This window comes from Mycobacterium sp. SMC-15, from assembly GCF_045310925.1.
Lineage (GTDB): Bacteria > Actinomycetota > Actinomycetes > Mycobacteriales > Mycobacteriaceae > Mycobacterium.
This window is the reverse complement of the sequence record NZ_JBJIAJ010000002.1, coordinates 1-57,671: the sequence shown is the minus strand read 5'-3', so window position 1 is coordinate 57,671 and position 57,671 is coordinate 1. Positions and strand designations below refer to the sequence as shown.

At 66.9% G+C, this 57,671-nt stretch carries 50 protein-coding genes and 1 riboswitch (1 of these 51 running past the window's edge); of the genes, 26 read left to right on the top strand and 24 right to left on the bottom strand.

The features are described from left to right. The 3 genes in view from ACJH71_RS03375 to ACJH71_RS03365 are tightly spaced (each overlapping or abutting the next) and all read left to right on the top strand, a layout consistent with a single transcriptional unit that may run on beyond the window. On the top strand, positions 1-203 hold the 3' portion of the coding sequence (locus ACJH71_RS03375; protein ID WP_406756636.1) for an FAD-dependent oxidoreductase. Its footprint begins 1,147 nt before the window's first position; the window shows 203 of its 1,350 coding nt (coding positions 1,148-1,350); the start codon falls outside the window, past its left edge; it ends in the stop codon at positions 201-203. After that, positions 200-640 (top strand): SgcJ/EcaC family oxidoreductase, encoded by a 441-nt coding sequence (locus ACJH71_RS03370; protein WP_406756635.1) that lies wholly within the window; start codon positions 200-202, stop codon positions 638-640. The genes ACJH71_RS03375 and ACJH71_RS03370 overlap by 4 nt, the downstream gene beginning before the upstream one ends. Then, the gene (locus ACJH71_RS03365) at positions 633-1,304 is read left to right on the top strand and encodes a maleylpyruvate isomerase family mycothiol-dependent enzyme (protein ID WP_406756634.1); all 672 of its coding nucleotides are present in this window, start codon (positions 633-635) and stop codon (positions 1,302-1,304) included. The genes ACJH71_RS03370 and ACJH71_RS03365 overlap by 8 nt, the downstream gene beginning before the upstream one ends. A gap of 2 nt (positions 1,305-1,306) precedes the next feature. Here the strand turns inward: ACJH71_RS03365 and ACJH71_RS03360 are convergent, their stop codons facing one another. After that, positions 1,307-1,933 (bottom strand): hypothetical protein, encoded by a 627-nt coding sequence (locus ACJH71_RS03360; RefSeq protein WP_406756633.1) that lies wholly within the window; start codon positions 1,931-1,933, stop codon positions 1,307-1,309. 101 nt (positions 1,934-2,034) lie between these two features. Continuing rightward, positions 2,035-2,655, bottom strand: a complete 621-nt coding sequence (locus ACJH71_RS03355; RefSeq protein WP_406756632.1) for a hypothetical protein — start codon at positions 2,653-2,655, stop codon at positions 2,035-2,037. Positions 2,656-2,723: 68 nt separating this feature from the next. Here ACJH71_RS03355 and ACJH71_RS03350 point away from each other — a divergent pair, with 68 nt between their 5' ends. Next, positions 2,724-4,772, top strand: coding sequence for an MMPL family transporter (locus tag ACJH71_RS03350; protein WP_406756631.1), 2,049 nt, complete (start codon positions 2,724-2,726; stop codon positions 4,770-4,772). Positions 4,773-4,775: 3 nt separating this feature from the next. On the opposite strand, the gene ACJH71_RS03345 is transcribed toward ACJH71_RS03350, so the two are convergent. The 3 genes from ACJH71_RS03345 to ACJH71_RS03335 form a co-directional block, all read right to left on the bottom strand. Next, positions 4,776-6,233, bottom strand: a complete 1,458-nt coding sequence (locus ACJH71_RS03345; protein ID WP_406756630.1) for an aldehyde dehydrogenase family protein — start codon at positions 6,231-6,233, stop codon at positions 4,776-4,778. 86 nt (positions 6,234-6,319) lie between these two features. Next, positions 6,320-6,982, bottom strand: coding sequence for a DsbA family protein (locus ACJH71_RS03340; RefSeq protein WP_406756629.1), 663 nt, complete (start codon positions 6,980-6,982; stop codon positions 6,320-6,322). A 66-nt stretch (positions 6,983-7,048) separates the two neighbouring features. After that, a complete protein-coding gene (locus ACJH71_RS03335) occupies positions 7,049-7,672 on the bottom strand; it encodes a TetR/AcrR family transcriptional regulator (protein ID WP_406756628.1) in 624 nt (207 codons plus the stop codon). 139 nt (positions 7,673-7,811) lie between these two features. On the opposite strand from ACJH71_RS03335, the gene ACJH71_RS03330 reads away from it, so the two are divergent. The 4 genes from ACJH71_RS03330 (at position 7,812) to ACJH71_RS03315 (ending at position 10,352) form a co-directional block, all read left to right on the top strand. Next, positions 7,812-8,360: a carboxymuconolactone decarboxylase family protein gene (locus tag ACJH71_RS03330; protein ID WP_406756627.1), complete on the top strand. Its 549-nt coding sequence runs from the start codon at positions 7,812-7,814 to the stop codon at positions 8,358-8,360. 34 nt (positions 8,361-8,394) lie between these two features. Continuing rightward, positions 8,395-9,042 carry a nitroreductase family protein gene (locus ACJH71_RS03325; protein ID WP_406756626.1) on the top strand — a complete coding sequence of 216 codons (648 nt, stop codon included), beginning with the start codon at positions 8,395-8,397 and terminating at the stop codon, positions 9,040-9,042. 44 nt (positions 9,043-9,086) lie between these two features. Further along, positions 9,087-9,599: a YkgB family protein gene (locus ACJH71_RS03320; protein ID WP_406756625.1), complete on the top strand. Its 513-nt coding sequence runs from the start codon at positions 9,087-9,089 to the stop codon at positions 9,597-9,599. A 132-nt stretch (positions 9,600-9,731) separates the two neighbouring features. After that, positions 9,732-10,352 (top strand): TetR/AcrR family transcriptional regulator, encoded by a 621-nt coding sequence (locus ACJH71_RS03315; protein WP_406756624.1) that lies wholly within the window; start codon positions 9,732-9,734, stop codon positions 10,350-10,352. On the opposite strand, the gene ACJH71_RS03310 is transcribed toward ACJH71_RS03315, so the two are convergent. Genes ACJH71_RS03310 through ACJH71_RS03300 form a run of 3 tightly spaced genes read right to left on the bottom strand, consistent with a single transcriptional unit; the run spans position 10,321 to position 13,569 of the window. Then, positions 10,321-11,265 (bottom strand): oxidoreductase, encoded by a 945-nt coding sequence (locus tag ACJH71_RS03310; protein ID WP_406756623.1) that lies wholly within the window; start codon positions 11,263-11,265, stop codon positions 10,321-10,323. The genes ACJH71_RS03315 and ACJH71_RS03310 overlap by 32 nt on opposite strands. Further along, on the bottom strand, positions 11,266-11,769 hold the full coding sequence (locus ACJH71_RS03305) for an SRPBCC family protein (RefSeq protein ID WP_406756906.1): 504 nt from the start codon (positions 11,767-11,769) through the stop codon (positions 11,266-11,268). It lies immediately after the preceding gene. 36 nt (positions 11,770-11,805) lie between these two features. Next, a complete protein-coding gene (locus tag ACJH71_RS03300) occupies positions 11,806-13,569 on the bottom strand; it encodes an amidohydrolase family protein (protein ID WP_406756622.1) in 1,764 nt (587 codons plus the stop codon). An 81-nt stretch (positions 13,570-13,650) separates the two neighbouring features. Here ACJH71_RS03300 and ACJH71_RS03295 point away from each other — a divergent pair, with 81 nt between their 5' ends. Together ACJH71_RS03295 and ACJH71_RS03290 are read left to right on the top strand one after the other, a co-directional pair. Next, positions 13,651-14,253 (top strand): TetR/AcrR family transcriptional regulator, encoded by a 603-nt coding sequence (locus ACJH71_RS03295; RefSeq protein ID WP_406756621.1) that lies wholly within the window; start codon positions 13,651-13,653, stop codon positions 14,251-14,253. Continuing rightward, positions 14,240-15,379, top strand: coding sequence for an epoxide hydrolase family protein (locus ACJH71_RS03290; RefSeq protein WP_406756620.1), 1,140 nt, complete (start codon positions 14,240-14,242; stop codon positions 15,377-15,379). The genes ACJH71_RS03295 and ACJH71_RS03290 overlap by 14 nt, the downstream gene beginning before the upstream one ends. Here the strand turns inward: ACJH71_RS03290 and ACJH71_RS03285 are convergent. From ACJH71_RS03285 to ACJH71_RS03275, 3 genes are read right to left on the bottom strand one after another with little or no spacing between them, the layout of a single operon-like run. Continuing rightward, positions 15,376-18,216, bottom strand: a complete 2,841-nt coding sequence (locus ACJH71_RS03285) for an RND family transporter (RefSeq protein ID WP_406756619.1) — start codon at positions 18,214-18,216, stop codon at positions 15,376-15,378. The genes ACJH71_RS03290 and ACJH71_RS03285 overlap by 4 nt on opposite strands. Further along, entirely contained in the window at positions 18,213-18,656 is a 444-nt protein-coding gene (locus tag ACJH71_RS03280; RefSeq protein ID WP_406756618.1) for an MmpS family transport accessory protein, read from the bottom strand. Before ACJH71_RS03280 ends, ACJH71_RS03285 begins: the two co-directional genes overlap by 4 nt. After that, positions 18,653-19,114 carry a hypothetical protein gene (locus tag ACJH71_RS03275; RefSeq protein WP_406756905.1) on the bottom strand — a complete coding sequence of 154 codons (462 nt, stop codon included), beginning with the start codon at positions 19,112-19,114 and terminating at the stop codon, positions 18,653-18,655. Before ACJH71_RS03275 ends, ACJH71_RS03280 begins: the two co-directional genes overlap by 4 nt. A 140-nt stretch (positions 19,115-19,254) precedes the next feature. Here ACJH71_RS03275 and ACJH71_RS03270 point away from each other — a divergent pair, with 140 nt between their 5' ends. The 11 genes from ACJH71_RS03270 (at position 19,255) to ACJH71_RS03220 (ending at position 32,593) form a co-directional block, all read left to right on the top strand. After that, positions 19,255-19,827 carry a TetR/AcrR family transcriptional regulator gene (locus tag ACJH71_RS03270; RefSeq protein ID WP_406756617.1) on the top strand — a complete coding sequence of 191 codons (573 nt, stop codon included), beginning with the start codon at positions 19,255-19,257 and terminating at the stop codon, positions 19,825-19,827. Positions 19,828-19,943: 116 nt separating this feature from the next. After that, positions 19,944-20,768 carry a class I SAM-dependent methyltransferase gene (locus ACJH71_RS03265; RefSeq protein ID WP_406756616.1) on the top strand — a complete coding sequence of 275 codons (825 nt, stop codon included), beginning with the start codon at positions 19,944-19,946 and terminating at the stop codon, positions 20,766-20,768. A 142-nt stretch (positions 20,769-20,910) separates the two neighbouring features. Then, positions 20,911-22,380 carry a cytochrome ubiquinol oxidase subunit I gene (locus ACJH71_RS03260; RefSeq protein WP_406756615.1) on the top strand — a complete coding sequence of 490 codons (1,470 nt, stop codon included), beginning with the start codon at positions 20,911-20,913 and terminating at the stop codon, positions 22,378-22,380. 20 nt (positions 22,381-22,400) lie between these two features. Then, positions 22,401-23,444: a cytochrome d ubiquinol oxidase subunit II gene (cydB, locus tag ACJH71_RS03255; protein ID WP_406756614.1), complete on the top strand. Its 1,044-nt coding sequence runs from the start codon at positions 22,401-22,403 to the stop codon at positions 23,442-23,444. A gap of 56 nt (positions 23,445-23,500) precedes the next feature. Further along, positions 23,501-25,114 (top strand): thiol reductant ABC exporter subunit CydD, encoded by a 1,614-nt coding sequence (cydD, locus tag ACJH71_RS03250; protein ID WP_406756613.1) that lies wholly within the window; start codon positions 23,501-23,503, stop codon positions 25,112-25,114. Further along, positions 25,101-26,774, top strand: coding sequence for a thiol reductant ABC exporter subunit CydC (gene cydC / locus ACJH71_RS03245; RefSeq protein ID WP_406756612.1), 1,674 nt, complete (start codon positions 25,101-25,103; stop codon positions 26,772-26,774). The genes cydD and cydC overlap by 14 nt, the downstream gene beginning before the upstream one ends. A gap of 51 nt (positions 26,775-26,825) precedes the next feature. Then, a complete protein-coding gene (locus ACJH71_RS03240; RefSeq protein ID WP_406756611.1) occupies positions 26,826-27,854 on the top strand; it encodes a fused (3R)-hydroxyacyl-ACP dehydratase subunits HadA/HadB in 1,029 nt (342 codons plus the stop codon). 475 nt (positions 27,855-28,329) lie between these two features. Then, a complete protein-coding gene (locus tag ACJH71_RS03235; protein WP_406756610.1) occupies positions 28,330-29,598 on the top strand; it encodes a PPE family protein in 1,269 nt (422 codons plus the stop codon). Positions 29,599-29,666: 68 nt separating this feature from the next. Then, on the top strand, positions 29,667-30,992 hold the full coding sequence (locus tag ACJH71_RS03230; protein WP_406756609.1) for a PPE family protein: 1,326 nt from the start codon (positions 29,667-29,669) through the stop codon (positions 30,990-30,992). 51 nt (positions 30,993-31,043) lie between these two features. Further along, on the top strand, positions 31,044-32,219 hold the full coding sequence (locus ACJH71_RS03225) for a sodium-dependent bicarbonate transport family permease (RefSeq protein WP_406756608.1): 1,176 nt from the start codon (positions 31,044-31,046) through the stop codon (positions 32,217-32,219). A gap of 56 nt (positions 32,220-32,275) precedes the next feature. Further along, complete coding sequence (locus ACJH71_RS03220) at positions 32,276-32,593, top strand: DUF732 domain-containing protein (protein WP_406756607.1); 318 nt, start codon at positions 32,276-32,278, stop codon at positions 32,591-32,593. A 9-nt stretch (positions 32,594-32,602) separates the two neighbouring features. On the opposite strand, the gene ACJH71_RS03215 is transcribed toward ACJH71_RS03220, so the two are convergent. From ACJH71_RS03215 to ACJH71_RS03195, 5 genes are all read right to left on the bottom strand, one after another. After that, positions 32,603-33,727, bottom strand: coding sequence for an acyl-CoA dehydrogenase family protein (locus tag ACJH71_RS03215; protein ID WP_406756606.1), 1,125 nt, complete (start codon positions 33,725-33,727; stop codon positions 32,603-32,605). Continuing rightward, on the bottom strand, positions 33,727-34,959 hold the full coding sequence (locus ACJH71_RS03210) for an acyl-CoA dehydrogenase family protein (protein ID WP_406756605.1): 1,233 nt from the start codon (positions 34,957-34,959) through the stop codon (positions 33,727-33,729). The genes ACJH71_RS03215 and ACJH71_RS03210 overlap by 1 nt, the downstream gene beginning before the upstream one ends. A gap of 90 nt (positions 34,960-35,049) precedes the next feature. Continuing rightward, a complete protein-coding gene (locus tag ACJH71_RS03205) occupies positions 35,050-35,826 on the bottom strand; it encodes an SDR family NAD(P)-dependent oxidoreductase (RefSeq protein ID WP_406756604.1) in 777 nt (258 codons plus the stop codon). Further along, positions 35,826-36,320 (bottom strand): nuclear transport factor 2 family protein, encoded by a 495-nt coding sequence (locus ACJH71_RS03200; RefSeq protein WP_406756603.1) that lies wholly within the window; start codon positions 36,318-36,320, stop codon positions 35,826-35,828. The genes ACJH71_RS03205 and ACJH71_RS03200 overlap by 1 nt, the downstream gene beginning before the upstream one ends. Further along, positions 36,317-37,183, bottom strand: coding sequence for an LLM class F420-dependent oxidoreductase (locus tag ACJH71_RS03195; protein WP_406756602.1), 867 nt, complete (start codon positions 37,181-37,183; stop codon positions 36,317-36,319). Before ACJH71_RS03195 ends, ACJH71_RS03200 begins: the two co-directional genes overlap by 4 nt. A gap of 120 nt (positions 37,184-37,303) precedes the next feature. Here ACJH71_RS03195 and ACJH71_RS03190 point away from each other — a divergent pair, with 120 nt between their 5' ends. Further along, positions 37,304-38,143, top strand: a complete 840-nt coding sequence (locus ACJH71_RS03190) for an SDR family NAD(P)-dependent oxidoreductase (protein WP_406756601.1) — start codon at positions 37,304-37,306, stop codon at positions 38,141-38,143. Further along, entirely contained in the window at positions 38,124-38,741 is a 618-nt protein-coding gene (locus tag ACJH71_RS03185) for a TetR family transcriptional regulator (RefSeq protein WP_406756600.1), read from the top strand. Before ACJH71_RS03190 ends, ACJH71_RS03185 begins: the two co-directional genes overlap by 20 nt. Here the strand turns inward: ACJH71_RS03185 and ACJH71_RS03180 are convergent. From ACJH71_RS03180 to ACJH71_RS03160, 5 genes are read right to left on the bottom strand one after another with little or no spacing between them, the layout of a single operon-like run. Continuing rightward, positions 38,691-39,422, bottom strand: coding sequence for a hypothetical protein (locus ACJH71_RS03180; RefSeq protein WP_406756599.1), 732 nt, complete (start codon positions 39,420-39,422; stop codon positions 38,691-38,693). The genes ACJH71_RS03185 and ACJH71_RS03180 overlap by 51 nt on opposite strands. Continuing rightward, positions 39,419-40,219: a DUF1906 domain-containing protein gene (locus tag ACJH71_RS03175; protein ID WP_406756598.1), complete on the bottom strand. Its 801-nt coding sequence runs from the start codon at positions 40,217-40,219 to the stop codon at positions 39,419-39,421. Before ACJH71_RS03175 ends, ACJH71_RS03180 begins: the two co-directional genes overlap by 4 nt. Before the next feature lie 28 nt (positions 40,220-40,247). Next, positions 40,248-41,168: an LLM class F420-dependent oxidoreductase gene (locus tag ACJH71_RS03170; protein WP_406756597.1), complete on the bottom strand. Its 921-nt coding sequence runs from the start codon at positions 41,166-41,168 to the stop codon at positions 40,248-40,250. A gap of 24 nt (positions 41,169-41,192) precedes the next feature. After that, positions 41,193-42,014: an SDR family NAD(P)-dependent oxidoreductase gene (locus tag ACJH71_RS03165; protein WP_406756596.1), complete on the bottom strand. Its 822-nt coding sequence runs from the start codon at positions 42,012-42,014 to the stop codon at positions 41,193-41,195. Continuing rightward, on the bottom strand, positions 42,014-42,988 hold the full coding sequence (locus tag ACJH71_RS03160) for an acyl-CoA thioesterase (protein WP_406756595.1): 975 nt from the start codon (positions 42,986-42,988) through the stop codon (positions 42,014-42,016). Before ACJH71_RS03160 ends, ACJH71_RS03165 begins: the two co-directional genes overlap by 1 nt. 468 nt (positions 42,989-43,456) lie before the next feature. Then, positions 43,457-43,629: riboswitch (M-box (ykoK) riboswitch) on the top strand. A gap of 289 nt (positions 43,630-43,918) precedes the next feature. Here ACJH71_RS03160 and ACJH71_RS03155 point away from each other — a divergent pair. Both ACJH71_RS03155 and ACJH71_RS03150 read left to right on the top strand, forming a co-directional pair. After that, positions 43,919-44,215, top strand: a complete 297-nt coding sequence (locus tag ACJH71_RS03155; protein ID WP_406756594.1) for a PE family protein — start codon at positions 43,919-43,921, stop codon at positions 44,213-44,215. After that, the gene (locus tag ACJH71_RS03150) at positions 44,215-45,444 is read left to right on the top strand and encodes a PPE family protein (protein WP_406756593.1); all 1,230 of its coding nucleotides are present in this window, start codon (positions 44,215-44,217) and stop codon (positions 45,442-45,444) included. Before ACJH71_RS03155 ends, ACJH71_RS03150 begins: the two co-directional genes overlap by 1 nt. Here the strand turns inward: ACJH71_RS03150 and ACJH71_RS03145 are convergent. Continuing rightward, positions 45,441-46,184, bottom strand: a complete 744-nt coding sequence (locus ACJH71_RS03145) for a carotenoid biosynthesis protein (RefSeq protein ID WP_406756592.1) — start codon at positions 46,182-46,184, stop codon at positions 45,441-45,443. The two genes, ACJH71_RS03150 and ACJH71_RS03145, sit on opposite strands and share 4 nt — an antisense overlap. 318 nt (positions 46,185-46,502) lie before the next feature. On the opposite strand from ACJH71_RS03145, the gene ACJH71_RS03140 reads away from it, so the two are divergent. Next, the gene (locus tag ACJH71_RS03140) at positions 46,503-47,258 is read left to right on the top strand and encodes a DUF1906 domain-containing protein (RefSeq protein ID WP_406756904.1); all 756 of its coding nucleotides are present in this window, start codon (positions 46,503-46,505) and stop codon (positions 47,256-47,258) included. A 261-nt stretch (positions 47,259-47,519) separates the two neighbouring features. Here the strand turns inward: ACJH71_RS03140 and ACJH71_RS03135 are convergent, their stop codons facing one another. Both ACJH71_RS03135 and ACJH71_RS03130 read right to left on the bottom strand, forming a co-directional pair. Beyond that, positions 47,520-54,857, bottom strand: coding sequence for a beta-ketoacyl synthase N-terminal-like domain-containing protein (locus ACJH71_RS03135; protein ID WP_406756591.1), 7,338 nt, complete (start codon positions 54,855-54,857; stop codon positions 47,520-47,522). 21 nt (positions 54,858-54,878) lie between these two features. Then, a partial coding sequence (locus tag ACJH71_RS03130; RefSeq protein ID WP_406756590.1) for an SDR family NAD(P)-dependent oxidoreductase occupies positions 54,879-57,671 on the bottom strand: 2,793 nt, incomplete at its 5' end.

The window sequence follows — 57,671 nt, the reverse complement described above, 5'->3', positions numbered from 1 at the left end:
AGGACCGCCCGCACCCGATCCGCCGCCGGCTCGGCGGATGGTTCACCGACGCGGTGGGGACCGCCGCATCGCGCGACATCGCTGTCACCGAGCGGTTCCTGCGGGTGCGCAATCTGGTGGATTCCCCATCGCGTCTGCGTGATCCGGTCCTGCTGGCCCGGATCCTGCGGGCCAATCTGCGGGGCACGGGATTCGCTTCATGACGGACGACGAGGCCGCCATCCGGGAGCTGCTCGCCGATCAGGTCGCCGGCTGGAACTCAGGTGATCCGGCGGCGTATGCGGCCGTCTTCACCCCCGACGCGGACTACGTGACCTTCCTGGGTGCCCGCCACCAAGGTCGGGAGGCGATCGCCACGGCGTACGTCCCACTGTTCGCCAAGCTGCTGCGAGGGTCGCGCTTGGAACTCGAAGTCCGCGGGCTGCGGTTTGTGACACCGGACGTGGCGCTGATCCACTGCCACGCCGCGGTCACCAAGAAGGCACCGGGCCGTTTGCGGATCAACACCAGCGTCGCGGTCCGGACCGGCGATGGCTGGCGGTTGGCCTCCTCGCAGAACACCACCCACCGACGCCTGGCCCAAAGACTTATGCACACACTGGTTTCCCGACGCCGCGACACAGGAGGCTCCCATGCTTGACGCCATCTACCGGGCCGCACGCGGCAGGATCAGCACCCTGGCCGCCGGACTCTCCGCTGACCAGCTACGCCTCGCGGTTCCCGCGACACCCGGCTGGTCGGTACACGACGTGTTGGCCCACCTGACCGGCGGCGCCGCAGACGTCCTGGCGCAGCGACTCGACGGGGCACCGGGCGAGTCCTGGACCGCACGGCACGTCGCCGAACGTCGCGACCGCCCGGTCGACGAGCTGCTCGACGAGTGGGAGCACGCGTCCCCGGCAGCCGAGGCGGGTCTGCCCGAGCGGTTCGCCGGGCCCAACCTCGCCGCGGACGCGATCTGCCATGAGGGCGACCTGCGCGAGGCGTTGAGCCTGCCCCGGATCGACCGTGAACACTGGCAGCCGTTCCTGGACGTCCTGGGGAACTTGCCCGGTCGGCGACTGCGTGACACCGCCACCCTGGTGATCATGGACGAGCTTGGTCAGGAATGGCGTTGCGGTTCAGGCGAATCCGTTACCGAATTACGGGCCGACGGTTATGAGCTGATGCGCGGACTGTTCAGCAGGCGCTCGCGCAGTCAGATCGCCGGGTGGGAGTGGTCCCCCGAACCGTCGGCGCAGCTGGTCGACAGCTTCGGAGTTTTCGGCCACCGCGACGACGATCAGCCGGTCCCGGTCTGCTGACCTCACCCGCCGCAGGAGGTCAACCGCGGCGGGGAGAAGGCCACCGATCCGACCCCGCCGTCGACGGCTCCGTTGTTGGCGAGTTGCATCGTGGTCACGTAGGTACAGGTTTGAATCTCGGTGGATAAATTCAGGTAGACCACGTTGTAGGTGTAGGCGAACGTGCGGACCAACTGCTTGGCATCCCAGGGCACATCCAGCACGAAACCGAGCGATGAGTCGATCGTCCGGATCCAAATTGCCCGCGCACCGGTCTCCCCGATCGACGGCACCACCGAGAACGCGGAGCCGTCGGGTTTGGTACCGGCGACGCTGAGGCTGTCGATGCGGTAGCCGGTGGCTTCCGCCGGCACCGGCGGTCCGGGGCTGATCCTGGTGGTGAATTGGATTGCGTAGCTTGTTCCGCCGCCGATCGCCCTGGTGGTGGAGAAGCTGGTCCAGGTGAATTCCTCCGGCAGCTCTGCAACGCAGTTCCCGATCAGCTCGTTCGGCTCCCCACACCCGGACGATCCCGTCGGCGCGGCCAGCGCACGCGGGCCCGCGAACGCGGCACCGACCAGCGGCACCGACCAGGCGGCACCGCGCAGGAAGTTGCGGCGCGAGAACGCCGTCTGAGCACTGCCGGTCACGAGTCTCACCGTAGGTGATCGGAGCGCATTCGGTTGTTCGACCAAAGTTGCGGTTCAGGCGAATCCGTCACCGAAATCAGCCGATCCCGGCCTGGCTGACCTCACCCGCCGCAGGAGGTCAACCGCGGCGGGGAGAACGCCACCGACCCGACACCGCCGACGATCATTCCGTTCTCGGCCAGCGTCATCGCGGTCACGTACGAGCAGGTCTGAATCTCGGTCAGCCCGTTGAGGTACACCACGTCAAAGGTGTACGCGAAATTGCGAACCAGCTGTCCAGCCGTCCACGGCGCGTCGATGACGAAACCCAGCGAGGACGCCGACCGCGCGCCCAGTACCCGCGGACCGCGCTCCCCGATGTGCGGAGTGATCGAGAACGGCACCCCGTCGCGCTTGGTGCCGGCCAGACCGATGCTGTTGATGCGGTATCCGGTGGCGGCTGGAGGCACCAGCGGCCCCGACCGGATATTGGTGCTGAACAGGATGGAGTAGTTCGTCCCTCCGACCACGGCGGTGGTGCTGAAACTCGTCGAGGTGAACTCTTCGGGCAGCTGCACCACGCAGTTCTCGATCACCTCATTCGGGTCGCCGCAATCCTGCGAGCCGGGTGGCACTGCCAGCACGCGCGGGGCGGCGAGCGTGATACCAAGCGCCGGGGCCGACCACACAGCCCCGCGGATGAAGATGCGTCGCGAGATCGCTGTCGTCGTCGGGTCGCTCACCGCATCAACAGTACCGACCGCAGCCGGTTTCGGTTGTACACCCAATAATTCGGTGCCATGCTCGCCGAATGGTCTGGGAGCGATTGTCCGCCACCGTCACCGGCCGCCGTTCTTGGCTCGTTGCGCTGGTCCCGCTCCTGATCGCCGTCGCGCTGATGGTGCTCAGCAACGACAACGCCGGCGCGACCCAATCTCCCGAGTCACTGCCGGCAGGCGCCGAATCAGCCCGCGCCGCCGCCGCACTGTCCACCTTCGCCGGCGGGGAGCAGGCGACCGCCCTGCTGGTCGCCACCCGCACCGACGGTGCGCCGCTGACGACGGGCGACCTCGCGGCGGTGAATGCGGCTCGCGACCGTATGACGCAGGTGCCCGACGTGCTGTCCGGGCCGGCACCACCGGTCCTGCTGTCCACCGACCAGCTGGCTGCCCTGGCAACGGTGCCGCTGAATTCGGAGTTGTCCGGTTTCGCGCTCACCGATGCGGTCAAAGCCCTGCGCGCGGCCGCCAATGACGGCTCGCCAGCGACACTGTCGAACCACATCACCGGCGGGCCGGCGTTCGGTGCCGACATCGCCGATGCCTTCACCGGCGCCAACGTCACGTTGTTGGCGGTCACCGCGCTGGTGGTCGCGCTGCTGTTGATCGTCACCTACCGCTCGCCGGTGCTGTGGCTGGTACCGCTGATGGTGATCGCGTTCGCCGACCGGGTGGCCACCGTGGTGGGATCTGATGTCGCGCGTGCGGCGGGGGTCACCTTTGACGGCTCCACCTCCGGCATCACCAGCGTCCTGGTCTTCGGCGCCGGCACCAACTATGCGCTGCTGCTGATTTCGCGCTACCGCGAAGAACTGCGGACCGAGCCCAGGCATCGCGCCGCCCTGCGGCGTGGGGTGGCCGCCGCCGCCCCGGCGATCCTGGCCAGCAACGCCACCGTGGTGCTGGCCCTGCTGACGTTGATCTTGGCGGTCACCCCGAGCACCCGCAGTCTCGGGATCTGCGCCAGCTGCGGGCTGGTCGTGGCCGCCGTGTTCGTATTGTCTGTCTTGCCTGCGTTGCTGGCGTTGTTCGGCCGGAAGGTGTTCTGGCCGTTCATTCCCCACCCCACCGACGACGCCGGGACGCCGGCCGGCCCGTGGCATCGCGTGGCCGAAGCCGTCTCACGTCGCCCGGCCGTGGTGTGCACAGCGGCGGTCGCCGTCCTGGCGACGTCGGCCGCCGGACTGCTCGGTACCGGAATCGGGTTGTCGCAGACGGAGCAGTTCCGGTTACAGGCCGACTCGGTGATCGGCTTCGACACCCTGGCAGCGCACTTTCCCGACGGCGCCGCGAGTCCGACCGTCGTGATCGGCTCCAGTGCCCGGGCCCGGCAACTCAAGCAGGCGATCACCGCGGTCCCCGGCGTGAACTCGGCGGTCCCGACGGGGGTGTCCGAGACCGGACGAACCATGTGGTCGGTGGTGCTCGACGCCGCCCCGGCCACGGACGCCGCTTTCGCAACCATTGCCGGACTTCGTGATTCGGTCAGCGCGGTAGATGCGCGGGCGTTGGTCGGTGGCGCCGACGCGCAGGCCCTCGATGTGCGCGACGGAGCCACGCGCGACCGCGAGGTGCTGATCCCGCTGATCCTGCTGGTGGTGCTCACCGTGCTGTTCGTGCTGCTTCGGTCGGTGTTGGCCCCGCCTGTCCTGGTGGCAGCGACGGTGCTCAGCGCAGTCGCCGCGCTGGGGCTGGGTTGCTGGGCCAGCCTGCACCTGTTCGGATTTCCCGCGCTGGACAACAGCACTCCCCTGTTCGCGTTCCTGTTCCTGGTCGCGCTGGGCGTGGACTACACCATCTTCCTGGTGACCCGCGCTCGCGAAGAGACGCCCGCACACGGCACCCGCGACGGCATGGTGCGCGCGGTTACAGCCACCGGCGGAGTCATCACCAGTGCCGGCATCGTGCTGGCAGCGGTGTTCTGCGTGCTCGGGGTGCTGCCGTTGATCGTGCTGACCCAGCTGGGCATCATCGTGGGCTTGGGAATCCTGTTGGACACGTTCGTCGTTCGCACCCTGGTGATCCCGGCGCTGTTCTCACTGATCGGCGATCGGGTCTGGTGGCCCAATCCGCCACGCTGACCTCTACAGTGCCGCCCAGATCGACTTGGTCTTCAGGTAGCCGTCGATGCCCTCGTAGCCGAACTCGTGGCCCATACCGGACTGCTTGTAGCCGCCGAACGGCACGTTGTGGTCGAAGACCAGCTGGCAGTTCAACGTCACGGTACCGGCCTGCAGGCGCTTGCCCAGGTTGTGCGCGCGAGCCAGGTTGGTGGTCCACGCCGTGGCCGCCAGACCGTAGCTGGTGTCGTTGGCCATCGCCACGGCTTCGTCGTCGTCGTCGAACGGCAAGATGGTGACGACCGGTCCGAAGATCTCTTCCCGGTACAGCCGGCTGGTGGCCGGGTCGACATTGGTCAGGACGGTCGGCTTCACGAAGTAGCCCTTGCGATCCACCCGGTAACCGCCGGACACCACCTCGACACCGTCCTTGCGGCCCTGATCGATGTAGCCCATGACGCGCTCGAGCTGCTTGGCGCTGACGAGCGGGCTGATCATGGCGCCCTCGTCCTTGGGGCCTCCCAGGACCAGGTTCTCCCCGATCATCGCGATGCCCGCGACGACGCGCTCGTAGACGCTGCGCTGCACGAAGATCCGGGAGCCGCAGACACAGCCCTGACCGGAGTGCACGAAGATGCCCATCGCGGCCATCATGATCGCCATGTCCAGGTCGGCGTCTTCGTAGATCAGCACCGGGGACTTGCCGCCCAGCTCCAGCGTCACCTTCTTCAGGTTGTCCGCGGAGTTGCGCATGATCTCCTTGCCGACCTCCGTCGAGCCGGTGAAGGCGACCTTCTCCACATCGGGGTGGCTGGTGATCGCCGCGCCGGCGGTAGCGCCGTAGCCGATGACGAAGTTGGTGACGCCGTCGGGGACCCCGGCCTGCGCGATCAGCCGTTCCAACAGCACCGCCGACAGCGGCGTCTCCTCCGCCGGCTTGACGACGCTGCTGCAGCCGGCCGCCAATGCCGGGGCCACCTTGGCGCAGGCGTTGAACAGCGGTCCGTTCCACGGATAGATGAGGCCCACCACGCCGTAGGGTTCCTTCACGGTGTAGGCGTGCATGTTGGCGTAGGTGCTGTTGACTCCGCCCTCCATCTGCACCTGGTAGCTGCTGCCGTTGAGCTTCGTACACCAGCCCGCGTAATACCGGTAGAACTCCGCGCAGGTGGACACGATCATCTCGGCCTGGGCCGGGGGCATGCCGGCATCCAGGGACTCCAGCTCGGCGAACTGCGCTGCGTGCTCATCGATCAGATCAGCGAGCCGCCACAGCACCTTGGCCCGCTGCCGCGCCGGGAGGTCGGTCCACGCGCCGGATCGATAGGTCGCCTTGGCGCGGGCGACGGCGTCGTCGACCGCTTCGGGGCCCGCGTCACGGAACTCGGTGATCAGCTCTTCGGTGGCCGGGTCGATCACCGGGATGACTTCACCGGTACCGGGCCGCTTCGCAAGATCATCGATTACCGACTGCACTGTCATTGACGGGTCCTTTGGTCGCGACGGCAGGTGCTGTGCACCTGCTTAGCATTCGAGACACGGCATGGTCAACAGCGGGCGTTGCGCGCTCAGTCGAATTCGGGATCCTCGTCGCGGGTCCGCTTGAGTTCGAAGAAATGCGGATAGGACGCGAGTGCGACGACGCCGTCCCACACCCGCCCGGCGTCCTCGCCACGTGGAATGCGTGCGAGCACCGGACCGAAGAAGGCGACCCCGTTGACGTGGATGGTCGGGGTTCCGACGTCGGGACCCACCTTGTCCATGCCCGCGTGGTGGCTTGTGCGCAACGCCGCGTCGTAGTCGGTGGACTTCGCCGCGTCCGCGAGATCGACGTCGGCACCCGCTTCGGTCAGCGCCTCCACAACAATCGCGGCCATATCCGTACGGCCTTCGTTGTGAATCCGAGTGCCCATCGCGGTGTACAGCGGTAACAGGATCGCATCGCCGTGCCGCCGCGCGGCGGCCATCAACACCCGCACCGGCCCCCAGCCCCGGGTCAGCAGTTCCACGTACCGCCGAGGGAGGCCCTCTCGACCCTCGTTCAGCACCGCAAGGCTCATGACATGGAACCGGCATTCGATGTCGCGCACCTTCGCCACCTCGAGGATCCAGCGAGAGGTGATCCAGCACCAGGGGCAGAGCGGGTCGAACCAGAAGTCCGCGCGGTCTTTGCTCGCTGCTGCGGTCGCAGTATCGGTCACAGCGCCTCCTTGATTGTGGGGATCGAGCATTTTTGGGCTGCTCGGCCCATTTCCCGATTAGACGCCTGGGACTTCTGGGCTGTCAAGCCCAATCGGCTATTTGGCGAAGGTCTGCACGTGGTCGATTGCCGCATGTAGCGCGTTCTTCAACGGACTGACGTCCCGTTTGACCTGGGTAAGCAGCATCCCGCCCTGAAATGCCGACAGCAGCAGATCGGCCAGTTGCGTAGGGTCCGCCTCGGCGCCGATCCGACCGAGGTCCTGCATGCGCTGGATTCCATCGCGAAAGATGTCGCGCCACTGGTCGAAGGCCCCAGCGAGCGCATCGTGCACGTCGAGGTCGGTCTTGATGATCTCACTGGCGAGGGAGCCGAGGGTGCAGCCGTCCCGATAGGCGCTCTCGTCATTGACGTAGGAATCCGCCCAGTCCCGAAGCGCTTCGAAGGTGTCGAAGCCGGCGAATCGTTCCGCCCGATAGGCCGCCAGAATGCGTTCGGCCTGCCACTCGATCACCGCCAGGACGAGGCTTTCCTTGGTCGGGAAATAGTGGTTGAGCTGCGACCCGCTGACACCGGCGACGCGACGGAGTTGCTCATTGTTCGTGGCGGCGACGCCATGGGCGTAGATGAGCCCGGCGGCGTGCTCGAGGATCCGCGCCCGCGTCGCCTGCCCTTTTTCGGTGAGCTTCCGGGGCTCCGCGGCAGCTGCTGAGACCTTCATGCGCCAAACAATACCGGAATTGGGCTTGACAGCCCACTTCCGAATCCTGTCTACTCCAGAAGTGGGCTAACTAGCCCAAAATTTGATACCGCGTCCCGACCGCCGGGGCTCACTCCCACCTACTGGAGGTTGATCCGCCATGTCACGTCTGACCACTCCCGCTCCCGAAGTGCTGCCCGCTGGAGCACAGACCGTCCTGGACAACGTCGGAAATCAGTTCGGCTTCGTCCCTGGAATGTTCGCGATGCTCGCGTCGAATCCGACCGTCCTCGACGTCGTCATGACGCTGCAAACCGCCTTGAGTCGAGTTCTGGACGCGAAGACGCGCCACACCATTGCGCTCGCGGTGTCCGAGGCAAACGGATGCGACTACTGCCTGGCGATTCATTCGTATGTCTCGTCCGAGCTCGGCGGGATGTCTGGCGACGACATCGAGCTGGCTCGAGCAGGAAGCTCGACCGACCCCAAACGCGCTGCCGTCGCTCGCTTCGCGGCGCGGTTGATCGAGACCCGCGGCAAGGTCAGCGACGCCGAACTCGCAGCGGTGCGAGGCGCCGGGTACAGCGACCCGCAGATCTTGGCGATCGTCACGGTCTCCGTGCAGGCCCTGTTGACCAACTACATCAACAACGTCAACCAGACCGCGGTCGACATTCCGTCGACCAGTCCGGCCGCCACCCCTCGTTGAAACCCATAACCCATTGCAGAGAAAGCGAACTGACATGAACCTCGACGCACTGATGAGCAAGCACCTCACGAGAGCCTTTGACTCCAGCAGAACCATCCCCGCGGACTCCCTGCAACAGCTGCTCAGATTCCTGCGCTCGACGCCCTCGTCGGTGAACGTGCAAGCTAGCCGCTTCTACGTGCTCGCAACGCCGGAAGGCAAAGCGCGGCTCGCGAACAATCTCGGTGAACGCTTCCAGGACAACGGCGACAAGATACTCAATGCGTCGCACACCATCATCTTCACCACCCGGACGGACCTGCCAGACAGCCACCTCGAGCAGGTGTTCGGAAAAGAGAAGGCCGACGGGCGGTTCCCGGACCCGGCAAAGCAGGCGCATTGGGAATCCATGGCCCGCGACTTCCTGCACCTACGCGCCAACGGTTACCGGGATCTCGGCCACTGGATGGAGAAGCAGACCTATCTGGCCCTCGGCATGACCATGATGGCCGCCGCCGAGCTCGGGTTCGATGCCACGCCGCTCGAGGGATTCGATCCCGCCAGCGTCGACAAGGCCTTCAAGATCCGCGAAACCGGATACACGACAACGGTGCTGCTGGCCCTGGGCTACCCCGACCCCGCGAAGGCGTACGGCAATCCGATTTCACGCATCGAGGCCGAACAGCTCTTCACCTTCTTCTGAAGACCCCCACTCATCATCCGAAAAACCAACGAAAGGCCTCCACCATGTCCATCGAATCCAACACGTATGTCACGTCAGCCCTCAATGCAACGCCAGTGGTACGAGCTGCGGGAAACAACATTGCCCGTTACGGTTTGGCGCTCGTGATCGGGTGGATCGGCGTTCTCAAGTTCCACTCCTACGAAGCGCACAACATCGCGCCCCTGGTAGCCAACAGCCCGTTTATGGGTTGGTTCTACGGCATTTTCAGCGTGGAGACGTTCTCGTCGGTTCTTGGTGTCGTAGAGCTGATCACCGCGTTGCTGCTGGCGGTAAAACCGTGGTATCCGAAAATGTCGCTACTGGGAAGCGTGTCGGCTATCACGCTTTTCCTCAGCACCCTGTCATTCATGGTGACGACGCCGGGCGTAGCGGAAGTGTCCGCCGGCGGATTCCCCCTGTTGTCGATGACCGGCCAGTTTCTGGTCAAAGACGTTGCGCTGCTGGCAGTGTCGATTCTGACGCTGGCCGACACCATGGAGGCAATCGCTCGTCGCGCAGCCTCGACGAACAGATGAGATGACCAAGGAGGTCGGGAGCGAATCGATCCGCCTGCCGCAAGCTCGCTCGGTCCATGGCGATTGTGCGGCAGGCGGATCGATTACCGTTCCGGCTATGAATCGGCGTCGTACCCTGACACGGAGGTTCTGATGCGCACCCGCGGTTGGAGCGGGAATGTGCCCGCCAGCGACGAAGAGGCGGTGGCACGGATTCTGCAAGCCACCCGCCAGACCATCGACGAACGCGGCGAGCAGACCAGCATCGCCGACGTCGCACGCACGCTGGGCGTCACCCGGCAGACGGTCTACCGCTATTTCCCCAGCACCGAGGAGCTGCTGACGGCAACCGCCGCCGACGGTGCCGGCGCCTTTCTGGACCAGCTGGCCGAAGCCCTGGCCGGAATGACCGATCCCGGCGAAGCGGTCGCCGAGGGCGTCGCACTCACCCTGGAACGCCTCCCGGTCGACCCCTATCTCGGTCTGCTGCTGCGCACCCAACAGGCCAGCGCCTTTGCCGTGACCGTCACCACCGACACCGGCCGGAGCTTCGGGCACTCCCTGCTCGAACGTCTCGACGTCGACTGGACCGGCTTCGACGATCAGGGCATCGACGACATCATCGAGATGGTGCTGCGCACGCTGCAGTCGTTCATCCTGGCGCCGCCGCCGGCGCCGGGCGAGGAACTACGGCGCCTGCTGCGTCGGTGGATCGCCCCGGCGGTGAGTGCGGCGCGCAGCGCTACGCCGGATCGCGCGTCAGCGAGTACGTGACGCCGGTGAGCGCTTCGGCGACGGTCCACAGCCGCCGCTGGGCGTCGGCGTCACCGGCTCGTCCGGCGGCTCGCACCAACACCGGCGGGCCGATCTGCTCGAAACGCCCGCCCGGGCCGTAGAACTGACCGCCGGTGGCGGCCGGGTCGGTCGCTGCCCGCAACATCGGCAGGGCCCCCTCCGCAGGACCCTGGGTGAACCACCCCGTCACATAGCGAGACCGGCTGTTGAACACCCAGCGCACCGCCCTGGACTGCTCGCGCAGGATTGAGGTGCGGGTGCCACCGGGGTGTGCCGCCAACGCGATCGCCGGGCTGCCGACCGATTCCAGCCGGCGCTGCAGTTCGTAGGTGGCCATCAACTGGGCAAGCTTGGACTGGGTGTAGGCCCTCGCCGGAGTGAACGACGTCGTCAACTGCAGATCGTCGAACGCGATCCGGCCACTGCGGTGGGTCTTGCTGCTCACCGCGATGATCCGTCCCGCCCGGGAGGCGAGTATCCGATCCAGTAGCAGCCCCGTGAGCGCAAACGGCCCAAGGAAGTTCGTGCCGAAATCCCCCTCGAAGCCATCAACCGTCAACTTCCGGGTCTGGTGCATGACACCGGCGTTGTTGACCAGGATGTCGATCACCGGATAGCCGGCCCGCAGCTCGTCCGCGCAAGCCCGCACCGATGCCAGGTCACTGACGTCCAGACGAACCACGTCGACGCGTGCAGCCGGAGCCGACCGGAGAATGTCTTGCCGGGCCGCGGCAGCGGCGTCGGTATTGCGGCAGGCCAGCACGACCGTGGCGCCCAGGATCGCCAGTCCCCGCGCGACTTCGAGGCCGACTCCGGTGTTCGCGCCGGTCACGACGGCTACCCGGCCGGCCTGCGGAGCACCCTGCTCCGGTGACCATCCGGATGCGCTCATCTACCCGCGGCCCGCGGTCGCGAAACGCTGGTCGGTGTAGCGGCGCAGGTTGGCCAGGAAGCGGCGAAAGCCCAGATTCATCAGCGGCCCGCTGATCGGCGAGAACCACCCTGCCGGGCCGGTCAACCGATTGGCCAGGGTCCAGGTGAGCCGGCACCCCGCCGGGGTGGGCTCGATGACGTAATCCTCGACAAACACCGCCAGCGCCGACGTCGAGCTTGCGTTGAAGCGAAATGCCATGTGCCGTGCCGGCTCCCAGGCCAGGAACTCCTCATCGCCGACGATGCCGCCCCGCATGTCGACGACGCGGGTGGTGCCGACGCCGTGCGGCTCGGGGCTGGTCCAGGTGACGTTGGTGATGACACTGGCCCAATGCGGCCAAGCTTCGGCGTCGGCCAGCACCTCCCAGATCTCCTCGGGCGTGACGGCCAGGTCGACACTGTTGCGAAACCGCTGCGGCGCGCGCTCGAGGAAATCGAGGCCGACCTGCTCACACGGGTGCATCCGAGACAACTGCTGATTCCTTTCGGTGATGGCCGACTAGCGCGCTCCGCGCACCAGACGCCCCGGCCGCGCGCCGGTGTCGACTCCGTCGCGCCGGGTGACGGTACCGCTGACGATCGTCGCAACATACCCGCTCGCCCCCTGCAGCAGGCGGCGCCCGCCGGCCGGCAGGTCATAAGCCATCCGAGCCGGGAGCAGGGTCAGCGCATCCATGTCGATCACGTTGATGTCCGCCTTCTTGCCTACCTCGATGACCCCGCGATCGCCCAGGCCGAACAGCTGCGCGGTGTCGCGGCACTGTTTGCGCACCACATACTCCAGTGGCAGCTTGTCACCACGGTGCCGATCGCGCGCCCAATGCGTCAGCAGGTAGGTGGGATAGGAGGCGTCGCAGATCATTCCGCAGTGCGCGCCGCCGTCGGAGAGTCCCAGCACGCCGGCAGGGTGGGTGAGCATCTCGCGGATCGCGTCATGGTTGCCGTCGGCGTAGTTGAAGAACGGCAGCATCAGCATGGCGCCGGCGTCGGCCTCCAACATCAGATCATAGAGCGTTGCCAGCGGATCGTCGCCGCGCGCCGCGGCGATCGCCGCGACCGCACGGTCCGGGGTCGGCTCGTAGTCCGGTGGGTCACCCAGGTCGTAGATGCGGTGCAGGGAATGCTGGACCAGCGCGAACATCGCGTCGAACTGCACAGACGGGTCCACCGGCAGATCGTCTTCGGACAGGATCGCCGCCTTGACCGCCGGTTCGGCAAGCCGCTGCGCGAGCTCGGCGCGGCTGCACTCGGCCTTGAGCCGGCGGTAGGTCGGCCGATGGGTGAACGCGTGATGCCCGGGGAAGCCCAGCAGCATGCCGAACGGTCGCGCGGCGATCTGCGGATAGAGCGCGCTGCCGGCCTGATGGGCAGCCGCGGAGATGTCCAGCTGTTCGCGCCACAGGTTCGGGTCGGCATCGACCTGAATCAATGCGAACGACACCGGCCGGTCGATCTCGGCGCCCAGGCGCTGCATCCATTCGAGCTCTTTCTTGGGCGCAACGATGTCTTCACCGGCCGCCCCCTGCGGCGCCAGCTCGAAGACCGCCTGTCCGCCGGCCGCCATGGCCCGGCCCAGTCCGAACAGTTCGTCTTCGGCGGCGAACGTGCCCGGTACCGGCTCGCCGTCCATGGCCCGGTGCGCCAGTGTGCGTGACGTCGAGAATCCCAGCGCCCCAGCCTCAATGGCTTCCTGCACCAGCCGGCTCATTGCCGCGATGTCATCCGGGGTGGCCGGCTCGTTGCGGGCGCCGCGATCGCCCATGGCGTAGGCACGGATCGCGCCATGCGCGACCTGGCTGCCTACGTCGACGGCGAGACTCTGGCTCTCGAGTTTGTCGAGGTACTCGGGGTAGCTCTCCCACCCCCAGGTAATGCCTTCGGTCAGGGCGGTGCCGGGGATGTCTTCGACGCCCTCCATCAGTTTGATCAGCCACTCCTCGCGGCCCGGCCGAACCGGGGCGAAGCCGACCCCGCAGTTGCCGGTCACCACCGTGGTCACACCGTGACCACTGGAGGGCTCCAGCAGACTGTCCCAGCTGACCTGCCCGTCGTAGTGCGTGTGGATGTCGACGAACCCGGGTGCGACGACCTTGCCGGTGGCATCGATCGTTTCGGCCGCTGCACCCGTCAGCCCCGGATCATCGGCTCCGGTGCGACGCTGCACGGCCACGATCCGTCCGTCCCGGACGCCGACGTCGGCGAGATAGCGATCGGCGCCCGTCCCGTCGACGACGGTGCCACCGGTGATCGTGAGGTCGTACACAGCCGTCTCCTTCGATAGTGGTGTCGGGCGCACCCAAGAACGATGTTGATCAATTTGTACACATCTCGATAATGTGTGCAAGTGCCCGGTGAGAAATCGTCGAAACCGCTCCCCCCGCCGTTGCTCCTGGCCGCCACCGAGACCCTGCGCCATCTCGGTCCCCGGCGCTTCAGCCTCACCGCGGTCGCCGAAACGGCGGGCGTGTCACGCGGCACCGTGCACAACGCCTTTGGAACCCGCGATCACGCCATCGCCGCGGCACTCGACCACCTGTCTGCGGCGTTCATCGAGACCATGGCCGCCGAGGTCAACGAGCTGGACACCCTCGCCGAGCAGGTGGCGGCCGCAGCGGTACTGATTTCCGCGCATCGCCGCAGATCGGCGGCCGAGCCGCGCACCATCAACCAGAGCGTGCTGGTCCTGCTGCTCGAACACGGCGGCGACGACCTGATGCACCGCTCCGTGGCGCTGTGGATGCCGCTGGTCCGCGCCGCGCAACGCCGAGGCGAAGTCGACGACACCCTCGACGCGGGCCGTGCCGGCGAATGGATCGTGCGGATGCTGTTCAGCTTCGAGCTGCTCCCGCCCATGCGGGTAAACCTCGACAATCCCCGCGCCGTGCGCCGCTTCGTCAGCGACCACATCATCGACGGACTGACCGGAGGCCACCGTGACTCACCCTGAACCCTTCCCGCTGCGTGTCCCCGATGCCGAGCTGGATGACCTGCGCCGCCGGCTCGCCAACTCGCGCTGGCCGGCGGAGATCGATGGCGCGGGCTGGGATTACGGCACCGACCAAAGTTTTCTCCGGTCCGTGGTGGAACACTGGCTGCACAACTACGATTGGCGACGCGTCGAGTCCGAGGTCAACGCGCTCGGCTCGTTCGTCACCGAGGCCGCCGGGCAGCGCGTGCACTTCCTGCACGTCCGGTCATCCGAGCCCGGCGCCATCCCCCTGCTGATCACCCACGGCTGGCCCGGCTCGATTGTGGAGTTCCTCGACGCAGTGCCGCTGCTACGGAAGCGATTCCACGTCGTGGTCATCTCGATGCCCGGGTACGGGTTCTCCGGGCCCACCCGTCGGACGGGTGTCGACGTCGCGGCCGTGGCGGCGGCCGCAGACGACGTGATGGGACAGCTGGACTATCACCGTTATGTCGCCCAGGGCGGCGACTGGGGGGCGCTGGTCACCCGCCACCTCGGCGAGCACTACGCGGGCCGCGTCGCGGCCATCCACACCAACATGTGCTTCGCTCCGCCCGATCACGACAACCCCGAACTGATGGCCGCGGTGACACCGGCCGAGCAGGCGGCGATCATCGACTCGGTACAGCGCACCGCCGACGGCACCGCATACCTGAATCAGCAGGCCACTCGCCCCCATTCGCTGGGCTTCGGCCTCGACGATTCACCGATGGGCCTGGCCGGCTGGATTCTGGAGAAGTTCCACGCCTGGTGCGACATTCGAGAGGGCATGCCGATCAGCACCGATCGGCTCATCGACAACCTGATGTTCTACTGGCTGACGGTGACCGGGACGTCGTCAGCTCGGTTGTACTGCGAGTCCGCCCGCGCCGGCAACGGCGCGCTCAGCTCGTGGCAGGGACGCGTCGCCGTGCCGACCGGCTACGCGGTCTACCCGTTTGAGCTGCTGCAGACGCCGCGGGCGTGGACCGCCAACCGCTACAACCTCGTTCACTACAGCGTCGCAGACCGCGGCGGGCACTTCGCCGCCTTCGAACAGCCCGCGATCTTCGCCGCTGACCTGGCGGCCTTCGCCGACGTGCTGCTGCAGCAAGCGGTGTTCTAAGGCCGGCCAGCCGGCGTGGCAGTCGGCCGACGCCGCAGCGGCCGTTGACGCACGATCGTCGGCCACCAGAACCACGGCCCGTAGATCCGCACCAGGGACGGCACGATGAACGACCGCACGATCAGGGTGTCGAGCAGCAGACCGATGCACACCGTGGAGCCGACCTGACCGATGGTGCGCAGATCGCTGGCGAGCATGGCCAGCATGGTGAAGGCGAACACCAGGCCGGCTGAAGTCACCACCCCGCCGGTGCTGCCCAGCGCTCGGATCAGGCCGGTGTTCAACCCGGCCGGAAGTTCCTCTTTGAGGCGCGCGATCAGCAGCAGGTTGTAGTCCGATCCGACGGCCACCAAGATGATGAAGGTCAGCGGCAGGATCAGCCAGTGCAGATGCAGCCCGATCAGGTGCTGCCAGATCAATACCGACAGCCCGAACGCGCCGGCGTAGGAGAATGCCACGGTGCCGGGAATCACCAACGCCGCCACCAGACTTCGGGTGATGACCAGCATGATCAGGAAGATCAATACGAAAGCTGCGATCGCGGCGATCAGCAGATCCGATCGTGAGTACTGCTGAATGTCTTTGTTGTTCGAGCCCGAGCCGCCGATATAGATCTTCGCGCCGGCCAGCGAGGTCTCCTTCAGCGCGATCTTGATGGCGTCGGGGAACTTCTCGACATGCTCGATGCCCTCGGGCCCCATGGCGTTGCCCTCGTGGGTGACGATGAATCTGGCGGCCTTGCCGTCCGGAGACATCATCAGCTGCATGCCGGTCTTGATGTCCTCGTTGTCGAAGGCCGGCCGGGGTATGTAGAAGAAGTCGTCGCTGCGCGAGGCGTCGAAGTCATTCCCGACGTTGATCATGTCGTCGAACGTCTGGTCGGTGTTCTCGGCCTGAATACTGCTGGGGCCGTAGGTGTTCACGATCAGAGACCGCAGAGCGATCTGATCGTCGGCCATGATGTTCAGTTGCGCCACCATCTGCGGCAACAGCGAGTCGACGACCTCCAGCGACGTCACCGCATCCTTGATGTTCTCCGCGAGCTTGTCGACGCTGTCCATCATGTCCCACAGCGACCGGAACGCCCAGCACACCGGGATGTCGTAACAGTGCGGCTCCCAATAGAAGTAGCTGCGGATCGGCCTCATGAAGTCGTCCAGATTGGATAGCTCCTCGTCCATCTGTTCGGTGAGGGACTGCATCTCCTCCATGGTCAGCACCGTGGAGTGCATTTCATCGGCCAGCTTCTGGGTCAACGCGATCGTGGTCTGCAGTACCTCGACTGTGTGCCCCATGATCTGTGCTTGCTTCTCGGTGTTGGCGTTCTGTTCCCGGGTGAACGGCAGCTGCTGGCCGTTGGCGCTGCCCTGCACGGTGAACAGATACGGCAGCGAGGCGTGCTCGAGTGCGCGGCCCATCGGCCGGGTGATGCTCTGCACCATCGCGACACCGGGCAGGCGGATCAGGGCCTTGGCCACCCGGTCCAGCGAGATGAAGTCCGCCGAGTTGCGCATGTCGTGATCTGACTCGACCATCAGCATCTCGGAGAACAGCTTGCTCTTGGCGAAGTGCCGGTCGGCGGCGGCGAAGCCCAGATTGGCGGCGGAGTTGCGCGGTTGATAGGTACGGTCGTCGAAGCTGACCTGATACGTCGGCACGAACACCGCCCCGGCCGCCACCAGCGCGGCACTGGCGGTCAGGATCGGCTTGGGCCAGCGCACCACGCTGGTGGCAATCCGGCGATACAGCCGCGCCTTGACGGTTTGTTTCGGGTCGAACAGCCCGAACAGACTTCCGACGCTCAAGATGGCCGGGCCGAGCGTCAAGGCGCCCACGACGGTCAGCACCATACTGATCGCGACCGCCGGCCCCATGGTGTTGAAGTAGTTCAGCCGCGCGAAGCTCAGGCAGAAGGCCGCACCGGCGATCGTCAGACCGGAGCCGACGATGACGTGCGAAACACCACGGTAGGCGGTGTAGTACGCCTCTTCTCGGCTTTCGCCGTTCAGTCGTGCCTCGTGATAGCGGCCCATCAAGAAGATGCCGTAGTCCGTCCCGGCGCCCAGCGTCAGGGAGACGACCATGTTCACCGCGAACGACGACAGCTGGATGTAGCCGAAGTGCCCGAGGGTCGCGATGACCCCCTTGGCGGCCAGCATCAGGATCAGCACCCCGAACAGCGGCACCAGCATGGTGATGAAAGAGCGGTAGACCAACAGCAACATGAAGATGATCAGGAAGATCGTGGCGATCGTGATGTTGTTCAGGCTCGAATTCGCCGTCGCCACGGTGTCGGCGGCCAGGGGTGCTGCGCCGCTGACGTAGACCTTGAGCCCCGCGGGCGGGTCGGAGGTGGCGACGGTGTGGCGCACGGCGGCAACAGAATCATTGGCCTGCATCTGGCCGATGTCGCCGGCCAGGCGCAGCAGCACGTAGGCGGCCCTGCCGTCGAGGCTCTGGGCGCCGGCGGCGGTGATCGGTTTGCCCCAGGTGTCCATGACGTACTGGACGTGTTCGGTGTCGGCCCGAAGCGTGCGCACCAGCTCGTCGTAGTAGCGGTGGTCCGCGGCGCCCAGCGGGCGGTCGGCCTCCAGCACCAGCATGGTCATGCTGGTCGAGGTGGACTCTTCGAACTTCTCGCCGATCGCGAGCATGGCGGCCTGCGAGGGCGCATAGGTCGGCACCATCGGGCCGGCGAGTTCCTCGGCGACCTTTTCCACCTGTGGCACAAACGTATTCGTGGTCATGGCCAGCAGGCCCCAGCAGACGATGAGCGGTATCGCCAGCAGGCGGACCGTGCGCGCGACGAGGGGCCGTTTGCCGGAATGCTGGCTCATGCGGACTTCACCCGGCAGGTGATGTCTGCATTCGCATGGGTGTTGGTGTGCTCGTCGCGGATCACGTCGTCGACCAGGATCCGGCAGCCCACGAAGTCGCCGCGCACCTGCACCGAGATGCTGCCCGACACCACGGTCAGCATCGTCGTCTCAACATGGGTCCAGGGCAGGGCGTCCAACTCGACGGTGTGGGGATGGGAGTTGATATCGAGGTAAGAGAGCAAGGCGCCGTCGCCGGCGGAGCCGAACACCTCATAGGTGAGCTTCTTCGGGTTGAACTGTTCGGGAGCCTGGGGCGGATTGACGGTCAGCACCGGCCCCGGAGCGGACAGCTGGTGAACCTTCCACATCGACAGCCCGCCCAAGCTCAGCGCGATCACGGCAACCAGCGGCATCCAGGTGCGCGCCAGCATCGACCTGCGCGGCGACCGCGGACTCACTCGGCTTCCCCTTTCGACGCCGCCGGAAGCAGCTTCTTGAGCTTCCTGATCCGCACGATCTGGGCCGTCATGTTCAACGACCCGAGCATCGGGATCACCCCGATGAACGTTCGTTCCGACGGGGTGGCGCCATGGAGTTGTTCCAGACTGCCCAGCACATAAAGACAGCCCAGTGAGAACGTGGCCGCGGGGATGCAGAAGGCCAGCGGCGTACGCAGGTCGGTGACGGCTCGCGTCGCGAACTCCAGCTCGTCCGGTGACATGGGTTGACGCTTGCGGAGTTTGGCCAGCACCGTTCTGCGGGCGCCGATTCCTTCACTGATCGGCAGCGCAGGCCGACTGCGCAGTTGCCGGATGTAGAAGTACAAGCCGGTGGCGAAGGCCAACAGCGCGACGAAGACGATGGCCGCCAGATCGCCGAACAGGTGCCAGTTCGTGCCGAACATATTCCAGTTCATCGCCGACGCCAGCCCCCAATCCGTCGCTTGCAACAGCCAGCGCCCGGGTGGGCCTGGACAGCTGATTAGGGATGCTAAACGTCCCGTAATGAGACGTCAACATCTCATTACGGGACTATGCTGTGGCTATCATGGGAATCGTGAACGAGCAGTCCCAGGAACTCACCGGTGCACAATCCCGCACCCGGGCAGCCATCCTGGACGCGACGGCGTCGGTACTGGCCCGCGACCGCACTGCCACGCTGCCGGAGATCGCCGCGGCCGCTCAGGTCGCCCGCTCCACCCTGCACCGTTACTTCAGCGACCGGGATCGGCTGATCTACGAGACCACTCTGGATTCGATCCGGGTCATCAGCGACATCCTGGCGGCCGCGGCGACCGCTGAGGGTCCGGCGCTCGACGCGATGCGACGCGTGATCACCACACTCGCCCCGGAGGGCGATCGGATCGTGTTCTTGTTCGCCGACCCCGCGGTGCTTCGCGACATCCCGGCCGAGAACCTGCCGAACTCGGCGCCGATCCTCGACCTCATCGTTCGCGGCCAACACGAAGGCGTCTTCGATCCCGACATCAGCGCGGAATGGATTCGGGTGGCACTGTTCGGCCTGTTGGTCAAGGCCTGCAGCGAGGCAGCGCGGGGCACGGTGCCGCGCCACAGCATCGTGCCGACACTCACGCGGATCTTCGAGCGCGGCGTGACACTGGCGCCCTAGCCCCGCCGGCAGGACCAGCGTGTCGATGACATGACGGACGCGCGGACGAACCCCCGGGCGGGGGCGAACGTGGCTAGTCTGGCGGGAAATTACGGGGCGGCTTCGTGAGGTGACTAATGGGCAAGGTCCAACCCGACCTCGGTGAGGTACAAGAAACCCTGCTGATCCCGCTGTACGGACGCGCACGCGACAACGCGGAGAGGCATTCGATACTCCATGACGCGCGCGCCGCGGAGCTGGTGAACGATCTGGACTACGACTTCACGCGTTTTCGTGGCGGTTCGCTGCCGGGCTCGGTTCTGCGCACTGCGATCTTCGACGTCTGGGTCCGCCAGTTTCTGCGCGATCATCCCGCCGGCACCATCATTGAGATCGGCACGGGGCTCAACACCCGCTTCGAACGAGTCGACAACGGCAGTCTGCGCTGGTTCGACCTGGACCTGCCCGACACCATCAAGCTGCGCCGTCGCTACTTCGCCGACACCGACCGTCGCACCATGCTGGCCGGCTCCGTCCTAGACATCGATTGGTTCGACGCCGTGGCCGGCGCCCCGGGGCCCTACCTCTTCGTCGCCGAGGCCGTACTGCTGTACTTCCCCAAAGACCAAACGCGCGGTGCCATTGGCAATCTGGCCAACCGATTCCCGGGATCGCAACTCATCCTCGACACCGGCGGCCGCACGATGATCGAGAACCAGCACCGCAACGGAGCGATGCGAGCGGTGACCGCCCGGATGAAGTGGGTCTGCGACGACCCGCGTGAACTCAACACCTGGGGCATGGAGCTACAGGAAAGCCTCACCATGGCGTCCCCACAGCCTGAATTGGCCGCTTCGCTGCCGTGGCGCTATCGCTACGGCCTGCCGGCGCTGGCACGAATTCTGCCCAAGGTCGTGAACTCCTACCGGTTCAACCTGTTCCGCTTGGGGAACCCGACGTGAGCTCATCCGGCTGACGTTCGGCCATCGACACTTCCCCCGCCGGCCGCGCGATAACCGCAGGTCAAATTGACCTCTAGTGCCGACGCGACGCAACTACTACACTCGGTCGTAGCATCGGCTCCGCAGCTCCGGGAGATCGCCCATGGATGTTGTCGACGTATCGCGGTGGCAGTTCGGAATCACCACCGTCTATCACTTCATATTTGTGCCGCTGACCATAGGTTTGGCCCCATTGGTCGCGGTCATGCAGACGGTGTGGGTGCTCACCGACAACGTCGCCTGGTATCGGCTGACGAAGTTCTTCGGCAAGCTGTTCCTGATCAACTTCGCGCTGGGGGTCGCCACCGGGATCGTGCAGGAATTCCAGTTCGGCATGAACTGGAGCGAGTACTCACGGTTCGTCGGCGACGTATTCGGCGCACCGCTGGCGATGGAGGGACTGGCCGCCTTCTTCTTCGAGTCCACCTTCATCGGGCTGTGGATCTTCGGCTGGAGCCGATTGCCGCGGGTGGTGCACCTGGCGTGCATCTGGGTTGTCGCCATCGCCACCAACGTGTCGGCGTTCTTCATCATCGCCGCCAACTCCTTCATGCAGCACCCGGTCGGCGCTCACTTCAATCCGGAGACCAAGCGCGCCGAATTGGACAGCATCATGGCGCTGTTCACCAACAACACCGCCCAGGCCGCCCTGTCGCACGCGGTTGCCGGCGCGTTCTTGACGGCCGGGACGTTCGTCGCCGCGGTCAGCGCCTGGTGGATGGTCCGGTCCCGTGCCGACGGCGCCCCGCAGACCGCCGGCAGTGACGCGGCCACCCTGTACCGGCCGGCGACCATCCTCGGGAGCCTCGTCGCACTGGTCGCCGCGGTGGGACTGTTCTTTACCGGCGACATACAGGGCAAGCTGATGTTCGTCCAGCAACCGATGAAGATGGCGTCGGCGGAATCGTTGTGCGACACCGCCACCGACCCGAGCTTCTCGGTCTTGACCGTCGGACGGCAGAACAACTGCGACCACCTGACCCGGGTGATCGAGGTGCCCTACGTGCTGCCGTTCCTGGCCGAGGGCCGATTCACCGGCGTTCGGCTCGACGGGGTCCGCGACATCCAGCAGCACTACGAGCAGAAGTTCGGCCCCGGCGACTACCGGCCGAACCTGTTCGTCACGTACTGGTCGTTCCGCGCGATGATCGGCCTGCTGCTGTTGCCGGTGCTGTTCGCGCTTGCCGCGCTGTGGTTGACCCGCCGCGGGGGGATCCCGAACCAGCGCTGGTTCTCCTGGCTGGCCCTGCTGACCATCCCCACCCCGTTCCTGGCCAACAGCGCCGGCTGGGTCTTCACCGAAATGGGCCGCCAGCCTTGGGTTGTCGTCCCCAACCCGACCGGGGACCCGAATGTACGGCTGACCGTCGCCGAGGGCGTGTCGGGAAACAGCGTGGGTGTGGTGGTCACCTCGCTGGTGATGTTCACCCTGGTTTATGCGGTGCTCGCGGTGATCTGGTTCTGGCTGATCAGACGCTACGTGGCCGAGGGACCACTGGAGCACGACGCCGAACCCGCTCCGCCGGCGCCGCCCGGCGAGAACGACGTGGCACCACTGTCGTTCGCCTACTGACGCAGAAGGAGGTCATCGCGATGGACCTACAACAGGTGTGGTTCGTACTGGTCGCGGTGCTGTTTCTCGGATTCTTCGTCTTGGAGGGCTTCGACTTCGGGGTGGGGATGTTGATGGCACCGTTCGGCCGCGTCAGCGCCCCTGATTCAGCGGAGGCGCACCGACGTGCCGCGCTGAACACCATCGGCCCGGTCTGGGACGGCAACGAGGTCTGGTTGATCACCGCCGGCGGCGCGATGTTCGCCGCGTTCCCGGGCTGGTATGCCACGGTGTTCTCGGCGCTGTACCTGCCGCTGCTGGCCATCCTGTTCGGCATGATCGTGCGGGCCGTCGCCATCGAGTGGCGCGGCAAGGTCGACGACCCGAAGTGGCGAGCCTGGGCGGACTTCGGCATCGCCGCCGGTTCCTGGTTGCCGGCGATTCTGTGGGGGGTGGCGTTCGCGGTCCTGGTCCGAGGCCTGCCGGTAGACGCCGACCACCATGTCCGCCTGGCGTTCAGCGACGTGATCAACGCCTACACCCTGTTGGGTGGTCTGGCCACCGGCGGACTGTTCCTGTTCTACGGCGCGGTCTTCACCGCGTTGAAGACCTCCGGGGCGATCCGCGACGACGCGCACCGCTTCGCGATCCGGCTGGCGCTACCGGTGACCGCGCTGGTCGGCGGCTTCGGGGTGTGGACCCAACTCGCCTACGGCACCGGGTGGACGTGGCCGGTACTGGGCGTCGCGGTGGTGGCGCAGGTGGCGGCGGTGGCGCTGGTGTGGCGCCGGGTGTCCGACGGCTGGGCATTCGCCTGCAGCGCCGCCGTCGTCGCGGCGGTGGTCGTATTGTTGTTCGGCGCCCTGTATCCGGCCCTGTTGCCTTCCACTTTGGATCCGCAGTGGAGCCTGACGATCTACAACGCCTCGTCCACCCCGTACACCTTGAAGATCATGACCTGGGCCGCGGTGATCTTCGCCCCGCTGGCGATGGTGTACCAGGGCTGGACGTACTGGGTGTTCCGGCAACGGATCTCAGCGGATCAGATTCCGCCGTCCATCGGGTTGGCGAGGCAGCCGTCCTGAGCGCCCGGGGAGCTCGGGCGCCGCTGGACCCGCGGCTTTGGCAGGCATCGACGGCGGTGCGCCGCTTTCTGCTGGCCATGGTGGGCTGCGGGGTGGTGATCTCGGCCTGCGCAATCGGGTCCGCGATCGTGTTGGCCGACATCGTGTCTCACGTGATCACCGAACCGTCGACACGCAGCATCGCGCACTGGTCACCGCTGCTGGCGGCACTCGCGCTGTTGTGGACGGTGCGCACCCTGGCGCACTGGCTGCAGGCACGCCTGGGCCAGCGCGGAGCCAGCGCGGTGATCGCCGAGCTGAGCGGACAGGTGCTGACCGCGATCACCGCGCGCTCCCCCCGCCGGCTGGCCACCGAACGGGACGCCGCCGCAACCGTCGTCACCCGGGGACTGGACGGACTGCGCCCCTACTTCACCGCCTACCTGCCCGCACTCCTGCTGGCGGCGATCCTGACCCCGGTGACCGTGCTGGTGATCGCCTGCTACGACCGGCGCGCGGCGGTGCTCGTGATGATCACGTTGCCGCTGATCCCGGTGTTCATGGTGCTGATCGGCCTGGCCACCGCGGATCGTTCGGCGGCGGCCCTGGCGGCCATGACAACCTTGCAGGCCCGGCTGCTGGACCTGATCGCCGGCATCCCGACCCTGCGTGCCCTGGGGCGGGCGGCCGGGCCGGAGCGCCGTATCGCCGAACTGTCCGACGCGCAGCGCCGGTCGACGATGGCCACCCTGCGGATCGCGTTCCTGTCGGCGCTGGTGCTCGAGTTGCTGGCCACGCTGAGCGTGGCGGTGGTGGCCGTCAGCATCGGCCTGCGCCTGGTGTTCGGCGAGATGACCTTGACCGCCGGGCTGACGGTGTTGCTGCTGGTGCCCGACGTGTATTGGCCGCTGCGCCGGATCGGGGTGGAGTTTCACGCGGCCCAGGATGGGCGCGCCGCCGCCGAGAAGGCCTTTGCGCTGATCGGTGAACCGGCTCGCCAAGCACCGGGAACCCGCACGGTTGCCGCACGTGGTGCCCGGATTCACCTCGATCGGCTCAGCGTCGCCGGCCGAGACGGCGCCGCGCCGGCCGGCCTGACCGCAGTGATCGAACCCGGCCAGGTCACCGTGCTGACCGGAGCCAACGGCGCCGGCAAGAGCACCACGCTGGCGGCGATCGCCGGCCTCACCGCCTCCGATTCCGGACGCATCACGGTGGCCGGGGTCGACATCGCCGCCCTCGACCAGCCGGCATGGTGGGCCCAATTGTCCTGGCTGCCACAGCGTCCGGCGCTGATCCCGGGCACGGTGGCGGACAACCTCGCATTGTTCGGCGATCTCATCGACACCGATACTGCTTGCGCCGCAGCAGGTTTCGATGACGTGATCGCTGGGCTGCCGGACGGGCTTCACACCAGGCTGGGTCGCGGTGGTGTCGGCTTGTCATTGGGGCAGCGGCAGCGGCTGGGGCTGGCGCGAGCGCTGGGCTCGACAGCGCCGGTGCTGTTGCTCGACGAACCGACAGCCCACCTGGACGCCGCCACCGAACGACGGGTCCTGGCCGAGCTGGTGCGACGCGCGCGCACCGGAGCGACGGTCGTGGTGGTGGGCCACCGAACACCGGTGCTGGCGATCGGCGACCAGGTCGTCACCGTGCACAGCGTGGGAGCCGCAGATCATGCGCCGGCCTGATCCGCTACGGGAGGCCGTCGGGCTGCTGCGCCCGCGCCTGCCCCGGCTGCTGTTGGCCGGCCTGCTCGGGACGTTGTCGCTGTGCAGTGCGCTCGCGTTGGCCGCGATCTCGGCCTGGCTGATCACTCGGGCCTGGCAGATGCCGCCGGTGCTGGACCTGTCGATCGCGGTGGTGGCGGTGCGGGCATTCGCGATCTCGCGCGGCGTACTGCACTACTGCGAGCGGCTGGTGAGTCACGACGCGGCGCTGCGGGCCGCGGGCACCGCCCGCGGACAGCTCTACCGGCGACTGGCCCGTGGCCCGGTGCAGAACGCGGTGCGGTTGCACAGTGGTGAATTGGTGGCGCGGATGGGCGCCGACATCGACGCGCTGGCAGACGTCCTGGTACGTGCCCTGCTGCCGATCGGGGTCGCGGCGGTGCTGGGCATGGTCGCCACCTCGGTGATCGCGGTGATCTCGCCGGCGGCAGCGATGGTCCTGGCGGTCTGCCTGCTGGCTGCGGGTGTGGTGGCGCCGTGGCTGGCCGCGCGGGCCGCCGCGGCGCAGGAACACACGGCCCGCGACCACCTCGCAGAGCGTGACGTCGCAGCCATGGACGCACTCGACCACGCCCCTGAGCTGCGGATCGCCGGGCGGCTTCCCGCCGTCATCGGCGAATCCCAACGCCGCCAGCGGGCGTGGGGCGCAGCCCTGGACGGGGCCGCCGAACCGGCCGCGATCGCCGCTGCGCTGCCCACCGCCGCGATCGGGTTCAGTGTGCTGGGCGCCGTGGTAGCCGGGATCGGGCTGGCCGATGCCGTGGCACCTACCACCGTGGCAATTCTGATGTTGTTGCCGCTGTCCGCGTTCGAGGCGACCACAGCACTGCCGGGCGCCGCCGTCGCCCTGACCCGTGCACGGATCGCGGCGCGGCGGCTGATCGACCTGGCCCCGGATGATCCCGTGACTGCGGACACACCGGCAGTCCTGCGGCCGGATTCGGCCACCACGCCGCCACTGCGCGCCGATCTGCGGTCCGGATATCGACGGGATCAGTCCGTGCGCGTGCAACTTGAGCTGGCGCCCGGGGACCGGCTGGCCATCACCGGCCCCAGCGGAGCCGGCAAGACCACGCTGCTGATGACCCTGGCCGGCCTGCTGGCACCGCTGACCGGTCAGGTTTCCGTCGGCGGGACCGTACTGCAGGAGCTTTCCGAAGCCGACCTGCGATCCGCGATCAGTTTCTTCGCCGAAGACGCACACGTCTTCGCGACCACAGTCCGGGACAATCTGCTGGTGGCGCGGGGCGATTGCCGCGACGACGAGCTGGTCAGCGCATTGAGCCGGGTGGGGCTCGGGCAGTGGCTGGCTGGTCTTCCGGACGGTTTGGCCACCGTGCTGGCCGGCGGCGCCGAAGCACTGTCAGCGGGGCAGCGGCGGCGCCTGTTACTGGCCCGGGCCCTGCTCTCGCCGGCCCGGATCGTGCTGCTCGACGAACCCACCGAGCACCTCGACGCCACCGACGCGGACGACCTGCTGCGGGCCGTCTTGGCCGCGCGCGGGCTGTTCGGAGCCGATCGGACGGTGGTGGTGGCCACCCATCACCTGCCCGGCGACGGCGCAGCGCCCGGCTACGCCGCGCTCGTGATCCCCGCTGAGCCGATGGCGGAGACCCGCTAGGGTGCTTTAGTCGGCTTCCGCAACCAGCCGACAGAACGGTTGAGTCAACTCATGACCGCAGCAGAGACGTCCGCGTTGGAAGCCCGGGTCGGCCACTACTACCAGATGGACGGCACCTACCTGGTGGGCCGCGAGAAGGTCCGCGAGTACGCGCGCGCCGTGCAGGACTATCACCCCGCGCATTGGGACGTCGCCGCAGCCGCCGAGATGGGCTACTCGGGCCTGGTGGCGCCGTTGACGTTCACCTCAACCCCGGGCATGGCGTGCAACCGGCGCATGTTCGAATCCGTCGTCGTCGGCTACGACACCTACATGCAGACCGAAGAGGTCTTCGAGCAGCACCGTCCAATCGTGGACGGCGACGAACTGACCATCGACGTCGAGCTGACCTCGGTACGCCGGATCGCCGGCCGCGACCTGATCACCGTCACCAACACCTTCACCGACACGGCGGGGGAAGTGGTGCACACCCTGCACACCACCGTGGTCGGTGTCACCGCCGAGGACATCGGCCCGGAAGTCAAGACCGCCGTGCAGCGCGCGATGATGCACGACGTCAACATCCTCGATGTCGGCGAATCGGCCGCCCGCTATGAAAAAACAGTGCGGCCCGCAGGCGAGATCCGGATATCCGAGGGGGGCCTGACCCGCACCCCGGCGACACCTTCCTTCGACGAGGTGAAGGTCGGCGACGCCCTGCCGGTGCATCACACCCGACTGTCCCGGGGCGACCTGGTGAACTACGCCGGTGTCGCCGGCGACGCCAACCCCATCCACTGGGACGAGGACATCGCCAAGCTGGCCGGCCTGCCCGACGTGATCGCGCACGGCATGCTCACCATGGGCCTGGGCGCGGGCTTCGCCTCCTCCTGGACCGGCGACCCGGGTGCCGTCACTCGCTACGCCGTACGACTGTCCGCACCCGCGATCGTGTCCGCCAAGGAAGGCTCCGACATCGAATTCAGCGGCCGGATCAAGTCGCTGGACGCTGACACGCGTAGCGGTATCATCTTGGTCGCCGCGAAGTCCGAGAACCGGAAGATCTTCGGCCTCGCGACCATGCACGTCCGCTTCCGCTGACCTCTGCCCGAGTACGGGCGACCGCAAGCCTGACAGTCCGCCAGCAGCACAGCGACAGCGAAGACCCAGTTCGCATACAGGTAGTTTCCAGCAACCCCTGCGTACTATCAGTCGACTGAGATGACGATTGTGAAGAGAATTCCGCCCGAACGAAGAGGCGTGGACCGGCTTCGGCAATCCGGCTGATGGCGTAGCCGGAAAACTCGAAACCGGCTGCGATTTCTCCCGTTTGGAATTAACGGCATAAAGACCGTCAAAAGCTTGATGTAAGCGGGTAATCGCTGCGGATAGCTTGATGACAGCTGCCTCACAACAGTTTTCAAAGATCTACTGGTACCACTATTAACTGAAAATGGTCGCACGCTGTTTACATCGCAGGAACCTCGAATAGACAACGGCCGTCTAGGGTTTGGGTTTCGATGGCGAGTTTTCAAGCGTCGGCAGTCAGGACGCGTGACGTAAGGAGTCACCCGAGATGGATTTTGCTGCATTGCCACCGGAGATGAACTCCGGCCGGATGTACGCAGGTGCGGGCTCCGGCCCCCTGCTGGCGGCCGCTTCGGCTTGGGACGCACTCGCGGCGGAATTGGGTTCTGCGGCTTCGGCCTACGAGTCCGTGGTCTCGAGCCTCACGGGGGAATGGTCAGGGCCGTCGTCCACCACGATGGCCGCCGCAGCAGAGCCCTACGTGACGTGGATGAGCACGACCGCGACGCAGGCAGAGCTCTCGGCCAACCAAGCCCGTGCCGCGGCCGCGGCCTACGAGGCCGCCTTCGCCGCCACGGTGCCACCGCCGGTGGTCGCGGCGAACCGGACGCAGCTGGCAACCCTGATCGCGACGAACTTCCTCGGACAGAACACGCCGGCGATCGCGGCCACTGAGATTCACTACGCGGAGATGTGGGCGCAGGACGCCGGGGCCATGTACGGCTACGCCGGATCGGCCGCAGCGGCAACACAGCTCACACCGTTCAACCAGCCCCCGGAGACCACCAATCCGACCGGTGCGGCCAATCAGGCGGCGGCAGCGGCAGAAGCAACCGGAAACTCGACGGCTTCCAATATCGCGCAGCAGGTTTCCCAGATGCTCAACGCGATGCCCCAGGCACTGCAGTCGTTGGCCTCCAACCCGGTGGGGACCGCGGCGGCGACAACATCGGGTTCATTCCTGGACAACTGGAACTTGATCTTCAGCACACTGACCGGGGCCACGACCCCTCTCGGCTGGTCGACAATCCCCGGCGGCTATTGGCTGGCGTTCGGACAGATGTACTCGTGGATCATGAACGGGATGGCTGCGCAGTCGTTCTTCGCCGGCCCGAAAGCCATTACCGGAGCGCTGTTGCCGCTGGCACCTCTCGCACAAACGGCACTACCGGCGGCAAGCCTGACCAGTGCGACCGGCGTGCTGGGCAACGCCGCGACCGTCGGGAAGTTGTCGGTACCTGCTTCCTGGGCGGTCGCAGCGCCGGCGACCAAGCTGGTCAGCATGGCTTCGTCCTTGCCGGCGGCACTGGAGGCCGCTCCGATGGCTGCGGTAGCCGGTCAAGACGCCATGTTCGGTGAGATGGCACTGTCCAGCCTGCTGGGCCGCGGTATGGGCACCACCGCCACCCAAACTGTCGGCGCGGCAACCCGTTCGCTGCGCAACAGCGGCGGGTCCGATGCCTTCGGCCCCATTCCGCCCGGTGAGGCCGATCCCGCGGCCGCCACCATCATCGTCATTCCGGCACTGGATGAGTGACCCAGCGATGACGAAACATGGCCTCCCCCAGCCGACCCAGTCGCACGCGACCAGATAAGGGTGTCGAAATGTACTTTTCTTTGATCCCGCCAGAGGTCACCTCGGCCAAGATGTACGCCGGGCCCGGATCCGCGTCGCTTGTTGCCGCCGCCACGGCGTGGGGGCGTCTTGCCAGCGAATTAAGCACCGCCGCATCTGAATACAACGCCGTGCTCGACTCGCTCGCCAGTGAATCGTGGACCGGTCCGTCGGCAGCGGCGATGACGGCCGCCGCCCAGCCCTTCACCGCCTGGATGTCGACCACCGCGGCCACCGCGGCTCAGGCGGCCACGCAGGCGCAGGCCGCAGCCACCGCCTACGAAGCAGCGCACGCGGCGACCGTTCCGCCGGAAGTCGTTACGGCCAACCGCACCCAGAACCAAATGCTGTACGCCACGAACTTCCTGGGCCAGAATCTCGCCGCCATCGCGGCCAACGAAGCCCAGTACCTGGAGATGTGGGCGCAGGACGCCGCCGCCATGCAGACCTACGCCGCATCGGCCGCCGCGGCAACCAAGACCACCGCGTTCACCGAGCCACCACAGACCACCACCGGGACCGCCGAAGCCACGTCGGCGGCCAACGCGGGGTCGGCGGCAGCCACCTCGGGCGGCAACTCGATCATGGATTTCCTGGGCAACCTGGCCACCCAGTACAACAACTTCGTCAACAACGCGCTCATCCAGCTGACCGGCAATCCGAGTGCTCCGGCCAACTTCGCGTCGGTGTTCGCGGCTCTGAAGGGTCCGGCGGGGCTGACCACGCCGTTCAACGACATTTCGCTGCTGACCAACTTCCCCATCCAGAACTTCCTCAAGTTCGGAACCCCGGTAGGCCGGGTTTTCGAGGGCCTGCCGCTCAGCGGCCTCGGCGCCGGGCTGCGGATGGGAGGCGTGGCCGGCCTGACCTCGTCGGTGTCGGCCACCATGTCCGAGGCGAACCTGGTCGGCAACCTGTCCGTCCCGCCGAGCTGGGCCTCTGCCAGCCCGGCGATCCGGCTGGCGGCCACCGGCGCCCCCGCCGCAGCCCTGGCTGCCGCCCCCGCCTCGGGGATGGCCGGCGGCCTGCTCAACCAGGCTGCGCTGGGCAGCATGGCCGGCGGAGCCCTGGGAAGTGCCCGCCCCCGCACCGCTACCGCGGGCACCGGTCGCATCCGGATCCAGGGTGGCAAGGCGAAGACTCCCGTCAAGCTCGACGCGGTGATCGCCAAGCTGCAGAGCCAGCCCGAGGCGGTCCAGCACTGGAACGTCGACCAGGCCGGACTCGACGAACTGCTTGAAGAGCTGTCCCGCAAGCCCGGCGTTCACGCCGTACACCTCAAGGGCGCCAAGAAGGCCGCAACCCCCCTCAGCTGACGCCTACCAGCGGCGCCGAACCCTCCCCTACCTTCCCCGAAAGAGAGAGTCATGCTTCTCGAGTTCTGGCAGAACTTCACGCATAACCTGTTCAAGCCACTGTTGCTGTTCTTCTACTTCGGCTTCCTTCTCGCGCTGGCCAAGGTGCCGTTCGAGTTTCCGAACGCGGTGTATCAGGGTCTGACGATGTACCTGTTGCTGGCCATCGGTTGGCACGGCGGCGAGGAGCTCGCCGGCATCGACATCTCGCAGATCGGCGGAATCCTCGGATTCATGCTCACCGGCTTCGTCCTGAACTTCCTGATCGGCACGATCGCCTATGTGCTGCTGAAATACCTCACGAAGATGCGCGAAGTCGACCGCGCAACGGTCGCCGGGTACTACGGCTCCGATTCGGCCGGAACCTTCGCCACCTGCATGGGCGTGCTCGCCACCATCGGCATGGCCTTCGACGCCTACATGCCGGTGATGCTGGCGATCATGGAGATCCCCGGCTGCTTGGTGGCACTGTTCCTGGTCGCCCGGTTGCGGCACCGGGGGATGGACGCTGCCGGAAACATGCCTCACGAGCCGGGCTACACGGTGCCGGCCGATTCTGTCCCGGCAGCCGTCGGCGCCACCCAGGCCGGCGACCCCACCGGCGGCCTGGCCATCGAGACCAGCCTCGAGCGTCGCGCGGGGACCGAAGTGACCTCCAACGGACGGCTGATCAGCCGGGAACTGGTGCGGGAGGTCTTCCTCAACCCGGGCATCTGCCTGCTGCTCGGTGGTATCGCGATCGGCTTCATCAGCGGTTTGCAGGGCTCGAAGGTCACCGGTGTCGACGACCCGGTCTTCGTCACCGCGTTCCAGGGCGTCCTGTGTCTCTTCCTGCTCGAGATGGGCCTGACCGCCGCGCGCAAGCTGAAGGACCTGAAAACGGCCGGCCGTGGCTTCATCCTCTTCGGCCTGCTGGTTCCCAACCTGTTCGCGACCCTGGGCCTGTTTGTGGCACACACCTATTCGCAGCTGACCGGCATCCACTTCCAGCTGGGCACCTACGTCCTGTTCGCCGTGCTGTGCGGCGCGGCGTCGTACATCGCCGTGCCGGCGATCCAGCGGCTGGCGATTCCGGAAGCCAGCCCCAGCTTGCCGCTGGCCGCATCGCTGGGTCTGACGTTCGCCTACAACGTCACCATCGGCATCCCGCTCTACATCGAGATCGCCCGTCTCATCACGTCGCAGTAGAGGGATTGCAGAGCATGGAAACCTCAGGCAGTCGAGTGAAGAGTAGGAGGAACAGCATGCGCAGCGTGTTATCGATCTTGGGCGTAGCCGCCGTCATCGGTTGTGCCGCACCGGCGTACGCGGATCCCGATGCGGGGGGCGGCGGCGACGCCGCCTTCCTGACTGCGGTAAGAGCCGTGGGACTTACCTTCGCCAGTAGCGATCAGGCCATTGTGGCCGGTCATGCCGTCTGCAGCATGGCGAACAACGGCGAGACGGGATTGCAGGTCGTCAAACAACTCACGGCCGACAACCCCGGGCTGACCATGGACGCCGCTTCGCAGTTCGCAGCGGCGGCCGCGAACGCTTACTGCCCGCAGCACTTGAAGAAGTAGCCGACCCAACTACGCCTTGGTCAGCTCCGCGTAGCGGGCGAGGTGCGAGTCGGTGCTTCCAAACTCGTATTGAATAGCGGTGAGCCGCTTGAAGTAGTGGCCGATCGCCAACTCCTCGGTCATGCCCATACCACCGTGCAGCTGCACCGCCTCTTGGCCGACGAATCGGGCCGCCCGGCCGATGGTGGCCTTGCCCGCCGACACCGCACGGGCACGGGTCGCTTCGTCGGCCTCGAGATTGAGGATCGCCAGGTAGACCGCGGCGGCCGACTGCTCGACCTCCATCAACATGTCGACCATGCGGTGCTGGAGAACCTGGAAGCTGCCGATGGGCTGCCCGAACTGCTGACGCTGCTTGCAGTATTCGACGGTGTCCGCCAGGACTTTTCGCATACAGCCAACCGCTTCGGAGCAGATCGCCGCGGCACCCTCGTCGCGGGCCTGCGCCAACGAGGGCCAGGCCCCGCCCCGCTCACCCAGCAACGCATCCGCGCCAAGCCGCAGATCGGTGAAGGTGACGTCGGCCGCGCTCCGGTCGTCGATGGTCCGATACGGGTGCAGCGTGATGCCCGCAGCGTCGGCGTCGGTGAGGAACAACGAGATTCCATCCTCGCCCTCGATACGCGCGGTGACCAGCAGATGCGTTGCCAGGGGTGCCGCCACGGCCATGATCTTCGAGCCGTTCAACACCCAACCGTCACCATCGGGGCGCGCCAGGGTTTTCGCGTCCTGCCAACGGTCTGCTGAATCCGGTTCCGCTGCAGCCAATGCCGCTACCGCGGTACCGGCCACGAGCTCCTTGAGCACACCGGCTGCGACCGAGCTGCCGGAGCGGCGCAGCAGTCCGCCCGCGACGACGACGGTGTCGACATAGGGTTCGATCACCAGCGCGTGCCCGAGCGCTTCGGTGATGACCATGAGTTCGACAGCACCGCCGCCGATTCCGTCGAACTCTTCGGGGAACGTCGCACCCAGAATGCCCAGTTCGCCAGCGAAGGCGCGCCAGATCTCGGGCTGCCAGCCGGCGCCGGTCTTGGCTGCCGCGCGGCTCGTCTCGAGGTCGTAGCGTGCGGCGAGGAACTTGGTGATGCCGTCACGCAGCATCTGCTGCTCGTTGTTCATGTTGAAGTCCATTAGAGCCCCAATGCCGCCTTGGCCAGAATATTCCGCTGAATTTCGTTGCTGCCGGCGTAGATCGATCCGGCCCGGTCGTTGAAGTAGCGCAGCGGGGCCACCGCCTGCCACGGTTCGCCAGACGCATACCCGTCGGCGGGAGGCTGGTAGTCGGCGATCGGCCCGCCGGGCGCGGTGACGTGCGGCTGGTAGATCCGCCCACGCGGCCCGGCCGCCTCCAACGCCAGCGCCGTCAGTTCCTGGCTCAGCTCGGTGCCCAAGATCTTGAGCATCGACGACGACGCCCCGGGATTGCGCCCCTGCGCGACGGCGGTGAGCACCTGGTATTCCAGGATCTCCAACACCTCGGCGCGAATCCGCGCGTCGGCCAGCTTGCGCATGAAGGCGTCGTCGTCGGCAAGCTTGCCGCCGCCGGGCCCCGGCTGATTCTTGGCAGCCGTGGCAACCTCCTCGGCCACCACCTGCAGGCCCGGCGCCACCGCGCCGCCGCCGCGCTCGAACTCGAGCAGATATTTCGCGACCGTCCAGCCGCTGTCGATCTCCCCGATGACGTTGGCCTTGGGGACCCGCACCTCGTCGAAGAACACCTGGTTCTGGATCTCTTCGCCGGAAGTCATCACCAGCGGCCGAATCTCGATACCGGGAGAGGTCATGTCGATCAGCAAGAACGTGATGCCCTGCTGCTTCTTACCGGTCCGGGACGTGCGCACCAGCGCGAACATCCAGTTCGCCTCACCGGCGTGGGTGGTCCAGATCTTGCTGCCGGTGCAGACCAGGTCGTCGCCGTCGACAGTGGCCGCCATCGACAAGGCCGCCAAGTCCGATCCGGCCTCCGGCTCGGAGTACCCCTGGCAGAAGAACACCTCGCCGGTGAGGATCCGGGGCAGGAAGTAGTCCTTCTGTGCGTCCGTGCCGTACCGGACGATCGCGTGCGCGACCATCCGGATTCCCATGGGTGACAGGGACGGCGCGCCGGCGAGGGTCGACTCGCGACTGAAGATGTAGTGCTGGGTGAGGCTCCAATCGCAGCCGCCATGCTCCACCGGCCACGCGGGCGCCGCCCAACCCCGCTCGTGCAGAATCGCCTGCCACGCCATGCTGGCCTCGTGGTCGGCGTACACGCTGGTCATCAGCCGGCCCGCTCGGCGCAGCTCCGGTGTCAGCTTCTGGTCGAGAAAATCCCGTACCTCGGCTTGAAATGCCCGGTCTTCCTCCGACCACCGCAGATCCATTAATCTCCCCTGCCGTGCCGGCGGATAGACGCTTTTGCGCGCAGTCTAGCCGCCGAGTAGTGAAGGACGGTTCCGGCTACCTCGCGGCAGCTAACTGTCTGGCAGGCTCGGCGCCCAGGCCACGCCGTTGATGTGGCTTCCGCCGTCGACGAAAAGTGTGTTGCCGGTGAGATACCGGGATGAGTCGGCGGCCAGGAACACCGCAATCGGTGCGATGTCCTCGTACGGATCGCCCATACGTCCCATCGGATTCATCGCGTCGGCCAACGGTTCCAGTTCGGGGTGCTCACTCATCGCCTGGTAGAACTGCTTGCTCTTGGCCGCTGGGCAGATCGCGTTGACGGTGATGCCGTTCGGCGCCCATTCACGAGCGGCGGTTCTGGTCAGGGCACGCAGCGCTTCTTTGGCGGCGTTGTATTCCAGGGTCCCGATGTGGGCGTTGACTCCATTGAGGCTGCACATGTTGATAATTCGACCCCAGCCGCGGTCCTTCATGTCGGCGTGAGCGGCTCGCATAGCCCAGAAGGGGCCCATGTATCCGACAGCGAGTGCCCCGGTGAGCTGGGCATCGGTCTTGTGCTCGACACGGCCGAGCGCACCACCACCCCATGCGTTGTTGACCAGGATGTCGATCGACCCGTATGACGCAATTGTTTCCGCCACAGCGTTTTCGACGCTTGCTCGATCTGCTGCGTCCATCGGCACATAGAGCCCGTCGACCGACGCGGCCACGCTACGCCCAGACTCTTCGTCGAGCTCGGCGACCACGACATGCGCGCCCTCTTCGGCGAATCGTCGGGCGATCCCCTCGCCGATGCCGGCGCCCGCGCCGGTGATCAGGGCGGTTCTCCCACTCAGAACCGGCATCATCGGATTCGTCCGGCTATGCCGTCGGTCAACAACTCCCGACTCTGGGCGGCGCCGTCGAGCATCCGGGTGATCCGCTTGACGATCTGCCACTGCCCGGGCGAGTCGGCCACCCGCTTGAGGTGAAAGTAGTTGGCGCCGCCCCGCGCGACGCGAAACTCGCTGCCCTGTTTGACCAGCAGCGTCGACTCACACACCGCGACCGCTTCGTCGCCGGTCACGGTGACCACCGCCGGGCCCAGAAAGTGCGTACAACCTCGAGCGATCAGATCCTGGTGGCCACGCGAGCGCACCATGGCCGCAATCTGCTCGCGGCCGCTCATCAGCCAGTTCTCGACGTCGTAGACACCGTCGTGATGCCACAGCGCGGCGGTCGATTCGGGGTCACCGGCGTCCACCAGCGGTCCATAGGACGCGATCAGCCGCTCGATCGCGCGCTCGTCCTCGATCTGCTGCAGACGCCGCTCTAGGTCAGCCAACCGCTGTTCGCTCATCGTCGCCCCGGACGCGGCAGGTCGGCCAGCTCGGCAAGTGCGCTCAGCTGGTCGCGGAAGTGCGCCGCCGAACGGGCCGAGATCACGCAGCTGATATCGGTCGCGCCGACGCCGGTCAATCTGCCGATCCGATCGAGGGCTTGCTGGGGGGCGCCGATCGGATCCAGCGGGGGCGTCGACAAGACGACTGCGAACTCGTCCGGCAAGTCAACCGCGTCAAGGTGTTTCACCAGTTCGTCGATGGTGAGGCCGAATGGTGTCCAGCCGTCACCCAGGCCCACCGCCCGGCGAAGCGAACGCCGGGTGCGTCCACCCACCCAGATCGGCACCCGCTGTTGCACGGCGCAGGGCTGCACGATCATCGAGTCGAACCCGTAAAAGGCGCCGTGATAGGCGGGGCGGGTGGTCGACAGCGACGCCCGCAACGCCATCATCGCGTCATCGGCCCGGGCGCCGCGGTCTTCCCACGCGCAACCGAGCAGGTCGAACTCTTCCCGCAGCGACCCCACCCCGACACCCAAGGTCAGCCGACCACCGCTGAGCCGGTCCAGGGTCCCGTAGCATTTGGCGATCTCCAACGGATGGTGATAGCCCAGCACCACAACCGATGTCACCAATCGAATCGAATGGGTGCGGGCGGCCAGAAACGACAAGGTGGCCAACGGATCCCAGTAGGTCACCCCGCGGCCGGCCGCGGCCTCGGCGGGAACCGCGACATGTTCCGAACAGGTGAGGTAGGCGAACCCGAGTTCGTCGGCGGCCGAGGCGATCTGGCCAAGGTCGTCAACATTGGCCTCGGCTTCCCAGCTCGATGCCACGCCAGGGATCTGAATGACGACCGGCGTGGCCAAACCGAGCCGCATCAGCGGGGCCGAATCCGGGGACCGTTGTATCGCATCGACTCTGCGCCTTCCGTTGCGCCGCGGGGGTGAGGTAGCCTCGTTTGAGAAAACTAGAATGAATTTTAGTTACGGAGGTGTCTCTTGTCCAGCGATGATCAACCCGAATGGGCGCAGCAGTACGGCCCCTGGGCTGTGATCGCTGGAGGCTCGGAAGGTGTCGGCGCCGAGTTCGCGTCCCAGCTGGCCGCGGCCGGTATCAATCTGGTCCTGATCGCTCGCAAGTCAGACCCGTTGCGCGACACCGCGGATCGGTGCCGGGCCCGCGGTGTCGACGTCCGGGCGCTCGCTCTGGATCTGACCGCCGCCGATGCCGTCACGCGGATCAGCGAGGCGACGTCCGACGTCGAGGTGGGTCTGCTGATCTACAACGCGGGTGCCAACACCCACAGCGCTGAGTTCCTCGACGGCGATCTGGCTGCCTTCGAGCGCGTCCTCGACCTGAACGTGCGGACACCGTTGGCGCTGATCCACCATTTCGCCAGGCCGATGCGGGTCCGGCAGCGCGGTGGTCTGCTGTTGGTCGGGTCGCTGACCGGGTATCTCGGTTCGGCACGGCAGACCGTCTACGGGGGCGCGAAAGCATTCAGCCGGATCTACACCGAGGGCCTGTGGTTGGAGTTGCGCGACCACAACGTGCACGTCCTGGAATTGGTGCTCGGGGTGACCAGGACGCCGGCCATGGCACGGGCCGGCCTCAACTTCGACGTGCCGGGGCTGCGGGTGTCCGATCCGGCCGATGTCGCCCGTGAAGGCCTCGACCAGCTCTCCCGGGGACCGGTGCACGTCATCTCGGCCCACGCCGACAGCCCCGCTTTGCACGCCACCGCAGATCGGGCCGAAGCGGTGCTCGCCTCGCATCGGCTGATGCAGAAGTTGCTCGCAGCGGCCGCCCGAGGCACCGGTGCCCCGCCCGCCAGTTGAGCGCGAAGCCGCCACCCCCAGCACGCCCGCCCAACGACAACGCTGCGAGCGCATCCTTGCCACCGCCGCCCGACTCGGTTCCCGCGACGGCTTGGAGGCCGTCCGGATGCAGGATGTGGCCGATCAATCAGCGGTGTCGATCGCGACCGTCTACCGCTACTACCCCACCAAGCATCACTTGTTCAGCGCCTTGTTGTTGCACTACACCCAGACCGCCGGTCCTTCGCACCCGCTGACGGGCTGTCCGGCAACTGACGTCACCGATCTCATGGTTGGGCTCTGCCGATCGATGCTCGCGCGGCCGCGGCTGGCACGCGCGATGATCACCTCGGTCAATGCCCGGCGATCCGAATCGACTGCACCCGGAGACTTCGATCTGCGCGCCAACATCTTGGCCGTCGCCGGGATCTCCCGGCCCACACCGCCCGATACCCAGCTGGCGCTCCTGGTGGAGCAGTGCGCCTACGGGATCTTGTCTTGGGCGGTGATGGGTGAAACGACCCCTGCGCAGGCCGAACGCGACATGCGGCGCGCCTGCGAGCTGCTGCTAGCGCCCTGGCGTAGTGGTGCGCACGCCGGGCCCGCGCCGCTGCGCTGACGCCGGACTCGCGGTGGCGCTGTCGCTGGAGTGTGGCATCGCCAGCGCGGTCCCGAGGATCCACGCGAACAAGAACGCCGGCATTGCGGTGATCGCGAATCCCTCCAGCGACAGCGGGCCGGTGCGGAAGACGAACGTCAGAAGCAGCGCCGGATGGACCACCGCCGCGGCGAGCGCGAGGTGCCCGGCGTACGCGGGCAACGCCTGCCGGGCGTACACCGAGATCACGAACGCGCCCAGCGCCACTACCAGGGGCATCCCCGACATGGCCAGCAGTCCGAACGTCAGGTCGTAGAGCATTGACGCCGCGTCGGCACTGCGGCGCCGGTACAGCAGGAGGTCAAAGGCGGTGAACCCGCTGAGCAGCAGGGTCAGGCAGCCGATGAATCCCGCGGCGAAACAGGTCGGAAGGATCGATTTCATGGGAACGCGATCCCGTAGATACGCCCACACCGCGGCGCCGAAGACGAACAAGAGCGCGACGCCGACGGTATTGAGCGCCATCGCCACGACCAACCGGTCGTGGTGAGCCGCGGCCCACCGCGCCACGTCGATCGACTGCGTTCGCGTCCCCGGGAATGACCAGATCGGGTAGGCCAGCAACGTGGTCGCGGGCAGGATGACGCCGAGTATGCCGGACCACCGGGCCACTCGTGGTGCGTCCCAGGATGTGCCGATCACGAAAGTTCCCCCTGTTGTCGGGTGAGGTCCCACTGACCGAAGTCCGCGGCGAGGACGTCGTTGACGTCCACGTGCGCGCCGTCGATGACGAAACCCGGCTCGGTCGCGGTAACGATTTCTCGTTGGAAGAGTACGGCTGCCGTTTCACGGTCTCCGTGCGACCATGCCCTGGTCTGCCATGCCCACCGGTGACCCGGGCTGGTCGATTTCCCGATCACATCGTCGTTGATCGCCCAGGTGCATTGCCGGGCACCACCGTAGATTCCCGTGCGGTCAACACCCAGTACGGAATTGATCCCGCGAAACCATTTGACCGCCACGTTCTTCCATGTTGCGGCGTCGATATCCTCATCGACGCTGAAGAAGATCGGCGCCGACGGCGGTCCACCGGCCGCGGCATGCAGCCGAAGCGCCGTCTGCGCATCGGCCACACCGCCGTCGTAGCCCCTGGTGAAGTCCGATGGCGACTGCGTCCAGCCTGGCTTGCCGTACTGGTAGCAGCTGGCGACCTGCAGCCCAGCGGCGCGGAGCCCATCGGCATAGTCGCGGGTGACGGGCTTGAAGTCGAAGGTGGCGCCCGGCCGGAGCTCGGAGACGTAGACCAGCGCCCCGTCGAATCCGGCGGCCCTGATCTGTTCGGGCGACACCAGCCGGTGGGCGAAATCGATGACCTGCAGCCCGTCCGCACCGGCCCGCGCAGCGCCGACCGTCGCCCCGAGGGCGCCGGGCAGGGCCAGTGCCGGGCCGAGTAACGCGGCATACCTGAGCACGTCGCGCCGCGAAGCGGAACGCGTCACAACTGGCAAGGGTACCGGCCGGAAGTTCCTAGAACGCGCCGATCACCGATTCGCCGAACTGGCCTAGGGCGTGCACCGCGTGACCGAGACTGTCGCCGGGAACGGCGACCTGCACCCAGGTCACGCCGACCTCTGCCAGCCGGCCCAGACCGTCCAGATAGGCGCCGGGATCGAAGTCGTCATAGCCGAGACGACCGCCGGCCAGGTTCGAGAAGCAGACGTCGATGGTCGACCAGTCACGGCCGGCTTCGTCGCAGCGCCGTTTCAGATCGTCGATACCTGCTGCCAGCGCTTCCACGGAACTCAACTCGGCGGTGCGGGCGGTACTGGCCAGACCGGGCGGCGCCGGGAACGGCGCCCAGCCGTCACCCCGCGTCGCAACCCGCTGACGAGCTCTGCCGGTGTTGCCGCCGATCCAGATCGGCGGATGGGGCCTGCTGACCGGTCGCGGATGCGCGGTGATCCCGCGAGCGCGAAAATGCCGGCCCTCGAACGAGACGTCGTCGCCGGTCCAGATGGCTCGGATGACGTCCAGGCTCTCTTCGACCAGGGCGGCGCGCTCATCGAAGTCCACCCCCAAAGCGGCGAACTCACCCTTGAGGTAGCCCACGCCGACGGCCAGAGTGAACCTTCCCCCCGACAAAAGATCCAGTGTCGCTGCCGCTTTCGCCACCACGAACGGATTGCGGTACGGCAGGACGACGACATTCGGAACGAACCGGATCTTCTCGGTGTGCGCCGCGGCGAACCCCATCGCCACGAAGGGATCGAGGCTGTCATGGCCGCCGGCATCGAGCCAGCGCTGGGTCGGAGCCGGGTGGTCCGTGAAACCCATGGCGTCAAACCCGGCGGCTTCGGCCGCCTGCGCAACGGCGGTCACCCCGTGCGCCGAGACCAGCTCGGGATCGCAGGGATGGGTGATGATCGGGTAGGTGAACGCGAACCGCATACGGCTCTCCTTCGTGTGGAGTTGCTAAGTGATCGTCGGCCGCGATGGACCGAGTATGTAGTCGCCATTGTCGGGATGGTGGTACCAGCCACCCGCGGCGTGCGTTCCGCCGTCGACATGCAGCGTCTGACCCGTCACGTAGGAGCTCAGGCCGCTGGCCAGAAATACTGCAGCGCCCGCCATTTCATCGACATGGCCGGCCCGGCCCATTGGGATCATGTGGTTGGCGTCGGCCAGCGATTCGGCCGAACCCATCCGCTCGAGTCCTTCGGTCAGCGTGAGGTCTGGGGCCAGGCAGTTGACCCGGATGCCGTGCGGCGCCAGCTCGAGGGCCGCCGTCTTGGTGAAGTTGATGACGCCGGCTTTGGCTGCCGCGTATGCCGCGAATCCGGGCGCGGCACGGGTGCCTTCAATGGTGCTGATGTTGATGACACTTCCCGGTGTTCGGTGCTGCACCATTGCCCGCGCGACGCGTTGTGTGCAGAGCAGCACATGGGTCAGATTGGAGCGGATCAGGCTGTCCCACCCCTTCGGGGCGGCGTCCAGAAGCGGGGAGGGGAAGACTCCGCCGGCATTGTTGATCAACACCGTCGGCAGGCCAACCGTGGCAAGGGTGTCCGCCAGTGCCGCATCGACCTGATCGGGGTCGCGGACATCGATTGCGCAGGCGTGACCGCCGACCAGCTTCGCGGTCGCTCGGGCCGCTTGGGTGTCGCGTTCCCAGATCACTACCCGGGCACCGAACTCCGCGAAAGTCTCGGCGATACCTCGGCCGATCCCCGATCCGCCCCCGGTGATGACGGCTACGCGTCCTTCGAGTGTCGACGCTTCTGCGCGCAGGACCACTACTGGCCCTCGGGTTTCTGTCGTTCTTGCGGCTCGGTGATCGGCCGGACGAGGACTTCTTGGGCGGTACTGGCCACATGGCGACCGGTGACGTCCACCATGGTGCCGTGCACCAGGGCACGGTGTCCGGCCGTGGCCACAGTGTGCTGGGTATAGAGGTGCCATCGATCGAAATGGACTGGACGGTGCAGCCACACACTGTGATCAAGGGTCAGGCCGGTGTGCGTGGCATGGTCGACCGGCTGCGGGTGGGCACGAAACGCGGTGTCCACCAGGAGGTAATCGCTGGCATAGGCAAGCAGAACGGCGTGCAGCTGCGAGTCTCCGTCGATCCTGCGCGGCAATCGCATCCAATGTGCACGCGGACCCGGCGCCTGTGCACCGCCGAGGAAGATGGGCGCTTCAGCGGTGCGGACTTCCAGCGGCGGGGGTCGTTCGATCCAGGTGGCTCCCCGCCCGGCCAGGTACGGCGGGGCGTGCTGCACCCAGTGCTGCAGCAGCGGAAGCGCCTCAGGTTCGGCTCCCGGCAGCGGCGCGGGGGCGGCGTCTGTGCTGTCGGGGCTGGTGTCGAAGGACACCGTCGCCACCATGAGGGTGCGGCCCCCCTGCTGCACGGTGACCTGCCGTGCCGACATGGTTCGCCCGTCGCGAGTGCGGTCGACGGCGATCTCCAGAGGTACCGCCGAGTCACCGGGACGCAGAAAGGATGCATGGATCGAATGGGCCGTGAGCTCGGGGACCGTCGCCGCAGCCGCTGCCATCGCCTGGGCGATGAGTTGGCCGCCGAAGATCCGGCCGAACCGGCCGGCCTCGTTGCCCACCAGGAAACGGTCGGCATCCAATGGCTGCAGGGTCAACACCTGCTGCAGCGTGTCCAACGCATCGAGCGTGGCTCGTTCCAGTGGGCTGCCGGAGCCGAGCAGCGGACCACTGTAATCGGGGTGGGCGGAGACCTCGGACGCCGACGTCTGCACAAGTTCCTCCTCACCCGCTGTGGCCCGTCCGCGGCGGACTGCCGACTCGGGTAGCCGGTGATGTGACTGCTAGCCCATTTAAGTAAAACTCGGCGACCCCGGTCAAGGGCACGCCACTGCCGTCCCTCGAGCGACCACGTGCGCAGAGGTCGACCGCCGACACTCCGAAGGTTGCCGAGGCCTCTCCCGGCCTTCTTCATCGAATCGGCATCCTGCGCCGCTGATCAGTCACCCGACCTGCGCATTGCAGTGGGAAGCGTTGGTATTTCTTACAGTTCACTAACACCGCCGCCACAAACTTCTTACCAGTGCCGGGTTCCCTCTGATGGGCAAACTTTTCGTTATCGCGAATACTACGGGCGCCCAACCGATTTCACGGCACAATATTGATTTGGGGCAACGCATTTCGGGCAGCCTGGCTGCTCATTCGAGTTGACTCTGACCAACATTGGTGCCACCATGGCCGCGAACGCACCTCGCTAGGTGAGGCGTCTGTACGGATACAGGCCACTGACCTCAAACGTCGAGAGACGCCCAGGGTCAGGACAGCTCTTCCCGGATTAAGGGTTGAGCCCAAGTGGCTTTCGGCTTATGACTGGATACGCCGTGCAGTGCCAAAACTCTGTCGAGAGGGGTGCCGTCCGGCCGACTCTGCGCTGGTTCGGTTTGTCCCGATGTGCCTGCCACAACGGCATCCCCGTGTGCCCTGGCCGTGAGGAGGTGAGAGCGACATTGAGTCCGAGCGATAGTCCCTATCCGAGATCGACGACCATTTCGTTCGAATCCTGCCCCGGCGCCGCTTTCACCTTCTGAATCGGTTCGCCCGCGCCGCACCAGCGCTGTCCGCATCGTGGACCTGCGCTGCTTTGGCGCGCGAATGCTCAGGTGTAGCAGCGTAATTCGTTATGCCCTCTCGAAGGAGAGTCCCCTATGTCTTTTGTGTCCGCACTGCCCGAAGAACTGATCGCGACAGCGGCTGATCTGCGCGGCGTCGGAGATACGGTGGCCGCGCAGAGCGCCGCTGCCGCAGGACCGACCACCGGCGTGATTCCCGCAGCCGCCGACGAGGTCTCTGCGCTGACCGCAGCTCAGTTCGCACGGCACGCACAGATGTACCAAGTGATCAGCAAGCGCGCCGCGGTGGTGCACGAGATGTTCGTGAAGACACTGCAGCGCAGCGCGCAGTCATACGCAGCGACCGACGCTGCGAACGTTATCTCGGCCTAATGAAAGGGTTTTGGACAATGGACTACGGATCGGTGCCACCAGAGATCAATTCGGCGCGCATGTATGCGGGGGCAGGATCAGGACCTATGCTGGCCGCCGCGGCATCCTGGAACCTGCTGGCCGCGGAACTACGCTCGGCTGCAACATCTTTCGAATGGTTGGTGGCGAACCTGGCCAGTCAGGGGTGGTCGGGGCCATCCGCATCGGCGATGGCGGCGGCGGCGGAACCCTACTTTGTTTGGCTGAGCGTGACCGCCGAGCAGGCCGAGCAGACCGCGGCGCAGGCTTATGCGGCGGCCGAAGCCTACGCCTGTGCCCACGCCATGACGGTGCCGCCGGCGGCGATCGAGACCAACCGCGTGCTGTTGGCGTCATTGGTCAAGACCAACGCTCTGGGGCAGAACACCGCCGCCATTGCGGCGGCCGAAGCTCGCTACGGCCAGATGTGGGCGCAAGACGCCGTGGCGATGTACGGCTACGCCGCGGCTTCGGCCACTGCCACGCAATTGATCCCCTTCGCCGATGCTCCCGAAACCACCCATCAAGACGAGGGCGGGCCGGCCGCCGGTGGTGTAGACCCCACCGATGCCCACGCCCAGCTGCCCAATGCGTTGCGGAACATGGCGTCGCCGGCGGAGGGCACGCGTCCGACGGATCCGGACTGGCACTGGACGAAGTTCTTCGATGGCCTATTCGACGGAACGTGGGGCCACGACGACGGGTCGGGTTTGAACATCAATGCCCAGTTGTGGAACACCATCGCCGCAACCGGCATTTTCGACCCCGGCGGCAACATCGAGGGCTTTTCCGGACTGGCCACACTCGGGTTCCTCGCACGCGGCATGGATGGCGGCACGGCTGCCCTGGCACGCGGGGGAATGGGCCCCGGCTCAGGCATGACGCTGGCATCGACGGCCTCCGGTGGGCTGGAGACCGCCGCCCGCGCTGCTGCCGGTGGCAGCAGCTCACCGGTGGCTGCCGGAGTGGGCCGGGCCACCCTGGTCGGTTCGTTGTCGGCACCACCCAGTTGGGCGGCGGCCGTCCCGACGGGTGCTCCCATCGCCGGGACCGGTAGCGGATGGACCGTCGCCCCGGAAAGCAGGTCGATGACCGCCATGCCTCCCCCGATTCCTCCGGGTGGCGCCGGCCGCAACGGCAGCTACGGCCTCGGCATGCCGCGCTATGGCGTCAAGCTGACCGTGATGCCGCGTCCCGTCGTGGTCGGTTAGCTGTCCCTGCTGTCGGCGGCGGCCAGCCGTACCACGCTGAGGACCACCACCAAGCCCATCATGAACCAGGTCATCTCCGAGCACGTCTCGTAGATGTCAGCCAGTGCGACGGGCGTGCCCGCAATGGTCGTCGTGGCGTCGCCGGCACGCAGCAGTCCGAGGTTCACCTGCAGGCCCATGCCGAACCAGACGACGGCCGGCATCAACAGCGCCGACCGGGTTGAGGAGGTGGGTTCCCGTCGCCACCGTCGTTCGATCAGGGCGAACGTCTGGAACAGCAGCCAACCCGTGATCAACCAACCGGTGTAGTTACTCAACGGCACGCCCAGAACCCCACTGGGTGACCGATAGGAGAACAGGTGACGCGCGTAGGCCCCGATCGGATCGATCACCAGGTCATAACCGGCGACGACGAGGGTGGCGACGATGGGCGTCACGATCACGTACAGGCGGCGACTCCGGCACTCCCCCACAAGCACCCGGGCCAGAATCCACGCCAGCCAGGCCAGAATCACCCAGGCCGCCACAACGGTGAACGGCACGCCGAGCGCGCGGGGACCCTCTAAGTAATGGACGTAGAAGCCGAACGGGAAGCCGGTCGCGATGCTGCACGCCTCGAGACCGAAGCCCACGGCCACCGCGATGGCGAAGTACGCGGCGGCCCCGGCGGGCTTGTAGAGCGTCAGTGCATGGAGCAACACGAACACCAGCAACGAGGCACCCGAGATGGCCTCGGCCACAGGAGATATCGATGATCCGACACTCAGAGCAGCCGTTACCGTCGCGGCTAGCCAGATCGCGACAAGGCACCAGCCAGTGATCACCACCCCGGGCCCAGACACACGCGGAGTCGCTGGCAATGTGCTGCTCACGGGCGTCGACACCGACGCATCGTAGCTTTCCCGGAGCTGGCGATGACCCGCTTTCCGGACGACACCGCGATATTCGCGGAAAGACGGCCGGGCGCTCTCGGCGCGGGCGACACCGTTAACAGCAGTCACATTGTTAACATCGGGGCCGTGCCTGACTCTCCGCGGACTTCCCGCCCTCGGAACCATATTTCCCGACGTGAAGCGCTGCGGTACGCATCCGCAGCGGCACTCACCGGACTGGGTGCAGCGTCCGCCGGCGCCCCGACGGCTTCGGCCGCGGCGCCCACGCTCATCGATTACGCCATGCGCCAGATTCCGGCGCAGGACATCCGGGCCGCCGGCCACGCCGGCGTCATCAACTACGTGTCGACGTCGCGGCCCGGCTCCAACTTCGGCGCCAAGCCGATCACCCGGCCCTACGCCGAGTCGCTGACCGCCGCGGGGCTGGTGATCGTCAGCAACTTCCAGTACGGCAAACCCGGCGGGACGGCCCCATCGGACTTCACCCGTGGATACCCCGGTGGGGTCGCCGATGCGCGCACCGCCTGGCAACTGCACACCGCGGCCGGCGGGGGTCAAAGTGCGCCGGTCTTCTTCAGCGTCGACGACGATATCGATCGCAACACCTGGAACGCCGTGGCGCTGCAATGGTTTCGCGGAATCAACTCGGTACTGGGAGTGCAGCGCACCGGCGTCTACGGGGGCGTGAACGTGTGCCAGTGGGCGGCCGCGGACGGGGTCATCGGGGTCTCACGCACACCCGGTAAGCGGTGGGCCTGGCAGACCCGATCCTGGTCGCGTGGTCAGATCGACCCCGGGGCGGTGCTTTACCAGCGGATAGTGAGTACCGCCTCGAACCCGGGCCCGATCGTCGGCGGGATCGAGGTCGACGTCAGCGACGTCCTGGCCCAGGACTGCGGCCAGTGGAATCTACATCCGTGAGGCCGTGAGACCGTGAGACCGATCAGGATTTGCTGGACAAGAAGAGTGCCAGGGTAAGCATCACGACACACGCGATACACGTGTAGACGCCCAGAGATGCTGACGCCATAAGTGGGCTCCTGTCTGCAAAGACTTGGTTGGTCTTGATTCGTTGAGGCCGATCTACGCCCAGCTGCGTAGCTGGACGGCCGTGCCGCGATCGCCACTAAGCTAGCCGCCCACCTGCGCCGTCGTCAACAAGGCCGGCGCCTAGCCGCCCGATCAGGACGGACTGAGTTCAGCCGCCTTGACCGTCTCCCATTCCTCGTCGGCGATCAGGTTTCGCCAATCGACCGGCAGGGAGTCCAGGGCGTCCTCAATGCAGAACCACACCGACTCCAGCGGCGAGGCGCCGGGAGCGGCCGCCGTGATCCGGCTCTCCACGTCGTAGTTCGGGGCGTGCGGAGCGTCGCTGAACGGTGCGAGCGCATTGATCGCGTCCATGACGTAGCGCCGCAGCTCGGCGTAGGGCCGGCCGCGCAGCTCCTCGGGCAGGATCGGCCTGCCGAAGATGTAGTCCTGGGCGGCATGGCCGTAGGGCACTTCGAGCTTGTGCGGCAACGGCTCCTCGGGCAGGCCGCCCGCGAAGTACACCGGCACGATCGGCATCGACATCTCGATCGCCATGTCCAGCAATGTCGACGTCAGCCTCTCGACCCGCTGGCCCGAGCTCACGCTGCGTGTCCCGTCGGCGTGCACCATGACCGACACCCCGAGGGCCGCGGCCTCCCGCTTGAGCTCGTCGACCAGCCCGAAGAACTCCTGGGGCTGCTGCTGATCGAAGTAGCGGAGATGCCCCAGCTCTTTGCCCGCCGCCGCGTCGATCATCCGCAGGAGATTGCCGACCCAGCCGGTTTCGTGTTTGGCATGGCCGATCGTGACGACCTTCGTGCCGGTCAGCCACGATCCGATGGTGGTGCCCAGCAGCGACTCGACCTGCACCTGGTGGTTGGCCAGCAACAGGACCGGCCGACCCCGCACCGCTGCCATCGCGGCCGGATCCGTCACCACGACGTGCCGCACGTAGCGCGACAGCACCGCCCCCAGGGCCAGCTCGCCGAACCACCCGTCCGGCATGCCCGCGCTCTCGGTCCACCAGGCTCGGACCGGCTCCCAGTCGGTGGCCGATGACGCGCTCGCGCGGCACGACCCCGGCCCCAGGTTCTCGACGTCGACGGTGATGCGCTCCAGCGGCAGCGCCGGGCAGCTCACCTGTCCGTCGAGGATCTGAACCTTTGCGGGATGAACCGCATTGTGGACGGCGTCTGCCACCGCCTCCTTGGTCACGATGTCGACCATCAATGAATCGCCTTGACTGTCCGACCCGTATACGGCCTGCAGGGTCCCCTTGAACCAGTCCAGCGTTGCCATCCGGGCGGTGTCGAGCTCGAGGACGCCGCGTCCGAGGCGCTCACTCAGCGACAATCCGGGGACCGCCTGCCGGTCACCCATGAATGCGCGCCGCTCTGGACCGCCGACCTCGGCCAGCGGTCCCTTGCTCAGCAGAAATTCGGCCATCCGGATACGCGCCCAGGGTTTTCCGCCGACGCTGAGCCACAGATCGAATGTCGGCATGCGGCCTTCGTCGTCATCGAATCCCACGAATCGGGCTTCGACATCCACGGTTCCCGCCACCGGAGTGGCGGCGTAGAACCGTGCCGAGAGGATGCGGCGTGGGAACCCGACATCGGAATCGCGGGCATCGGCGTACGACGCGGGATCAGTGGTGTCGGTGGTCCACACGCTCATCGCGGTGTGCGGCACCACGTGCAACGCGCCATCGAGCAGTCCGGGCTGCAGTTCGCCGACCGGAACGGCGCACCGGTCGATCGCGAGCGTTCCGGTCGAGCCGTTGCGGCCGATACGGGCACCCTCGGTCAGGGTCGCGAAGGCCGGACCGTGAAACACCGTTCCGTCATAGGGGTCGGCGTAGGGCACCGCACCTTCCAGTGGAGCGGGCGGCTCAGGCTCACCGCTGTACTGCGCAGCGGTGACGACGACGGCATGCGCGTGAATTTCCCAGCGGGACAATTCCGCTCGCGGTGCATCCCGCCAGACCTCCAGCCGGCCCTGGAAATGTCCCGGCTGCTGCGTCTGCTCGAGCACGACCCGCAGCTGCTTCGGGGAGTCGACCACCACCCACCGGACCATCTGGACATCGGTGATCTCGACGACCTTGGCTCCGCCCGTTGCCCGGGCTGCCGCCTGAGCGAACAGGTCCATGACCGACATCATCGGCAGCGACGGGATGACATATGTCGGGCAGTGATCGACGATCCAGGAGTCGTTGACCGGATCCAGCGCGATTTCCATCGTGGTGATCGCGGCGGTCGTATTCTGCACCGCGGCAGCGGTATCCGCCGATGCTGGCGAGGCGGACGTGGCGACGGCAACTGCCGCGGGCGCCGGAGCCGGTGCGGGCGTCGTGATGGCGCCGGCACCGGCCGGGGATCGCTGGTCCCCCGTACCGGCGACGATCCGCATACCCAGGTTGCTCGCGGTGTAGATGCGCTTGTTGTCCACCCACAGCGACGCCTCGGCCACCGCGAGGATGCCGGCGTCCTCGCGGACGATCCGGGTGATCTCCACCTGTGCCGTGATCTGCTTGTTGGTGGGAATGATCTGGCCGCGGTATCGCCAGGTCATGGCGTCGTGCAGGGCCGCCGGCTCGAAGCGTGCCGACGGGCCGGCCTCCTTCCCGAGCCCGAGGTCGAGCATCCCGAATTGCAAGACTTGCAACAGCATTTCGATGCCCAAGGATCCCGGCTGTACCGGGTCCTGGAAGAAGTGCGCCTTGAAGTACCACTCACCGGGGTTGACGTCCTTGACCCCCCGCCACTGGCCCAGTCCGGCGGTTCCGCCAGTGGGCCAGCGGCCGGTGACCCGGTCGACCATCAGCAGCATCGGGTCCGCCAATCGCGCTCCGGCGCCGAAGAACTCGACAGGCCGAGTGGTCAAGTCGACCAGCGGAGCCTCGCAGGGTTGCGCCAGTGCGGCACGTTGTTCGTCGCTGACCGGCAGGCCCACCTGGTTCTGCAGCGCCTCGCGTTTGAAGTAGCCGAACACGGTGTCGAAGGTGTAGACCGGTCCGTCGTCGGCGGTGATCTCCCCATCGAAGCTGACGATGATGGTGCCCGCGGCCTTGGCAAGGCTCTTCAGCTTCACCTTGATGCGCAGCGTTCCGGTCGCCGGAGTCACCTCACGGTGCTGAGTTCCCGTTCCGTCCAGGTTGCGGAAGAACAGGTCCGCCTCACCATCCAGGGGGCAGCCGACGTAGCTGGCCAGCCAGCCGCAGGGCTGCAGCGCGACCTCCATCAGCACCGCGTTGGGCATCGTCTCGTGCCCGCCCGCGGCACCGTTCTCGGCGAAATACCAGGCGTCGGCGGGAACGTCGTACTCCACCACGACTTCGGCGCCGGCCTTCATCACGCCCGTCTCGCCGACCAGCTCGGTGACCCGGGACATGAAATGGTACGGCGGGCCGGGCAGCCGGGCCGCCTTGCGGGGCGAGTCGAACTTCTCGAACAGCGGCCCGAACGCCATGGACGGCTTGGCGATCGCACTGGCGAGCATCGCCTGGTAGTCGTAGCGGAATCCGTTGACCTCGGCGACCGGTTTGGGCTCGACGTAGCCTTCGAGCTCTTTGGCGCCAAGGTCCATCGGCCAGCCCGGTGACAGCTTCAGGCCCATCCGCTCGCAGTGGAAGGCCGGCAATCCGTCGACGGTGCAGAGCAGGTCGGCGAACAGGGTCGGCTCGGGTCCGGCGATGACCTCGCGGACGAACACTTCGTAGACCACCTCACGCGACTGCGGGGTGACCTGGCCCCGGCAGCGCAGCTTGTAGGTCTCGAAGGGCACCGGTTCGAAGCGCCACCCGTCACAGTCGAGCGTCATGCCCAGCGCGGTCATGTAGATCGCCATGGTCTGCATGGTCGCCTCGTACATCAGCGTGCCGGGCATGCACGGGTCGTTCTTGAAATGGCCGGCGAAGAAGCAGTTCTCCGGAGTGACGGGCGCGACGGCCCGCAGGTAGCCGCGGCCCCACGGGCCACCGGTGAAGTCGAGGTCGGTCACCTCGTCGACGAAGAGCATGTCGTCGGCATGAATGCTCGGGGTGCGGGTGTGGCTGCCCGCCCGCTCGAAGCCTTCGCCGAATGTGCGCCAGATGTCACCGGACGCCATCGCTTCCAGGTCGGCGCGCTGCAGTGAGGTGCGCGTCGTCTGGGCGGCAGTGACTTCCATCGGTCCGCTGACGGTCTGTTCCTCGGGGCGCCACAGGACCCCGCCGGATGCCGCCAGCTCCTCGTCGGTGAAGAAGCCGGCCTGGCCGTTGCGCATCGACATCCGCTCGACACCGTCGATCGTGCAGTCGTAGTGGAAGAAGAACAGCCGCACATCGCCCTGGCGGGCGTGGCCGTCCACATGGATGTCGAAGCGCAGGGTGTCGCCGATCTCGGGCAGGCCGCCCAGGTAGGTGACCTCGCAGCCAAGCAGCCGGTAGACCCGCTCGCTCTTGTTGAGCAGATCCGCGCCCATCCAGGAGATGAGCATCAGGTCGGCCTGCCCGCTTTCGATCATGATTCCGGCGGGCATCCGGCCCTGCTGGAGCCACCATGAGTCGGCGGTGACATCGGTTTCGGTCCACAGCGTTCCGGTGCCGTGGCGGGCCGGCTCGGCGTCGATGCCCAGCAGCCGGTCCGCCAGCAGCAGTGGCGGTTCGGGCATCCGGACCTGTCGCGGGTACTGGTCCTGCTCGGCGAACGCCGGGCCGAAGATCTCGGAGATGTTCCCCGAGGAGTGCACGCGCAGACCGTCTTTGTCGAGCCTGAGCCCCACCGGCTCGCGCTTGACCGTCGGCGCCGGGACCACCTTGTCGGCGGGCCGGACGGGCTGGATGGCCCGGCTTGCGCCCGCGGACCTGGTGCCGGCGGCCGGCGCCGCGCCTTCAGCCGCGGCCGCAGCCGGCTGCGGCTCCGGTCGCGACGGCGTTGCGGCGGCGACAGCCAACGGCAGCCGGGCCAGCGACTCCGCGACGGTTGCCAGGGCCGGAGGCATCGGGAGTTGGGTTGGCATGAATCGCTCCAGTTGATGAGGGGGGTTCGTTCCTGGGGCCGTGACGCGTGGTGGCAGTTGGACCGCGGGCAGGTGCGCGGGGAAGTTGAGCCGGATGGGTTTCGCGCCGGCGTTGGCCTCCGCCGGCGCCAGCAAGGTCGCGGCCTCGGGCCCGGTTGCCGACGACACCAGCGTGAGGTGGTGTCGCTGGTCGGCCATTCCGGTGAGTTCGACGGCGACGCGCCGTTGCTCGGAGGTCCAGGGCTCGCCGTCGGGCCACACACCGAGGGCTCCGTAGAGCACACCGGCGGCCACATGCAGCAGCCCGGAGGCGGCGTGCGCGTGCCCCAACAGGGCCGACAGGTTCACCGCACCGGGAACGGTGCCCAGGTGCAGACATTCGGCGTCTGCCTGCTGATTGGGGAGCAGGGTCGCATACACGGTGTCACCGTCGCGGCGCGCATCGGCGGCGCGCTTGAGGACGAGCACAACGGCTGCGTCGCCGGGTATCTGCTCGTCGGCGTGCAGTAAGGCACGCGCCGCTGCCTGGTGCACCGGTTCGCAGCTGAGGTCCACCGCCCCCACCACGGCCGCGTCGACCTCGCCGCGTCGCAACGCCCGCGCAGCCAACTCGAGTGCCGTGGTGCCCGAGAGCTGTTCCCGCGACACCGTGAAACTCGGTCCACGCAAATCGAATTGGCTGTTCAGACGGTTCGCCACAATGTTGGGCATGGCGCCCACGACCCCCGCGGCGGTCCATCCCGCGACGACGCCGTCGCGGGCCGCGGCGAGCTGATCGGGGTCGTCGCATTCGTCCGCCAACCGCCAGCGCACCCCGAATCGGGTGACTTCGGCGTCGCAGCCCATTCCGACGATGACGCTGGTGGTGTCCGGCGGCAAGGACTTGATCAGCTCGCCGATGCCCAGGGCCGCGCCGAGCAGTGCCAGTTGTTGGGGCTGGGTCTGTTTGAGGTCGGCCGGCGGGAAGCGGGTTTGGGTCAGGTCCAGACAGACCTCATCCATGCGTGCGCCGCGGCCTCCATCGGCCGTGCCGGTGGGTATCGGCTGACATGTCTTCAAGTGCTCTGCGACAGAGGCGGTTCCGTGTCCATCGCCGACCAGAAGGCTCAGCCCGACGATCGCGATCTCCTGCTCGGGCAGGGGGGCGGTGATCGGTGCGGCCGGCGTAGGACCGCGCCCTTCGACCCATTCTTCGAGCAGCAGGTGGGCGTTGTTGCCGCCGAAGCCGAAGTTGTTGACCGCGGCGCGGCGCGGGCCGTCGCTGTCCCACGGCTCGGCATCGGTGAGCAGCCGGAACGGCGAGTCGGCGATGAAGGGCAGCGGATCGTCGGCATGCAGGGTCGGCGGGCGGATGCCGGCACGCATCGCCGCGAGCACTTTGATGGCTCCCGCCGCACCCGATGCCGTGATCGAGTGTCCCAGATTGGATTTCAGCGATCCGATGGGCACGTCGGTGAGGCCGGCGAAGATGCGCGCCATGCTCATCATCTCGGTCAGGTCGCCGCGCGATGTCCCGGTGGCATGGCATTCGACGAGCGAGATGTCTCGCGGCTGTAGGCCGGCCATCTCGTAGGCCAGTCGCATCGCGCGCTCCTGGCCGTCCTGCGAGGGCACCAGAAATCCATGTCCCCGGCCGTCGTTGCTCAAGCCGACGCCCCGGATAACGCCCAGGATGGTGTCGCCCTCGGCGATCGCGTCGTCAAGCCGTCGCAGCACCAGGATGGCCGCGCCCTCGGCGGGGACCAGCCCGTCGGCGCCGTTGTTGAACGGCCGCGACCGCCCCGTTCGGCTCAGCGCCTGCAACGCGGTGAAGCCGACATGCAGCAGCAGATCGCTGGCACCGTTGATGCCGCCGGCGAACATGACGTCCGCGGTGCCATCGTGCAGCCGGTCGCACGCCAACTTGATGGCATACAGCGACGAAGCGCAGGCGGCGTCGAGAGCCGCGGCTCCCCCCGTCAAGCCCAGTGCCTGTGCGATCAGATGCGCCGGCAGCCCGGACATGAAGCGATTGCGCCAGTCCAGCCCGGCGTCGACGCCGGGCTGTTGTCCCCGCCAGACGTTTTCGGCGAGGTCGGTCATCTTTTTGGTGGGGTAGCTCAGGTTGCCCAGGACTATGCCCGCAGAGCCGGGGACCTCACCCGCTCGCCAACCGGCACTGTCCAGCGCTTGTCGGGCCGCCTCGATGCCCCACCGGTAGAGCGGGTCGAGGCCGGCGAGATCGTCGGCCTCGAGGAGCAGTCCGCGGGGATCGAAGGCGTCGTCGAAGCCGCGGACATAGCCGCCGCGGTCCGACCAGGTGTGGTCGAGTTCGGGTGCGTCCGTCGGCGCGCACAGGACGCGAGCCGGCGATACGCCCCAATAATCCGGGCCGGGCGAACCCAGCGCGTCACGGCCGTCGCGCACCGTCGTCCAGAGCTCACCCGCATTCAGTCCCCCGGGCAGGACACAGCCCTGCCCGACGATCGCGATGGGATCAAACTTCACTTCGAATCAGCCGCCGTCGATTCAGCCGCCGTAGGGATACAACTCAAGTCGCTTGAGACTGATCACCAGCTGGTTGTCGGCGTCGACCAGATCGATGTCGCAGACGGCGCGGCTGGTCTTGGCGTCCCCGCCGGTGAGCACGCAGCGCAGTCCCGCACCCAGCGCGCCGGACCGATACCGGATGATCTCGCCCACCCGCAGCGGAAGGACATTGCGGCCGAGCAGCTCGTAGCTCCAGACCAGTGCCGCCTGCAGGCATCCGTCGACGGCGGCCGGGTCAGTCGCCCAGCCCTCCCCCGGCCAGCCCACCGTCGTCAATCCGGACAGGTTGGCCGTCGCGGTCGTCTCGGCGCAGTCCACGGCGTCGAGCACCTGGAATGCCGCTCCGTGAAACAGTGCTCCGCCGGTGTAGCAGCCTTCGCGGTCGATCCGGCGATTGCCCGGTGCCGACATCGGGGCGCTCGGGACCACGGCTGCGCCCGAACGCATCTCGAGTTTGGCCGAGTAGTACGCGGTCGAGTCTTCGATGTCGGAGAGCGTCAACGTCAGCAGCTCGGGACGATCGTCGACGGGCACGCACCGCACCAACAGGGGGTTGCCGTGCTTCTCGAACTCGTAGAGCGTCACGCCACGCAGCACCTTGAGGTCGAGCACACGGTCCACGTAGTGCCCGGGCCGGCACGCCTCGGCCATCCGGATGAACCATTCGAGCGCCTGCACGACCGGCAACACGACGTTGCCCTGAACCCGGTGGTCAAGCAGATAGGGCTGCTGCGCCACGTGGGCGAGCACCCGCGCGACCCGACCCTCCGGCGGTATCGGATGTGTGGGCAGCCCGGCCAGCACGCCGTCGCCGAGGGTCACCTCGGAACTGCCGGTTTCGCCGTCCAGAACCTCGGCGACGAACGCACGCGCGCCGTCGGCGAGCGGGATCAGCGAGATGCCTCGGGACTCGAACATCGCTTTGAGCCCGGGGGTAACCATCCCGGAATCCCAAGGGCCCCAACCCAACGCCCGCACCACACAGGACGGCCCGCGACGAGCCTGCTCCGCCAGGGCCACCTTGTTGAGGATCTCATTGGCCATGGCGTAGTCGCTTTGCCCGACGTTTCCGCTGCGCGCGGCCACCGACGAGAACAGGCAGATCACCTTGAGCTCATCGTTGGCCGTCGCATCCAGCAGCGCGGACGCGCCGCCGACCTTGGTCTCGAAAACCCGGTCAAACCCGTCAAGGGTCTTCTTGTGCAACGGCGCATCGGCCAGCACGCCGGCACCGTGCACCAGCCCGGTGATCGGACCGAACTCGCTTCGCACCCGGTCCAGCAACGCACCCAGCTGCGCGGTGTCACGGACATCGGCGGCGGCGTAGCGAACGCGGGAGCCGGCCGCGGTCAGCGCGGCCAGGGTGGCCCGCACCTCGCGATCGGCCAGGATGCGCTGCGCCTGTTGCTCCAACTGCTTCGGTGTGACCTTGAGCCCTTGCGCCCCAGCGCTGGCCAGCAGCGCCCGCTTGAGCTCCGCGTCGGTGGTCAGCCCGTGCGCTTCCGGCGGCTCGTCGCTGAGCTCGGTGCGCCCGATCAACACGAAAGCCGCCTGGGTCTGCTGCGCCAGGGCGATCACTGAACCGGCGGTGACACCGCGGGCACCGCCCGAAACGACGATCACGTCGTGCGCACCGATGCGGTGAGTGCGAGTGCTCACCTGCTGCGCGTCCGCGACGACGATGGTTCGCCCGTGCGAACTGCCCAGGCCCACTTCGAGTTCCATCCCGCCGGACAGGACTTCGTCGGCGATCTGCTCGGCGACGACATCCGGGGACCGGTGCCCGACGGCGATATCGATTGCCTTCACCTGCGCGCTGGTCCACTCCTGCGCGGCCGTCTTGGTCAGTGCGCCGATCCCGCCCGACCAGGCCCGCAGGCCGGGATCGGTGAGCAGCCCGAACGTGCCGCCGGTGTCTTGGACCGTGACGAAGACACCGCCACGCTCTGCGAACTGCGCTGCGACGCACTGTGCGTCGGCGAACAGCACCCGGTTGACGGCAAGCGCCTCGTCACGAGTGGCGATCGGCCGCAGGCCGCCCAGATGGATGACCGCTTCGGCGTCCGCACTGGGCCGGGCCGCGATCGTCGCGCGAATACCGTGGGCCCGCAGCCTTGCGGCCAAGGCCTCGGCCGTCTCGGTCAGTCCGGCCTGGGCCGCCTCGGCCGTCACGATCTCGACGGTCCTTGCGGCATACAGGCCAGGCATGCCCATCCCGCTCACCGGAGCGGCGGTGGCGCGTACCTCGTAGCGCGCCACCTCCGCTCCGGTCAACTCAAAAGGGGCGCGATCACCTGCCGATAATCCGTTGGTCGCCACCAGATCCGGTGGTGGTGATCCCATGAGCGATTGCAGGTAGTCGACGATCTCCTGCAACGTCACCAACGCCGCCATCGTCGCCGTCTCCACCTCAGGCAACGATGGAACCCGATCCTGCACCGCCGACAAAATCTCCACCCGCTTGATCGAATCGATCCCCAGATCGGCCTCAAGCGCCATCGACAAATCCAGCATCTCCACCGGATAACCGGTCTTGTCAGCAACCACCGCCAACATGTCCCCGACCAAATCCACACCCGCCGCCGCAGGAGCAACAGCCACCGCAGCCGGCGCCGGCGCAACGGCCGCGGGAGCCGAAGCGGGAGCGGCAGCAGCCGGCGGGGCCGCCGGGCCCATCAGCGACTGCAGGTAATCCACGATCTCCTGCAACGTCACCAACGCCGCCATCGTCGCCGTCTCCACCTCAGGCAACGATGGAACCCGATCCTGCAC

What these genes read in the sequence shown, in the direction of transcription:
- ACJH71_RS03285 (WP_406756619.1), bottom strand. Translation starts at nt 18,216, where the DNA reads ATGAGCCAGCATTCCGGCAAACGGCCCCTCGTCGCGCGCACGGTCCGC.
- ACJH71_RS03200 (WP_406756603.1), bottom strand. Translation starts at nt 36,320, where the DNA reads ATGAGCGAACAGCGGTTGGCTGACCTAGAGCGGCGTCTGCAGCAGATC.
- ACJH71_RS03275 (WP_406756905.1), bottom strand. Translation starts at nt 19,114, where the DNA reads ATGAACTGGAATATGTTCGGCACGAACTGGCACCTGTTCGGCGATCTG.
- ACJH71_RS03350 (WP_406756631.1), top strand. Translation starts at nt 2,724, where the DNA reads ATGGTCTGGGAGCGATTGTCCGCCACCGTCACCGGCCGCCGTTCTTGG.
- ACJH71_RS03225 (WP_406756608.1), top strand. Translation starts at nt 31,044, where the DNA reads ATGCTTCTCGAGTTCTGGCAGAACTTCACGCATAACCTGTTCAAGCCA.
- cydC (WP_406756612.1), top strand. Translation starts at nt 25,101, where the DNA reads ATGCGCCGGCCTGATCCGCTACGGGAGGCCGTCGGGCTGCTGCGCCCG.
- ACJH71_RS03335 (WP_406756628.1), bottom strand. Translation starts at nt 7,672, where the DNA reads ATGAAGGTCTCAGCAGCTGCCGCGGAGCCCCGGAAGCTCACCGAAAAA.
- ACJH71_RS03265 (WP_406756616.1), top strand. Translation starts at nt 19,944, where the DNA reads ATGGGCAAGGTCCAACCCGACCTCGGTGAGGTACAAGAAACCCTGCTG.
- ACJH71_RS03320 (WP_406756625.1), top strand. Translation starts at nt 9,087, where the DNA reads ATGTCCATCGAATCCAACACGTATGTCACGTCAGCCCTCAATGCAACG.
- ACJH71_RS03235 (WP_406756610.1), top strand. Translation starts at nt 28,330, where the DNA reads ATGGATTTTGCTGCATTGCCACCGGAGATGAACTCCGGCCGGATGTAC.
- ACJH71_RS03230 (WP_406756609.1), top strand. Translation starts at nt 29,667, where the DNA reads ATGTACTTTTCTTTGATCCCGCCAGAGGTCACCTCGGCCAAGATGTAC.
- ACJH71_RS03155 (WP_406756594.1), top strand. Translation starts at nt 43,919, where the DNA reads ATGTCTTTTGTGTCCGCACTGCCCGAAGAACTGATCGCGACAGCGGCT.
- ACJH71_RS03305 (WP_406756906.1), bottom strand. Translation starts at nt 11,769, where the DNA reads ATGCACCCGTGTGAGCAGGTCGGCCTCGATTTCCTCGAGCGCGCGCCG.
- ACJH71_RS03315 (WP_406756624.1), top strand. Translation starts at nt 9,732, where the DNA reads ATGCGCACCCGCGGTTGGAGCGGGAATGTGCCCGCCAGCGACGAAGAG.
- ACJH71_RS03345 (WP_406756630.1), bottom strand. Translation starts at nt 6,233, where the DNA reads ATGACAGTGCAGTCGGTAATCGATGATCTTGCGAAGCGGCCCGGTACC.
- ACJH71_RS03365 (WP_406756634.1), top strand. Translation starts at nt 633, where the DNA reads ATGCTTGACGCCATCTACCGGGCCGCACGCGGCAGGATCAGCACCCTG.
- ACJH71_RS03370 (WP_406756635.1), top strand. Translation starts at nt 200, where the DNA reads ATGACGGACGACGAGGCCGCCATCCGGGAGCTGCTCGCCGATCAGGTC.
- ACJH71_RS03340 (WP_406756629.1), bottom strand. Translation starts at nt 6,982, where the DNA reads ATGCTCGATCCCCACAATCAAGGAGGCGCTGTGACCGATACTGCGACC.
- ACJH71_RS03210 (WP_406756605.1), bottom strand. Translation starts at nt 34,959, where the DNA reads ATGGATCTGCGGTGGTCGGAGGAAGACCGGGCATTTCAAGCCGAGGTA.
- ACJH71_RS03170 (WP_406756597.1), bottom strand. Translation starts at nt 41,168, where the DNA reads ATGCGGTTCGCGTTCACCTACCCGATCATCACCCATCCCTGCGATCCC.
- ACJH71_RS03310 (WP_406756623.1), bottom strand. Translation starts at nt 11,265, where the DNA reads ATGAGCGCATCCGGATGGTCACCGGAGCAGGGTGCTCCGCAGGCCGGC.
- ACJH71_RS03325 (WP_406756626.1), top strand. Translation starts at nt 8,395, where the DNA reads ATGAACCTCGACGCACTGATGAGCAAGCACCTCACGAGAGCCTTTGAC.
- ACJH71_RS03195 (WP_406756602.1), bottom strand. Translation starts at nt 37,183, where the DNA reads ATGCGGCTCGGTTTGGCCACGCCGGTCGTCATTCAGATCCCTGGCGTG.
- ACJH71_RS03205 (WP_406756604.1), bottom strand. Translation starts at nt 35,826, where the DNA reads ATGCCGGTTCTGAGTGGGAGAACCGCCCTGATCACCGGCGCGGGCGCC.
- ACJH71_RS03240 (WP_406756611.1), top strand. Translation starts at nt 26,826, where the DNA reads ATGACCGCAGCAGAGACGTCCGCGTTGGAAGCCCGGGTCGGCCACTAC.
- ACJH71_RS03220 (WP_406756607.1), top strand. Translation starts at nt 32,276, where the DNA reads ATGCGCAGCGTGTTATCGATCTTGGGCGTAGCCGCCGTCATCGGTTGT.
- cydB (WP_406756614.1), top strand. Translation starts at nt 22,401, where the DNA reads ATGGACCTACAACAGGTGTGGTTCGTACTGGTCGCGGTGCTGTTTCTC.
- ACJH71_RS03215 (WP_406756606.1), bottom strand. Translation starts at nt 33,727, where the DNA reads ATGGACTTCAACATGAACAACGAGCAGCAGATGCTGCGTGACGGCATC.
- ACJH71_RS03260 (WP_406756615.1), top strand. Translation starts at nt 20,911, where the DNA reads ATGGATGTTGTCGACGTATCGCGGTGGCAGTTCGGAATCACCACCGTC.
- ACJH71_RS03330 (WP_406756627.1), top strand. Translation starts at nt 7,812, where the DNA reads ATGTCACGTCTGACCACTCCCGCTCCCGAAGTGCTGCCCGCTGGAGCA.
- ACJH71_RS03150 (WP_406756593.1), top strand. Translation starts at nt 44,215, where the DNA reads ATGAAAGGGTTTTGGACAATGGACTACGGATCGGTGCCACCAGAGATC.